This window comes from Pantoea sp. CS_6 (assembly GCF_041954745.1).
In the GTDB taxonomy this organism is placed as follows: Bacteria; Pseudomonadota; Gammaproteobacteria; order Enterobacterales; family Enterobacteriaceae; genus Pantoea; species Pantoea stewartii.
In genome coordinates this window covers 1-57,671 of sequence record NZ_JAVAYG010000012.1, presented here as the reverse complement: position 1 = coordinate 57,671, position 57,671 = coordinate 1, and the positions used below count along the sequence as shown (strand labels likewise).

General features: G+C 52.4%; 48 protein-coding genes, 1 pseudogene and 1 riboswitch (1 of these 50 running past the window's edge). Of the genes and pseudogenes, 32 read left to right on the top strand and 17 right to left on the bottom strand.

All coding sequences use genetic code 11. The features are described 5' to 3' along the window. Window positions 1–193, bottom strand: the beginning of a protein-coding gene (locus tag RAC90_RS17370; RefSeq protein WP_039339314.1) for a DASS family sodium-coupled anion symporter. Its footprint begins 1,319 nt before the window's first position; only the first 193 of its 1,512 coding nucleotides appear in the window; its start codon is at window positions 191–193; its stop codon lies beyond the left edge, outside the window. A 585-nt stretch (window positions 194–778) separates the two neighbouring features. Between RAC90_RS17370 and RAC90_RS17365 the strand changes: the two genes are divergently transcribed. Both RAC90_RS17365 and RAC90_RS17360 read left to right on the top strand, forming a co-directional pair. After that, entirely contained in the window at window positions 779–3,556 is a 2,778-nt protein-coding gene (locus RAC90_RS17365; protein WP_375124578.1) for a flavocytochrome c, read from the top strand. 67 nt (window positions 3,557–3,623) lie between these two features. After that, window positions 3,624–4,679, top strand: a complete 1,056-nt coding sequence (locus RAC90_RS17360) for an FAD:protein FMN transferase (RefSeq protein WP_058702471.1) — start codon at window positions 3,624–3,626, stop codon at window positions 4,677–4,679. Here the strand turns inward: RAC90_RS17360 and dcuR are convergent. Further along, window positions 4,585–5,304, bottom strand: a complete 720-nt coding sequence (gene dcuR / locus RAC90_RS17355; RefSeq protein WP_006122071.1) for a two-component system response regulator DcuR — start codon at window positions 5,302–5,304, stop codon at window positions 4,585–4,587. The two genes, RAC90_RS17360 and dcuR, sit on opposite strands and share 95 nt — an antisense overlap. Beyond that, window positions 5,301–6,890, bottom strand: a complete 1,590-nt coding sequence (locus RAC90_RS17350) for a sensor histidine kinase (protein ID WP_058702581.1) — start codon at window positions 6,888–6,890, stop codon at window positions 5,301–5,303. Before RAC90_RS17350 ends, dcuR begins: the two co-directional genes overlap by 4 nt. 287 nt (window positions 6,891–7,177) lie before the next feature. Between RAC90_RS17350 and RAC90_RS17345 the strand changes: the two genes are divergently transcribed. After that, window positions 7,178–8,110 carry an Rpn family recombination-promoting nuclease/putative transposase gene (locus RAC90_RS17345; protein ID WP_205952993.1) on the top strand — a complete coding sequence of 311 codons (933 nt, stop codon included), beginning with the start codon at window positions 7,178–7,180 and terminating at the stop codon, window positions 8,108–8,110. A 371-nt stretch (window positions 8,111–8,481) separates the two neighbouring features. Beyond that, a complete protein-coding gene (mqo, locus tag RAC90_RS17340) occupies window positions 8,482–10,131 on the top strand; it encodes a malate dehydrogenase (quinone) (RefSeq protein WP_006122074.1) in 1,650 nt (549 codons plus the stop codon). Window positions 10,132–10,205: 74 nt separating this feature from the next. Here the strand turns inward: mqo and RAC90_RS17335 are convergent, their stop codons facing one another. The 4 genes from RAC90_RS17335 to RAC90_RS17320 form a co-directional block, all read right to left on the bottom strand. Then, the gene (locus RAC90_RS17335; RefSeq protein WP_054687883.1) at window positions 10,206–10,493 is read right to left on the bottom strand and encodes a VF530 family DNA-binding protein; all 288 of its coding nucleotides are present in this window, start codon (window positions 10,491–10,493) and stop codon (window positions 10,206–10,208) included. A 185-nt stretch (window positions 10,494–10,678) separates the two neighbouring features. Further along, on the bottom strand, window positions 10,679–12,145 hold the full coding sequence (locus RAC90_RS17330) for an aspartate aminotransferase family protein (protein ID WP_054687884.1): 1,467 nt from the start codon (window positions 12,143–12,145) through the stop codon (window positions 10,679–10,681). 14 nt (window positions 12,146–12,159) lie between these two features. Next, window positions 12,160–13,542: a diaminobutyrate--2-oxoglutarate transaminase gene (locus RAC90_RS17325; protein ID WP_058702580.1), complete on the bottom strand. Its 1,383-nt coding sequence runs from the start codon at window positions 13,540–13,542 to the stop codon at window positions 12,160–12,162. 463 nt (window positions 13,543–14,005) lie between these two features. Then, complete coding sequence (locus RAC90_RS17320) at window positions 14,006–14,590, bottom strand: TetR/AcrR family transcriptional regulator (protein ID WP_039339320.1); 585 nt, start codon at window positions 14,588–14,590, stop codon at window positions 14,006–14,008. 94 nt (window positions 14,591–14,684) lie between these two features. On the opposite strand from RAC90_RS17320, the pseudogene RAC90_RS17315 reads away from it, so the two are divergent. From RAC90_RS17315 to RAC90_RS17295, 5 genes and pseudogenes are all read left to right on the top strand, one after another. Further along, window positions 14,685–15,268: pseudogene (locus tag RAC90_RS17315) on the top strand (ABC transporter six-transmembrane domain-containing protein); the annotation flags it as partial. A gap of 429 nt (window positions 15,269–15,697) precedes the next feature. After that, window positions 15,698–16,201 (top strand): sugar dehydrogenase complex small subunit, encoded by a 504-nt coding sequence (locus RAC90_RS17310; protein ID WP_033742279.1) that lies wholly within the window; start codon window positions 15,698–15,700, stop codon window positions 16,199–16,201. A 24-nt stretch (window positions 16,202–16,225) separates the two neighbouring features. After that, window positions 16,226–17,830, top strand: coding sequence for a GMC family oxidoreductase (locus RAC90_RS17305; protein WP_058702468.1), 1,605 nt, complete (start codon window positions 16,226–16,228; stop codon window positions 17,828–17,830). After that, on the top strand, window positions 17,823–19,181 hold the full coding sequence (locus tag RAC90_RS17300) for a cytochrome c (protein WP_375094256.1): 1,359 nt from the start codon (window positions 17,823–17,825) through the stop codon (window positions 19,179–19,181). The genes RAC90_RS17305 and RAC90_RS17300 overlap by 8 nt, the downstream gene beginning before the upstream one ends. A 249-nt stretch (window positions 19,182–19,430) precedes the next feature. Then, window positions 19,431–20,975, top strand: coding sequence for a sensor domain-containing diguanylate cyclase (locus RAC90_RS17295; RefSeq protein ID WP_058708856.1), 1,545 nt, complete (start codon window positions 19,431–19,433; stop codon window positions 20,973–20,975). Window positions 20,976–21,025: 50 nt separating this feature from the next. Here RAC90_RS17295 and RAC90_RS17290 read toward each other — a convergent pair whose 3' ends face one another. Continuing rightward, complete coding sequence (locus RAC90_RS17290) at window positions 21,026–21,766, bottom strand: nitroreductase family protein (protein WP_054687887.1); 741 nt, start codon at window positions 21,764–21,766, stop codon at window positions 21,026–21,028. A 320-nt stretch (window positions 21,767–22,086) separates the two neighbouring features. Here RAC90_RS17290 and RAC90_RS17285 point away from each other — a divergent pair, with 320 nt between their 5' ends. Genes RAC90_RS17285 through RAC90_RS17265 form a run of 5 tightly spaced genes read left to right on the top strand, consistent with a single transcriptional unit; the run spans window position 22,087 to window position 27,144 of the window. Beyond that, on the top strand, window positions 22,087–23,190 hold the full coding sequence (locus tag RAC90_RS17285; protein ID WP_375124577.1) for an ABC transporter ATP-binding protein: 1,104 nt from the start codon (window positions 22,087–22,089) through the stop codon (window positions 23,188–23,190). A 20-nt stretch (window positions 23,191–23,210) separates the two neighbouring features. After that, window positions 23,211–24,488 carry an ABC transporter substrate-binding protein gene (locus RAC90_RS17280; RefSeq protein ID WP_039339326.1) on the top strand — a complete coding sequence of 426 codons (1,278 nt, stop codon included), beginning with the start codon at window positions 23,211–23,213 and terminating at the stop codon, window positions 24,486–24,488. Window positions 24,489–24,492: 4 nt separating this feature from the next. Continuing rightward, window positions 24,493–25,410 (top strand): carbohydrate ABC transporter permease, encoded by a 918-nt coding sequence (locus tag RAC90_RS17275; RefSeq protein ID WP_006122086.1) that lies wholly within the window; start codon window positions 24,493–24,495, stop codon window positions 25,408–25,410. Further along, window positions 25,407–26,225, top strand: a complete 819-nt coding sequence (locus RAC90_RS17270) for a carbohydrate ABC transporter permease (protein ID WP_033742272.1) — start codon at window positions 25,407–25,409, stop codon at window positions 26,223–26,225. Before RAC90_RS17275 ends, RAC90_RS17270 begins: the two co-directional genes overlap by 4 nt. Before the next feature lie 10 nt (window positions 26,226–26,235). Next, window positions 26,236–27,144: a metallophosphoesterase gene (locus RAC90_RS17265; RefSeq protein WP_033742271.1), complete on the top strand. Its 909-nt coding sequence runs from the start codon at window positions 26,236–26,238 to the stop codon at window positions 27,142–27,144. 388 nt (window positions 27,145–27,532) lie between these two features. Here RAC90_RS17265 and RAC90_RS17260 read toward each other — a convergent pair whose 3' ends face one another. Further along, window positions 27,533–28,408, bottom strand: coding sequence for a LysR substrate-binding domain-containing protein (locus tag RAC90_RS17260; RefSeq protein WP_058702461.1), 876 nt, complete (start codon window positions 28,406–28,408; stop codon window positions 27,533–27,535). A gap of 103 nt (window positions 28,409–28,511) precedes the next feature. Between RAC90_RS17260 and RAC90_RS17255 the strand changes: the two genes are divergently transcribed. From RAC90_RS17255 to RAC90_RS17230, 6 genes are all read left to right on the top strand, one after another. After that, on the top strand, window positions 28,512–28,826 hold the full coding sequence (locus tag RAC90_RS17255; protein ID WP_058702460.1) for a carboxymuconolactone decarboxylase family protein: 315 nt from the start codon (window positions 28,512–28,514) through the stop codon (window positions 28,824–28,826). A gap of 9 nt (window positions 28,827–28,835) precedes the next feature. Further along, on the top strand, window positions 28,836–29,243 hold the full coding sequence (locus RAC90_RS17250) for a tautomerase family protein (RefSeq protein WP_058702459.1): 408 nt from the start codon (window positions 28,836–28,838) through the stop codon (window positions 29,241–29,243). 11 nt (window positions 29,244–29,254) lie between these two features. Then, entirely contained in the window at window positions 29,255–29,788 is a 534-nt protein-coding gene (locus RAC90_RS17245; RefSeq protein WP_058702458.1) for a DUF4865 family protein, read from the top strand. A 213-nt stretch (window positions 29,789–30,001) separates the two neighbouring features. Next, the gene (locus RAC90_RS17240) at window positions 30,002–30,565 is read left to right on the top strand and encodes a peroxiredoxin (protein WP_058702457.1); all 564 of its coding nucleotides are present in this window, start codon (window positions 30,002–30,004) and stop codon (window positions 30,563–30,565) included. Between the two features lie 23 nt (window positions 30,566–30,588). After that, window positions 30,589–31,824, top strand: a complete 1,236-nt coding sequence (locus RAC90_RS17235; protein WP_006122090.1) for a protein-disulfide reductase DsbD — start codon at window positions 30,589–30,591, stop codon at window positions 31,822–31,824. 95 nt (window positions 31,825–31,919) lie between these two features. Beyond that, window positions 31,920–32,612 (top strand): aspartate/glutamate racemase, encoded by a 693-nt coding sequence (locus RAC90_RS17230; RefSeq protein ID WP_006122091.1) that lies wholly within the window; start codon window positions 31,920–31,922, stop codon window positions 32,610–32,612. Between the two features lie 44 nt (window positions 32,613–32,656). Here the strand turns inward: RAC90_RS17230 and RAC90_RS17225 are convergent, their stop codons facing one another. Further along, window positions 32,657–33,013, bottom strand: coding sequence for a cupin domain-containing protein (locus RAC90_RS17225; RefSeq protein ID WP_164483355.1), 357 nt, complete (start codon window positions 33,011–33,013; stop codon window positions 32,657–32,659). 955 nt (window positions 33,014–33,968) lie between these two features. Between RAC90_RS17225 and RAC90_RS17220 the strand changes: the two genes are divergently transcribed. Beyond that, window positions 33,969–34,190: a hypothetical protein gene (locus RAC90_RS17220; RefSeq protein ID WP_033742263.1), complete on the top strand. Its 222-nt coding sequence runs from the start codon at window positions 33,969–33,971 to the stop codon at window positions 34,188–34,190. Between the two features lie 94 nt (window positions 34,191–34,284). Here the strand turns inward: RAC90_RS17220 and RAC90_RS17215 are convergent, their stop codons facing one another. Then, window positions 34,285–34,944 carry a DUF1345 domain-containing protein gene (locus tag RAC90_RS17215; RefSeq protein ID WP_039339618.1) on the bottom strand — a complete coding sequence of 220 codons (660 nt, stop codon included), beginning with the start codon at window positions 34,942–34,944 and terminating at the stop codon, window positions 34,285–34,287. A 365-nt stretch (window positions 34,945–35,309) separates the two neighbouring features. Further along, a riboswitch (guanidine-I (ykkC/yxkD leader) is annotated at window positions 35,310–35,408 on the top strand. Window positions 35,409–35,463: 55 nt separating this feature from the next. Between RAC90_RS17215 and RAC90_RS17210 the strand changes: the two genes are divergently transcribed. The 6 genes from RAC90_RS17210 to uca all read left to right on the top strand — a co-directional run bounded on the left by RAC90_RS17210 (window position 35,464) and on the right by uca (window position 43,226). Then, window positions 35,464–36,522: a putative urea ABC transporter substrate-binding protein gene (locus RAC90_RS17210; protein WP_205951461.1), complete on the top strand. Its 1,059-nt coding sequence runs from the start codon at window positions 35,464–35,466 to the stop codon at window positions 36,520–36,522. A 24-nt stretch (window positions 36,523–36,546) separates the two neighbouring features. Beyond that, entirely contained in the window at window positions 36,547–37,362 is an 816-nt protein-coding gene (locus RAC90_RS17205; RefSeq protein WP_110268551.1) for an ABC transporter permease, read from the top strand. Beyond that, window positions 37,359–38,141 (top strand): ABC transporter ATP-binding protein, encoded by a 783-nt coding sequence (locus RAC90_RS17200; protein WP_162286599.1) that lies wholly within the window; start codon window positions 37,359–37,361, stop codon window positions 38,139–38,141. Before RAC90_RS17205 ends, RAC90_RS17200 begins: the two co-directional genes overlap by 4 nt. Next, window positions 38,138–38,866 carry an urea amidolyase associated protein UAAP1 gene (locus RAC90_RS17195; RefSeq protein WP_347449425.1) on the top strand — a complete coding sequence of 243 codons (729 nt, stop codon included), beginning with the start codon at window positions 38,138–38,140 and terminating at the stop codon, window positions 38,864–38,866. Before RAC90_RS17200 ends, RAC90_RS17195 begins: the two co-directional genes overlap by 4 nt. A 10-nt stretch (window positions 38,867–38,876) precedes the next feature. Then, window positions 38,877–39,512 carry an urea amidolyase associated protein UAAP2 gene (locus tag RAC90_RS17190; RefSeq protein WP_205951463.1) on the top strand — a complete coding sequence of 212 codons (636 nt, stop codon included), beginning with the start codon at window positions 38,877–38,879 and terminating at the stop codon, window positions 39,510–39,512. A 111-nt stretch (window positions 39,513–39,623) separates the two neighbouring features. Then, window positions 39,624–43,226 (top strand): urea carboxylase, encoded by a 3,603-nt coding sequence (gene uca, locus RAC90_RS17185; protein WP_375124575.1) that lies wholly within the window; start codon window positions 39,624–39,626, stop codon window positions 43,224–43,226. A gap of 336 nt (window positions 43,227–43,562) precedes the next feature. On the opposite strand, the gene RAC90_RS17180 is transcribed toward uca, so the two are convergent. After that, complete coding sequence (locus RAC90_RS17180; protein ID WP_324030691.1) at window positions 43,563–43,700, bottom strand: hypothetical protein; 138 nt, start codon at window positions 43,698–43,700, stop codon at window positions 43,563–43,565. Window positions 43,701–45,121: 1,421 nt separating this feature from the next. Between RAC90_RS17180 and RAC90_RS17175 the strand changes: the two genes are divergently transcribed. Then, window positions 45,122–47,038 (top strand): methyl-accepting chemotaxis protein, encoded by a 1,917-nt coding sequence (locus RAC90_RS17175; protein ID WP_375124574.1) that lies wholly within the window; start codon window positions 45,122–45,124, stop codon window positions 47,036–47,038. Window positions 47,039–47,477: 439 nt separating this feature from the next. Here the strand turns inward: RAC90_RS17175 and RAC90_RS17170 are convergent, their stop codons facing one another. Further along, on the bottom strand, window positions 47,478–47,966 hold the full coding sequence (locus RAC90_RS17170) for an anti-virulence regulator CigR family protein (RefSeq protein ID WP_058702436.1): 489 nt from the start codon (window positions 47,964–47,966) through the stop codon (window positions 47,478–47,480). A gap of 570 nt (window positions 47,967–48,536) precedes the next feature. Continuing rightward, a complete protein-coding gene (locus RAC90_RS17165; protein ID WP_058702435.1) occupies window positions 48,537–49,997 on the bottom strand; it encodes a PLP-dependent aminotransferase family protein in 1,461 nt (486 codons plus the stop codon). A gap of 159 nt (window positions 49,998–50,156) precedes the next feature. On the opposite strand from RAC90_RS17165, the gene RAC90_RS17160 reads away from it, so the two are divergent. The 3 genes from RAC90_RS17160 to RAC90_RS17150 are packed head-to-tail and all read left to right on the top strand — an operon-like array spanning window position 50,157 to window position 53,280. Beyond that, a complete protein-coding gene (locus RAC90_RS17160) occupies window positions 50,157–51,218 on the top strand; it encodes a phosphotransferase (RefSeq protein WP_058702434.1) in 1,062 nt (353 codons plus the stop codon). 9 nt (window positions 51,219–51,227) lie between these two features. After that, entirely contained in the window at window positions 51,228–52,559 is a 1,332-nt protein-coding gene (locus RAC90_RS17155; RefSeq protein WP_375094329.1) for an aspartate aminotransferase family protein, read from the top strand. A 52-nt stretch (window positions 52,560–52,611) separates the two neighbouring features. Beyond that, complete coding sequence (locus tag RAC90_RS17150; protein WP_058702432.1) at window positions 52,612–53,280, top strand: haloacid dehalogenase type II; 669 nt, start codon at window positions 52,612–52,614, stop codon at window positions 53,278–53,280. Window positions 53,281–53,585: 305 nt separating this feature from the next. Here the strand turns inward: RAC90_RS17150 and RAC90_RS17145 are convergent, their stop codons facing one another. Next, the gene (locus RAC90_RS17145) at window positions 53,586–54,839 is read right to left on the bottom strand and encodes a chloride channel protein (protein ID WP_058708842.1); all 1,254 of its coding nucleotides are present in this window, start codon (window positions 54,837–54,839) and stop codon (window positions 53,586–53,588) included. 505 nt (window positions 54,840–55,344) lie between these two features. Between RAC90_RS17145 and RAC90_RS17140 the strand changes: the two genes are divergently transcribed. Continuing rightward, entirely contained in the window at window positions 55,345–55,908 is a 564-nt protein-coding gene (locus RAC90_RS17140) for a TetR/AcrR family transcriptional regulator (RefSeq protein ID WP_375124573.1), read from the top strand. Between the two features lies 1 nt (window position 55,909). On the opposite strand, the gene RAC90_RS17135 is transcribed toward RAC90_RS17140, so the two are convergent. Both RAC90_RS17135 and RAC90_RS17130 read right to left on the bottom strand, forming a co-directional pair. Beyond that, entirely contained in the window at window positions 55,910–56,491 is a 582-nt protein-coding gene (locus tag RAC90_RS17135) for a TetR/AcrR family transcriptional regulator (protein WP_058702430.1), read from the bottom strand. Window positions 56,492–56,734: 243 nt separating this feature from the next. Continuing rightward, window positions 56,735–57,671: efflux transporter outer membrane subunit (locus RAC90_RS17130; RefSeq protein ID WP_375124572.1), on the bottom strand; the 937-nt coding region annotated here is incomplete at its 5' end.

Below are 57,671 nucleotides of genomic sequence, written 5' to 3'. Positions count from 1 at the left end.
TCAAGCCTACAATCACCCCAACAAAGATGGCGAAGAAATGCCATGCATAAGGTTCAAGACCGGACGGTACGGGGACGAGTAATAAAAGCACTGCGACGATGACAGGCAGGGCTAGCATCAGTGCTTTATTTTTTTTGCCCGCAGCTGCAGGGGCTGCTTTAGGGGGCTCTTTCATGTTTGAGAGTGTTTTCATAGTGTTTTTCTACGAGTTAAGGATAATACGATTAACGCCCCGGCGAATTCTTCAAGGCATTTTATTTATTCTACATTATAAGAATAACCCGTGGTGTTTTATATTCTTTTAACGTTTCTACTCGTGCGATGCAGAAAATTTAAGAAACCATGTGAATATGATGCGACTTCTGGAAAATAAAATTTTGATCTGGATCAAAAAAGTTAAATTGTATTTTTTATGTTTTAACAAATTAAACAATAATCAATGAGGAACAGGTGAGTAAGATAGCATTGAATACTTTTTGCAACCACATCAGGAAGAAAAAACACAGAACGTTAATTTTAAATTATTGTTTTTAGTGGGTTTATTTTACTGCTGTTTCACTATTGCTTTTTGGTAACTATTGATTAACAATAACCATACATCACGAAATCACTCCAATCAAACAAAAAGTCTAAAGATATTTAAAAGTTAAATAATTAAAATTATATCTTATGAAACTAAATTAACTGATATATTAGAAGCATGACATCGGACCACTTAAATTAAATTAAAAACGTCCAGAAAGAATTCCCGGTTTTTGATATTTTGGAGTTAATCGCAATGAATACACTCACCCCAATTCTTAATCCCCTCACTTTGCCGCGTGGTGCAGTTTTAAAAAATCGTCTGATCATGGCACCAATGACAACCTGTACCGGATTTTATGATGGTACGGTGACCAGCGAGTTGGTTGAATATTACCGTGCACGTGCGGGCAGTATCGGAACAGTGATTGTTGAGTGCTGCTTTATCGATCCAAAAGGTCCGGCTTTTCCGGGTGCGATCGCCATCGACAGCGACAACAAAATACCCGGCTTAAAACGCATCGCTGACGCCATCAAGGAAAAAGGATCCACCGCGATTCTTCAAATCTATCACGGCGGACGCATGGTTGAGCCTGAACTGATTGGCGGTAAAACCCCTGTCGCGCCCAGCGCAATTGCGGCACCCCGTGAAGGGGCAACGACGCCCCGCGCCTTAACGGCAGAAGAAGTGGATACCATGATCACCAAATTTGGTGATGCCGTTAACCGCGCCATCAAAGCGGGTTTCGATGGCGTAGAAATCCATGGCGCTAACACCTATCTTATTCAGCAATTCTACTCACCTAACTCAAATCAGCGTGAAGACAAATGGGGCGGCAGTCGTGATAACCGCGCCCGCTTCCCGCTGGAAGTGCTGGATATCACGCATAAGATGGCCGAGCGCTTTGCGCATAACTCGTTCATCATCGGTTATCGTTTTTCGCCTGAAGAACTCGAAGTGCCCGGCATCCGCTTTGACGACACAATGTACTTACTGGAGAAACTTGCAGCACGGGGCCTGGATTATGTGCACTTCTCTGTCGGGCAGTTGATGCGCCCATCCATCGTGGATACCACCGATCCTACACCGCTTATTGAGAAGTTTATTGCCATGCGGTCAGAAACCCTGGCGAAGGTCCCGGTAATAGGTGTCGGCGGCGTGGTTAACAAAGAGGATGCAGAAAAGGCACTGGAAAAAGGCTATGACCTGGTCGCCGTCGGTAAAGCCTGCATCGCTTATCCAGACTGGACTGACCGCATCATCAATAACGAGCACCTTGAACTCTATATCGACAGCAACAAACGTGAAGCTTTACTCATCCCCGAGCCTCTGTGGCGTTTCTCACTGGTTGACGCCATGATTCGTGACATGAGCGAAACCGGTCGTAAATACAAAGCGGGCGTTTATCAGGAGAAAGTTGAGGCTGAAGCACTGAAGCTGAAAATCAACGTTACGCTGGATACCGATCGTATTACCGATATTTCCCTGGTTCCTCATGACACGCTGGATGTGGACTTCACCACCACGTTTGAAAGTCTGCGTAATCGTATTCTGGTGGCAAACAGCCCACATGTTGACGCGATTACCGGTGCGACGACACAGAGTGAAGCGCTGAAAAAAGCGGTCTCACGCGCAATGACCACATCGAACAAAGCACACGTCATTGAAGAGGGCGGCAATCCCAACGCGCCACAGCAGTATGACGTTGTGGTTGTTGGCAGTGGTGGTGCAGGGCTGGCCGCCGCCATTCAGGCCCACGATGAAGGCGCTAAAGTGGTGGTCATTGAGAAGATGCCGACCATTGGCGGCAACACCATTAAAGCCTCTGTCGGGATGAACGCCGCAGAAACGCGTTTTCAGAAGCTGAAAGGGATTCAGGACAGCAAGGAGCTGTTTTATGAAGAAACCCTCAAAGGCGGTAAATTTAAAAATAATCCCGCGCTGTTGCGTGAGTTTGTTGACTTAGCGCCGGAAGCCATCGACTGGCTGGCAGATCACGGTATTGAGCTTAACGATATCACTATCACAGGCGGTATGAGTATCGACCGTACGCATCGCCCTGCAGACCGCTCCGCTGTCGGCGGCTTCCTGATTAGTGGTCTGGTGAAAAATATCAACAGCCGTAATATCGACGTGCTGCTTGAAACCGCAGTTGAAGAGATCCTGTTTGAAAATGGCGCGGTCAGCGGCGTGAAGGTGGTGGATGAATACAATGACAGCCGTATTCTGAACGCAAAAAGCGTGATTGTGGCGACAGGCGGTTTCAGTGCTAACCGGGAAATGGTGGTGAAATATCGCCCGGAACTGGATGGTTTTGTCACCACCAACCATAAAGGCGCTACCGGTGCAGGCATCGCAATGCTGCAAAAAATTGGGGCGGATACAGTCGATATGGGCGAGATTCAGATTCACCCGACCGTCGAGCAGACGACATCTTACCTGGTCTCAGAATCAATTCGCGGTGGCGGGGCGATCCTGGTCAGCCAGGCAGGCCAGCGCTTCTACAACGAAATGGAAACTCGCGATAAAGTTTCGGCACAGATTATTGCGCTGCCAGAAAAAAGTGCCTGGATTATCTTTGACGAGCAGGTCCGTATGAACAACAAGGCCGCTGATGAATATATTGCGAAAGGCTTTGTGATCAGCGCCCCGAGCGTAGCGGAGCTGGCGGTTAAGCTGAATATGGAACACCGTACGCTGGAAGAGACACTGCAACGCTACAACGGTTTTGTGATTAAACAGAAAGACGAGGATTTTGGCCGTCAAACCGCGCTGCGTCATCCGTTAAGCGAAGGGCCTTTCTATGCCATTCGCATCGCGCCCGGCGTCCATCACACAATGGGCGGCGTGACTATCAACACGGCGACTGCAGTACTGGACACCAATAAGCAGGTTATTAACGGTGCCTGGGCTTGTGGTGAGGTCGTCGGTGGTATCCACGGCGCAAACCGTATCGGTGGAAACGCGGTTGCCGATATCATCATCTTTGGTATTCTTGCTGGCGCAAACGCAGCGGCTTTTGCCAAACGCTAAGCCGTGATATCCGGCATCCGTATAACATCGGATGCCGGTTCTTCTTTCTCCCCGAGTCCTGTCGCTTATGCAAACTGATTCGCACGTGTACGCCTATTCCGCCGTCCTGATGGGCTCGCCCATTCTGCTTAAGCTGTATGAGCATAATGAGGCGCTGGCAGGTCAGGTTTTTCGCTTGATCAAACAGTATGAGAATGTGCTTACCGTCAATCGCGAGCACTCCGAAGTGATGGCGATTAATCATGCGGCCGGTCAGCATCCCGTCAGCGTCAGCCAGCCCGTGTTTAGGTTAATTGAGCGTGCACTTGCGGTCAGCCTGCTGCCTGAAAGTAGTTTTAATCTGGCCATCGGACCGCTGGTCAAATGCTGGAAGATCGGCTTTCAGGGGAAAAGCGTGCCGGCGCGGGCAGAGATACAGGCAAAACTCGCCTTAACCCATCCTGAGTATATTGAACTTGATGCGACGAACCGTTCGGTCTTTCTGAAGCAAGCGGGCATGGAGATTGATCTGGGTGCGATTGCCAAGGGCTATATTGCCGATCGGGTGCAGGCATTTTTACATGAGCAGGGTGTGGACAGCGCGCTCATCAATCTTGGCGGCAATGTGCAAACGCTCGGCGCGCCGCCTGATGCACCGCAGGAAGGCTGGGCAATTGGTTTAAAAAAACCCTTTGCCGCTTCGGACGCGCTGCTTGGGGTGATTAACGTAACGAATAAATCCGTAGTGACTTCCGGGATTTACGAACGTTACTTTGAACAGGAAGGGGTCTGCTACCACCATATCCTGGACAGGCATACCGGCTATCCGCTGGATAACGCGCTACTCAGCGTAACCATTGTGTCAGATCACTCAATTGATGGGGATATTTTTACCACGCTGATCTATGGCATGGGCATTGAAAAGGGGAGCGACTATCTGAAAGCCTATCCCGGCATAGAGGCTATCTTCGTGACGCGCGACAAACGCATCATCTGCTCGTCACAACGTCACTTTGATTTTACATTGCTGGATCACAGCTTCCGCTACATCACTGGCAGTACTGACGTAAAAGTGCGTGATACTCAGGCTGGAGACGGTAACGATAAACCGGACGACCTGTCACACCGTAATGAATGCTCGTAAATAAAATATTGCTTTGTGCCAGCCAAATCAGGTATTTGCGGCAAGATACACGAGAAATATTGACCTCCGTTGCCAGCTCATCGGTGGAAAATTCCGTTCCGGGATGCGCATCAATCCACAGGCAAAGCGTACGCAGTGTTTGCGGTGTCAGTCCTTTAGGCAGACGTTTTGTCTCGTTGGCGTTCGCCGGGTTGCCGTGCAGCAACTGGTCGACATCAGATTGTTGATAAAACTGATGATTATCCATGAGCCGTTTTTTTTGTCGCCAGCCGGTCAATGCTTCTTCAAAGCGCGAAAACTGAAACGGTTTAATCAGGTAATCCACAACACCATAATTCAGCGAGGTTTTGATGGTTGCCGCATCCGCTGCTGACGAGATGATAATCACGTCAATCGGACGACCGGCGCTGCGCAGCTCCGGCAGCAAATCCAGTCCGTTTTCCTGCTGCATATAGATATCCAGCAAAATAAGATCAACGGCCGGATCGGTCTGCAACAGGCGTTCTTTGGCTTGCAGTAACGTGGACGCAGTGCCACAACAGGTAAAACCGTCTATCTGACCGATGTAGCATCGGTTCAGCTCGGCCACCATGGCATCATCGTCTACAACTAACACATTGATCATTCGTTAATATTTCCTCTTTCCCACGGAAGCTGTACTAAAAACTGCGTGTACACGCCTGGCTCGGATTCGACGCTGACGTTACCGCCCAGACTTTCCGTTTGTTGCTTGAGTAAAAACAGTCCAACGCCACGATCTTCACCTTTGGTGGAAACGCCACGTTCGAAAATGGTTGCCAGCTGATCGGCAGGAATGCCGGGACCATCGTCGCTGACCTCACATGACAACCAGCCGTTTTGGTAGTGCAGCATGACGTGAATTTCACCGTCCATATCCGGGTCAAGCGCCTCAAGGGCGTTTTCAATCAGGTTACCCAGCACCGTTATTAATGCGGCAATTTGCTGTTCACTGCCGCTGTCTGGCAGGTAGCTGGCTTCGCTCAGAATTAGCTGATGGCCTTCATCCGTCACACGATTAATTTTGCTTAACAGGAAACCCGCAATGACCGGTGATTTAATCTTCTGCAACAGCGAACCGATTTCGGTCTGGTAGTTATTGGCCGTTTTAAGGATGTACTCTTCCATCTGCGCATAGTTTTTCATGTGCAGCAGCCCAAGAATCACGTGCAGTTTGTTCATGAATTCATGGGAACGTTCACGCAGCGCATCCACATAGTTTACCATGCCGTCGAGACGCTGCATTAGCTGACTGATCTCTGTCTTGTCCCTGAAGGTGCTCACCGCGCCAATGATACTGCTGCGACTACGCACGGGTACGGTGTTGCTGATCAGTATTTTGCCGCGCACGTTAAGTTCTTCATCATATGCGGCTTTGCCTTCATGCAACGCATCACGCAGATGGGTCAGCATTTGCGCATTTTCCGGTACGCGATCGCCACTCAGAAAGGCTTCACGCGTCGTCTCTTTCAATAATTGTGACGCTGCCTGATTGATCAGGCTGACGCGGGACTGATCGTCGACGGCAATGACGCCTTCCTTAATCGAATCCAGGATAGCCTGACGCTCTTCAAACAAACTGGAGATTTCGTACGGCTCTAACCCCAGCAAAATATGCTTCAGGCGTTTTACTAAAATGAAAATGCCCAGCATGCCGACCAACGCGCCTAATAATACCGTCCAGAAGATATTCCAGCGGCTTTTTGTGACTTGTGCGGCAACGTCATTCACTGAGATGCCAATAGCCACAACGCCGATTTGCTGGTGTCTGGCATTAAACACAGGTGTAAACACTCGGAGTGCTTCGACCAGAACGCCATGATTAACCGCAACGTTCTCATGACCCTGTAAAGCAGGGTTAATATCCTCACCGACAAAATGTTGGTTAACCGCATCAGGATTCGGATGCGAAAACCGAATACCGCGCATATCTGTTACCACGACAAACAGCAAATCATTACGTTTACGCGTTGCCTGGGCGATAGGCTGAATGATCTTGCTGCCATCAGGCTGGGTCAGCGCCTGCTGGATTTCCGGGCTGTCAGCCAGCGTTCGCGCCACGGCCAGGGCCTTATCTTTCACATGCGCACGTGTGAAGTTATCAATCTGCACATAGTAAAGCAGATGTACGCTTAACAAGACGGTCATCAACACAGCAGCCATCATCAGAGACGAGAGCGTGCTGAGTTTCATGGGGCGTTTTTTAGACGAACGGTGGGGCCGGGAGTCATTCATAGTGAGTATCAGCAATAGTAAGGTTCGCGATGCAACATACGCGAAGTCGTACCACCAGTACAGTTTCATGGCCAGCGATCATCAGTTTAAAAAAACTCACCACACAGGCAGGACTGATTCAGGTCAATGCTGCTCCCCAAAAGTAAAGCTATCGTGCGTCATTGCGCGTGTTTTCCGTGCTTATCCCCCAGAGGCATCTTATTGCCACAATGAAATGTCAGCTTGTTATTCTGGAGTCAGGGTTGATGAAGAAGAAGAACGGCACGCCAATGCCTCACGATGCAACGTTTCGACAATTTCTCTCGCAGCCCGAGATTGCACGTGACTTTATGGAATTGCATCTTCCCGCCGAATTACGCGCTATTTGTGATCTGAATACATTGAAACTGGAATCCGGCTCTTTTGTGGAAGACGACCTTCGCCAGTATTTCAGTGATGTTCTCTACAGTCTGAAAACGACACGAGACGAGGAGGGCTATATCCATGTACTGATCGAACATCAGTCCTCCCCGGATAAACTGATGGCTTTCAGATTACTGCGGTACGCGGTGGCGGCCATGCAACGTCACCTTGAAGCCGGCCACAAAAGTCTGCCGCTGGTGATTCCTGTCCTCTTCTATACCGGGAAACGTAGCCCCTATCCCTACTCGACCCGTTGGCTCGATGCATTCAGCGATCCCGTACTGGCAGCCCGACTCTATGCCGAACCCTTCCCGCTGGTGGATGTCACCGTGATTCCTGATGAAGAAATTGCGGGTCATCGCAGTATGGCCGCGCTGACACTGCTCCAGAAGCATATCCATCAGCGTGATTTTGCGGAGCTGATGGATACGCTTGTCCCGGTATTGCTGGCAGGCTATCTTTCTTCATCACAAGTCATATCATTGATACACTACATTGTGCAGACAGGGGAAACTTCGGATGCCGAAGCCCTGGTCAGAGAACTGGCACAACGTGTGCCGCAACATGGAGACGAACTAATGACCATCGCGCAGCAGCTCGAACAAAAAGGCATCGAAAAGGGCATTCAGCTGGGACATGAAGCGGGGCGTTCTGAAGGGGAACGTGAAGCCACGCTGAAAATTGCCCGTACTATGTTGCAAAACGGCCTGGATAACGAGACGGTAATGAAAATGACGGGTCTTAATGCGGATGATCTGGCGCAGATCCGTCACTGAGGATCCCCTTGACCGGTCAGTGATAAAGAGCCGCTTTTATCACCGTTGAGAGACTCACTATCCGTAATATCTTATCTGGAACGGCGCGCTTTCCTCTTTGTGTTTTAGCCTTCCTGCGAGTAAAAGCTGTCGCATCATTTCTCATCACCGCGCGCTGAAAATATTTGCCTTAGGGCATTGTATATTGCAAAACGCCCCTTTATTGTGTGGTTAAAATATATCGATAATGAAGTTAACCTTTTGTAACTAAATTAATCGAAATAAAGAAGCTTTTAATTTTTTAACTATTTTCACATTAACTACGCAATAACAATATTTTAAACTTTCGGGACTTTTTTTAACTACTTCTCCACGTTAATTGTAGATTCCGAATGATTAAATCAACTAAATTCGTACCTGCACTTTCGCTTGCAGCGTTACTCGTTTCTTCAGTCACCCATGCTGAAAATTCACCAGAAAAAACAGACGTTCTGCTGATCGGCGGCGGTATCATGAGTGCTTCTCTGGGCACCCTGCTGGAAGAGCTACAACCGGGCTGGAAACAGATCATGGTTGAGAAGCTTGATGGTGTGGCACTTGAATCCTCGAATGGCTGGAATAATGCCGGTACCGGCCACTCCGCCAATATGGAACTGAACTACACGCCTGAGCGTGCTGATGGTTCTATTGACGTGACCAAAGCGCTGGAAATTAACGAAGCCTTCATGATCTCCCGCCAGTTCTGGAGTTCTCAGGTGAAAGACGGCGTGTTAAATAACCCGCGTTCATTTATCAACTCTACGCCGCATATGAGTTTTGTATGGGGCGATAATGTGGATTATCTGACTAAGCGCTACGCGGCGTTGCAGAAAACCGTCCTGTTCCAGGGTATGCAGTTCTCCACCGATCACAAACAGATTGCGCAGTGGGCACCTCTGGTGATGGAAGGTCGCGACCCTCAACAAAAAGTGGCGGCAACCTGGACGCCTGTCGGGACCGACGTTAACTACGGTGAAATTACCCGTCAGTTGATTGGTAGCCTGAAGAAACATGATAATTTCCGTCTGGAAACGTCTTCTGAAGTCACTGACTTCAAACGTAACAGCGATAACTCCTGGCACGTGACCATCAAAGATGCCAAAAATGGCGGCGAACGCACGGTAGACGCAAAATATGTGTTCATCGGCGCGGGCGGCGGTGCGCTGAAGTTACTGCAAAAAACCGGCATTCCCGAAGCGGATAATTATGCAGGTTTCCCGGTTGGCGGCTCATTCCTGGTCACCAAAAACCCGCAGATTGCTGAGCGTCATTTAGCCAAAGTTTACGGTCAGGCTTCTGTGGGTGCGCCACCGATGTCCGTTCCACATCTTGATACACGCTACTTCGATGGCAAACGTGTCGTGTTGTTTGGACCTTTCGCCACGTTCTCAACCAAGTTCCTGAAAAACGGTTCGCTGTTTGACTTGCTGAGCTCGACGACGACTCACAACTTTATGCCAATGACCCATGTGGGCCTGGATAACTTCGATCTGGTGAAATACCTGATTGGTCAGGTCATGTTGAGCGATGATGACCGCTTTGCTGCGCTGAGAGAATACTATCCTGATGCGAAGAAAGAAGACTGGACGCTGATCCAGGCCGGTCAACGTGTACAGATCATCAAGAAAGATGCAGAGAAAGGTGGCGTGCTGAAACTCGGTACAGAAATCGTGACCGATCAGCAGAAAACCGTTGCTGCACTGCTGGGCGCATCGCCAGGCGCATCAACCGCTGCACCTATTGCGATTAACGTTATGCAGAAACTGTTCCCGGAGCAATTCAAGTCTGCGGAATGGCAGGAAAAAATCCGTAAAATTGTTCCTGCTTACGGTCAGAAACTGAACGACAATCCTGCACTGACACAGCAGGTGTGGGATGAAACGGCTGCAACGCTGCAGCTGACGAAGCCACCGGTTATTAACATGGGCACTAAGCCTGCTGAAGCTCCCGCGGCGAAAAGTGATAAAACACCTGAACCAGCGAAGCACGATATGGCGCTGTAAAGCCATAATATGAAAAAGCCCGCGTCATCACTGACGCGGGCTTTTTTACGTCTGAAGCGTGCGCGCAATCTTCATCAGGTTTTATCACGGCGCCAACTGGACCACGGATCTTCATCGGATGACGGTGTGGAATCCGGTTGCGCGTCATCCCGTGAAGCCAGGTACAGGGCTTCCACTTCAGCGCGCGCCCAGGGCGTCCGGCGAAGAAACTTCAGACTGGACTTCACACTGGGATCGTTTTTAAAACAGTTGATATTGATACGCTTGCTCAGTTCAGCCCAGCCATATCGTGCCACCAGGCTGTTGACCTGCATTTCAAGTGTAATACCGTGCAGGGGATCGTTAGAGACGTGAGCGGTCATAGTCTTTCCGGTAAATGCTGTAAAAGTCTTATCCTGCAGCACGATGCTGCGTGGCGCAAGTCAGTTCAGTCAGGGGCGCTGTGGGGCGACATTGTCCACCGGCACGATAAGCCTTGCGGACAGTCTTCACAAATAAATAAGGCCGGTAAAAATTACCGGCCTGAGTCAGGCAGAATAAGAAAGGCTTACAGCAATGACTGTGCTGTTTTCTCCAGGAGTGCCAGCAGGACAGTAATGTCCTCCAGGGTCACCGTTGGGTTCAACAACGTCATTTTCAGGCAGGTCATACCGTTATGCTCGGTCACGCCGACATTGGCCCGGCCGGATTCCAGCAATGCATCGCCGATGCGCTGGTTGAACAGCGCAATGTCAGCATCGCTCCAGCCCGCGGACTGATGTGGGCGATAACGGAACAGGACGCTCGCCAGCTGAGGTTTCATTACCAGCTCCAGCGCATCCTGCTGTTCAATAAACTGCGCAACCTGCTGTGCCAGCGTGACGCCGTGATCGATAATTTCGGCATACTGTTTCTGGCCCAGCGCTTCCAGTCCCATCCACAGCTTCAGCGCATCGAAACGGCGCGTGGTTTGCAGAGATTTTGATACCAGGTTTGGTACGCCCTGTGCCTCATCAAATTCAGAGTTCAGGTAAGCGGCCTGATAGCGCATCAGCTCATAGTGACGGGCTTCTTTTAACAGGAAAGCGCCACAGCTGATTGTCTGGAAGAATTGTTTATGGAAATCCAGCGTAACGGAATCCACCAGATCCAGACCATCCAGGTAATGACGATATTTCTCGGACAGCAGCAGCGCGCCGCCCCAGGCCGCATCAACGTGAACCCAGATGTGCTGCTCAGCCGCCAGCCTGACGATCTCACGTAACGGATCGATAGCACCCGCATCCGTTGTGCCCGCCGTCGCGACAATCGCCAGCACCTGCTCGTTGTTGGCTTTGGCCTGTGCCAGTTTCTGAGCCAGGTCCGTCATATCCATGCGCGCAAACTCGTCGCATTTCACCAACGTGACCGACTGGTAGCCTAAGCCGAGCAGGGCCATATTTTTCTGCACTGAGAAGTGCGCGTTTTCCGAACAGAAAACTTTGATTTTTTTCAGATCGCCAGTCAGGCCGTCCTGCTGCACGGAATGACCCTGACGGGCAAAGAAGGCATCGCGTGCCAGCATCAGCCCCATCAGATTGCTCTGCGTGCCGCCACTGGTAAAGACGCCTGCATCACCCGCCTGATAACCAACCTGCTCGCGCAACCACTCGATCAGCTTCATTTCGATAAGCGTGGCAGAAGGTGCCTGATCCCACGAGTCCATACTCTGGTTCGTGGCGTTGATCAGTACTTCAGCGGCCTGGCTGATAACCAGACTTGGGCAATGTAAATGCGCAACACACTGTGGATGATGAACAGACAGGCTGTCTTTCAGGAAATACTCAATCGCGCGCTCAATGGCGGCCTGGTTACCCAGGCCTTCTGGATTAAAGTCCAGCTTGATGCGTTCGCGGAGTTCTGCAACCGTTTTGCCCTGATACATTTCAGGCTGTTCCAGCCACTTAACAACGGCCGCGCTGCTTTGAGCGATAGCCTGCTGATAAGCCTCTGTGCTTTGCACCGAGGACGCCAGAATAGGATTTGACCGTGACATCGAACTTACTCCACTTAAACTGCTTCGACGCCTGCGGCAAGCAGGGCGTTTTCAAACTTATCCAGGAAAACCTGAAGCTCATCATGGTTGATCAGCAGAGAAGGCAGCAGACGTAATACGCTGCCGTGGCGGCCGCCACGCTCCAGAATCAGACCATTTTCGAAGCATTTTTTCTGCACCAGCGCAGACAGATCGCCATCAGCCGGGTAGCAGCCCATGTGATCCTGTGCTTCGTTTGGTTTGACCATTTCGATACCGATCATCAAACCCAGACCACGGACGTTGCCAATCGCCGGATAACGTTTTTGCAGCTCGGCCAGTTTGCCTTTCAGCCACTCACCTTTTTCTGCCACGCTGTCAGCGATGTTGTTTTCTTTCAGCAATTTCAACGTTGTCAGACCGGTTGCCATGGCCAGTTGGTTGCCACGGAATGTACCGGTATGGTGGCCAGGCGACCAGGCATCAAATTGCTTTTTAATACCCAGTACGGCTAATGGCAAACCGCCACCGACGGCTTTTGACATAACGATAATGTCGGGTTCAATGCCGGCGTGTTCAAAGGCAAAGAATTTACCGGTACGGGCAAATCCGGCCTGAACCTCATCCAGGATCAGCAGAATGCCGTGCTCCTTGGTGACTTTACGGATACGTTGCAGCCACTCTGCTGGCGCAGGATTGACGCCGCCTTCACCCTGAACGGCTTCCAGGATGACCGCAGCCGGTTTACGTACGCCACTTTCAACGTCGTTGATCAGATTTTCGAAGTAGTAGGTCAGCGCTTTAACACCGGCTTCGCCGCCAATGCCCAGCGGGCAACGGTAAAGGTGCGGATAAGGCATGAACTGCACTTCCGGCATCATGCCGTCCACGGCTTCTTTCGGTGACAGATTACCTGTCACTGAAAGCGCACCGTGGGTCATGCCATGATAACCGCCGGAGAAGCTGATCACGCCTGAACGGCCCGTGTGTTTTTTCGCCAGTTTCAGCGCGGCTTCAACTGCGTCCGCACCAGAAGGACCAGTGAACTGCAGGCAGTACTCTTTGCCCTGACCCGGTAACAGAGAGAGCAAATATTCTGAGAACGCGTCTTTTAATGGCGTGGTCAGATCGAGAGTATGTAACGGCAAGCCGCTGGTAATGACATTTTGGATGCTTTGCAGTACGTCAGGATGATTATGACCCAACGCAAGCGTTCCGGCACCGGCAAGACAGTCAAGATACTGTTTGTTCTCAACGTCTGTGATCCAGACGCCATTAGCTTTTGCGATCGCTAACGGCAATTTACGCGGATAACTTCGAACATTTGATTCAAACTCGGCCTGGCGGGCCAGATAAGACTCATTGTTACCGTTTAATGTATTCGCATTCAAACTATCAATACGGACTTTATCCGTCATCATATCTCTCCTACAACCGGGCGTGGCATCACGCTGCAGTTGGATAAGTGAATAAAATTTAGAACTCATGTTAAAAACGCGGCCAATATATTGTTTTTTAACACAGGACTCAATGATTAATTTTATGTCTTTTTATTAATTCATTTGTTATATAAAACAGTTGCTTACCGTTAATTTCGTCACTAAGTAAGCAACTTTTCTTAAAACAGATAATCAATAAAGTGCCAAAAAACACGCGCTTATCGGATCACGCATGCGTTTTACTAAGTAAAAATAAAGTGTGTTAGCAACCGTTTCGGTGCGGATAAGCGATAAAATTTGAGATTAATCAACCATCAAAATGTAAAACGTGCGCCATAGAGATGAAACAATATAAGGATAAGAGTAAATATAATTATAACTTCTGTTTAACATTCCTTTAATGTCGGTGGGCGTCAACCCCACGCTGTTGTTGCGGATACGGTTAACGCAGCAGTTTTACAAAGTGATGAATATCAGACATCACCTGCTCGACTCTCTCAGGCGAAGACTTAATACTGAGCAGATCGGCATAGCCATTCAGCATGGCGTTGAGCTGGCGTGCGCTGCGCGCAACATCCTCAATCCGAAAGTATCCCTGTGCGACGCCAGCCTCAAGAATGCGACAGAGCAGGGCATCCCAGCCGGCCGTAATTTTATCGGCCAGTCCGGCATAATCATCGTGATGGCCAGCCATCTGCCACACTGAAGCATAAAGTTGCCAGCCGGAATCCGCCGCATCAGGAATATGTCCTTCGATTAAACAGTATAGTTGCTGCTCAGGATCCAGCGCGGCCAGTTCACGGGCGAAGTCGTCGAGTTCGCCCTGCATAAAGCGCTCCAGCGCCGTTAAGGTCAGCGTGTGCCAGTCAGGAAAATAGTGATAGATATGACTGCGTGAAATGCCCAGCGTCGCGGTGAGCTCGCGTGTGGTGGCCTTTTCGAGCCCCTTTTCAAGAAAAAGCGCGACGGCGCCCGCCAGAATTTTTTCTTTCAGTGTTTCCCCGGCGGTTTGTGTTGATGCTTGCATCCTGACTCCTGAATTAACTTTGAGCAATCACGCAATTATGATGCGCTGGTACTTGAGCGACCGCTCAGTTTTAACAGTTTACGAAAAGAAAATCATGTGTTCTTCCAGAGCGACACTACCGAATACCGCGCCACATACCGCCATCGCAACCCTGAAAACGCTGGGGCGACCTCACAGTAAAAAGTTGACTCTCACCCTGTTGCGGGTCATGGCGGAAAATGTCTCCTGTTTGCTTTACCCGCTGTTAGCCGGGTTCGCGATTAGTGCCATTATCACCGGACATGCGCTCCAGGCCATGCTTCATGCGGTAATGGCCTTTACAATGTGGGAAACGGTGCGGCAAGGCGTAGCGTGGAAACCCGAATTTTTGCACGGATCTATGTAGAGTTGGCGGTGCCGGTGGTCGTGGCGCAACGCGAAGCGTAATGCCTCAGCGATTGCTATCCGTGTGACGCTGTCACGTGAGTTTGTCGACTTTTTTGAGCTGCATTTGCCTGTCTTGATAACATCCGTCGTCCCATCAGCGGTGCCGCCATCGTGTTGCTGGCAATTGCGTTCTGGACGGGCGTCGGTTGCCCGATCATTTTGCTGAGCCTGGCATGTTTCCTGCCGGGATTCTCACACAAAAATAAAGCCTTGTCTGGCCGGCTAAATAACCGACTGGAAAAAGAGATCAGCTTGCCGCCGGCACAACACGCAGGACAGCCTGACGTAACAGGTTCACACACCTCACCCGTCTCAACAGTCAGTACCGCTTCGTATCAAATTTGTTTACTATCCATTTAATATATTCATAACCCAAATAACCATCTGGTTTAACGACTGCCAACAGGATAACGCTGTCCAGGCGCTGGTGAAGGATCACACAGCATCATGCTGGGTTTACCGCTGACAGGAAAAAGATTTCTTGCATGCCTAACGTAAAGGACAGTGGCTGGCTTGTCGATAGAGTTAATCAGAGCAGGTCGTCGCAGTCATCACTTCGTCAAGTTTAGCGATGACGTAAGGCAAAGCATCCAGGACGCGATGCATTCTGGCAACACACTATTCGTATGCCAAAGAAGGATTTGCTGCCAGAGAAAGGCAGCTTTTTGACTGGATAATATGATGAATCACTATTCACGCCGACGCGTGCTGAAGATGGTTGGGCTTGTCGCTGTGGCCAGTGCGACCGGCCATCTGTTCCCTTTGGCGCCTCTCAACGCCGCGCAACCGAACATGCAGGCAGATGCCCTTGATGTGTTTATGCTGGTTTCACAGCAACTGACACAACAGAACGAGCTCAATGACACGGTAGGCAGTGCGCTGTTTGATGCGTTCAGTCAGACGCAGAAAAACTTCAGCGCGGCACTTTTTCATCTCAGCAACCTGTTAACGCATCAGCCCGACCTGTTACAACAGGCACGCCTGCAGTTTGCTGAAACTGAGGCGGCAAGCGCCAGGCTGGCCGGGGCGATTCTGAGCAGCTGGTATACCGGCATTGTCGGCAAAGGCAAAAATGCGCGCTATATCACCTATATCAACACGCTTGCGAATCGGGTCGTTAACGACAAACTGGTTCCACCGAGCTTCTCCTATGGCGTTTGTGGCAGTTGGGCGAGCCAACCGTGACCCTTTTCAAGAGTAATGTTATCCATGAAGAAGAATAATTCGGCTGATGTGGTCGTTATCGGCGCAGGCGTGAATGGCGCGTTGCTGGCGACGCGTCTGGCGAAAGCCGGGAAGTCCGTTATCCTGCTTGAATCCGGACCTAAGATCAGCCGTGGAGAACTGGTGGAGCGCTTCCGCAGTTCTGCCTTTAAGTCTGACTTTATGTCACCGTACCCCTTTTCACCGATGGCACCCCAACCGCGCTATACCCCAGAACCCAATGATTACCTGCAGCAACTGGGGCCTCAGGCATTTAATGCGCAATATATTCGTATTTTTGGCGGCACCAGCTGGCACTGGGCGGCTCAGTTGTGGCGCTTTGTCCCGAATGATTTTCAGCAACATTCGCTGTATGGCGTGGGAAAAGACTGGCCGATTAGCTATCAGGATCTGGAACCTTATTACTATGAAGCCGAAGTCATCGCTGGCGTCGGCGGATCGCCGGACAACGGCTCGCCTCGCAGTAAGCCGTTTCCGATGGAACGGGTGCCGGCCTCCTGGTTGCAGCAACGTGTCACGGCCCGACTCGCGCCAGACTTCACCGTACTGGATGACAGTACCGGCCGCAACAGCCGAAGTTACGATGGCCGACCGGCCTGCTGTGGAAACAATAACTGCATGCCCGTGTGCCCCATTGACGCGCAGTATCACGGTGGCCTGGCCGCTCAGCAGGCGGAAGACAGCGGCGTACAGGTAATCACTGAAGCTGTCGTTTATCAACTTGAGCACGATGCGCAGGGGCGGATTGTGGCCGCAAACTATTATGACTGGAATAAAACCCGCCATCGCGTGACGGCGCAGACATTTGTTCTGGCGGCCAATGCGATTGAAACGCCTAAGCTGCTGCTGATGTCCACCAGCGAGAGATTCCCACAGGGCATCGGCAATGCCCGGGACACTGTGGGCCGTAACCTCTGCGATCACCCCGCGATTGGCGTCACGTTTGATGTGGATGAAGAAATCTGGCCCGGACGCGGCCCCGTCAGCCCGTGCTCAATCGGGCAGTTCAGGGACGGTGAGTTCCGTCGTGAACACGCGCCATTCCGTCTGGATATTTCCAATGCCTCGCAGGTCGCCGCGGTGACGAAAGAAGTGCTGGAGGAAGGCTATTTTGGCAAAAAACTTCAGGAACAGATTCGCTTCCGTGCGGCACGTCGTCTCAGCATAAAGAATGCCCTGGAACAGCTCCCGGATCCCACCAACCGCGTCACGTTAAGCAGTAACAAAGATGCTCTTGGGCTGCCTACCCCGGCACTGTACTGGAATGTGGACGAGTATGTGCAAAAGGGCACGGCGAAAACCCGTGAATGTTATGACGCGATTGCCGCAAAGCTGGGCGCGACCAATATTCGCCACAGTAAAAGCGGCAAATTTTCTAATCGCCAACATATTACTGGCACGTTGTCGATGGGCCTGGATCCCGCTACCAGCGTCACGGATGCCTGGGGACGGGCGCACGATCATGAAAACCTGTTTATGGTGGGCACTGGCGTGATGCCCACGGTCGGAACCTGTAATGTCACACTGACCGCGATGGCGCTTGCGTTGCGCACGGCTGATAAAATTTTGCAGGAGACGCAGCATGGATAAGTTACTGAGGCGCCTGGTGGTGCCGATTGCCCTTATGCTCAGCCTCATGCAGACCACTGCGCATGCCGAAAGCCAGGGCGATCTTATTAAGCGGGGAGAATACCTTGCCGTAGCCGGGGACTGCGCGGCCTGCCATACAGAAGAGGGCAAAGCACCGTTTACCGGTGGCCATGCGATTGGCAGCCCGTTAGGGATCATCTTCAGTACCAACATTACGCCTTCAAAAACGGCAGGCATTGGTCACTACAGTGAGAAGCAGTTTGCCGATGCCTTACGCAAGGGCATTCGCGCGGATGGCAGCCATCTTTATCCGGCCATGCCGTATACCGCCTATGCCCGGATTAACGACAGCGATATCTCCGCGCTTTATGCCTATTTTATGTACGGTGTAAAAGCAGATGATACACAGCCAGAAAAAACGGCGTTGCCGTTTCCGTTTAATCTCCGCTTCAGCATGGCGGCGTGGAATCTTCTGTTCCTTGACGGCAAGCCTTTTACTCCCGATCCCAGCCAGTCTGCTGAATGGAATCGCGGCGCGTATCTGGTGGAAGGGTTAACCCACTGCAGCACCTGCCATACGCCACGTAATTTCCTGATGGCGGAGGAGTCGGATAAATCGTTACAGGGCGCTTCTCTCGGGACCTGGTATGCGCCAGCGATTACGTCTGCTGCGTTACAAAGTGACGATCAGTGGTCACGCGAGTCGCTGGCAGCCTATCTCGCCAGCGGTCACGCCGATAATGGTGCAACGGCGGCCGGTCCGATGCTGGAAGCCATCGACAAAAGTTTTTCGCGGATGACGCCGGACGATCGGGCCGCTATCGCGACCTACCTGTTGCCTGCTGTCGATCACGAAGACGACAGCACGGATGCCGATGCCGACAGCGAGGAGCCCACTGTCGGTCTGACGCCCGTCACCGGGGACGATACACCTGATATGTTATCGGATATGACGGACGGCGAGCAGATTTACCGTAATAACTGCGCATCCTGCCATAACCTGGAAGGACAGGGACTTAACGGCCTGCCTGCCTTAACCAAACATCCGGTACTGGAGAAATCCAATGCGGATAACGTGGCGATGGTCATACTGGACGGTGTCTGGCCTGCAAAAGGGCAGGGCATGCTCAGTTTTGCCAAGACCTTAAATGACACACAAATTGCCGATGTCACGAACTACGTGATGCAGGACATCGGCAACAGTGCAGTGCGCATCACTCCGGAGCGCGTGAAAGCATTGCGTCAGGGCGGTGAGCCTTCACTGCTGCTGCCGTTGGTCCGGGGGGCGATGGTCGCAGGCGTGCTGGTGGTCATTGGGGGGCTGTTTTGGTGGTGGCGTCGTCGACGTTAAGGCATCTTCCCCTCTGTCTCTGAGGGCAGAGGGGAAACCTGATAATCAGCTCACTCGCCCTGCCGCATTATGCTTCCACCGCCGGAGAAGATTCTCTTTCCTCTCGCTGACATGCACAGCATGCGCGTGAAAGCGTAACCGTCATCTACACTAAACACAGTTGGCAGAAATGGCCTGTGTGGTTGTCATTGTTAACATGTTATTTCTGATATGTTGCGGTATCCCATAGCGAAAAAACGGTAAACCGGCATGGAATTACGTCGTAAAAAAGATGCTGCAATGATGCGCCTTTCCCCGCTGCTCAGAAGCATAACACTGGCCTGTAGTTTACTGACGCTGGGCGTGATTGTGGTTAATGCCTGGACGCTGCACATGGACTGGCAGAGAACCGTCCGGTCAACCGAGGAGCGTGCGATTGATCTCTCTGTCGCACAGGCCCGTCAGGCAGAAGATACCTTTTTGCAAATCGAACTTTCTCTGCGCGAGGTACAGCGCGTTATTCAGTCCCAGCCCGGAACGGATATTGACGTGGCGGAAGTCAATAACATCATGCGCACCTTACAAAGTCGTCTTCCTCAACTGGAGGACATGTTTTACTTTGACTCACAAGGGCGATGGACAGCCAGTTCGCTTACTGAGATGCCCAAAGGAAATAACAATGCTGACCGGGAGTATTTTATTTTCCATAAACATAATCTTCGTAGCAGCGTGCATGTCGGTCCGGCGCTCCGCAGCCGCAGCTCGGGACGCTATGTCATCCCGGTATCCTTACGGATTAATGACGACTATGGCGGCTTCAAAGGTGTGCTGCTCGCCACGATTAGCATTGATTATTTCCGCCATTATTACGATTACTTTGTTATCGGCCCGCAGGATTTACTGGTGCTTATGCTGGCAGACAGTACGGTGCTGTATGCGCGCCCGTTGCCAGACAGCTATATCGGCAAAAACCTCTCCTCCAGTCCACTTTTCCATCAGTTATTAGCCAACGCCGAGCGCGGAAGCGGCCAGTGGAAAGCCGAACTGGATGGCGAAAAGCGAATATTTGGTTTTGTCAGCTCCAGCCGTTATCCGGTAGTTGTGACCGCGGGATTTGATACCAAACGGCTTTTTTTAGAGTGGATGCAAAGCCGCGTGCAGGGGGTTTTACTGAGCCTTGTATTGCTGGTGGGCATTATTCTGCTCTGGATATTTATCCGGAATGAAGCCAGGCGCAGCCTGCGTTATCAACTTGAACTGACGCATCTTCGCGATGAGCTCACCGCCGCGAATCAGTCGCTGAAGAGTCTGGCAAACGCGGACGGGCTTACAGGGCTGGCAAATCGTCGCTATTTCGATCAATTCCTGAAAAAAAGCCTGCTCCATGCGCGCAGCAGCGGCGGGCCGATGTCGCTGATCCTTTTCGATATCGACTATTTTAAACGCTACAACGATACTTATGGCCATGTGTCAGGTGACGAATGCTTACAGCAGGTCGCCCAGATACTGAAAACATTTGCCCAACGTCGCACGGATATCGCGGCCCGTTATGGCGGCGAAGAATTTGCGATTGTGTTGGCCGATACGTCGGCCCGGGATGCGTTGACCGTTGCCTTAAGTGTGGTCGAGACCGTCAGACAACGGGCCATACCTCATGTCTCAACGGGGCTCACAACGGGTTGCGTTACGCTCAGTGCGGGGGTGGCGGCTACGGAGGCTGGCGAAGGGCCAGAGCATGCAGAATCACTGATCAAGCGTGCGGATGATGCCTTGTACCGGACAAAACACGAAGGGCGAAACGGTGCTAGTCTGTAACGTCGCGCCATTCAGTGCCGCTGCCCGGATTAGCACCGGGCAGTGGTGTCTTACTTGTCGCTACCGAAGCCTTGCTTATGCAGTGCGGGCAGGACTTTGGGGAAATAGATGTGTTGGTAATAGCCACTCACGCTGTCACTCCAGCTTTCGCCGTCGGCGCGGCCTGTATCTTTCCAGTGCTGCACCATCTCGGCGTTATAGTGGGCAATCTGTTGTTCCAGGCCTTCGGTATGGTAGCTTTCCTCATGACGGAAAGTCTGCATTGGCAGGCGTGGCTTCTGAAACGCGGGTTGATCAACATAGCCGATAACCACACCTGCGACCGGGAAGGTATATTCTGGCAGGTTAAGCAGTTCGATCATGGCGTCAGGATCGCGGCGGATACCACCAATCGGCACAATGCCCAGTCCTTCTGAACGGGCTGCAGCCATGATGCTTCCCAGGGCAATACCCACATCCGTCGAGCCAGAAACAATACTTTCAATGCTTTGCTGGGCAATTTGCTCTTTGCCTACGGCGGCCATCGCCATCCGTGATTTATGCATATCCAGCACCACAGTGATAAAGACAGGGGCTTTAGCGATCCACGGTTGGCCGCCCGCGATTTGCGAGATAGCCTGGCGTTTAGCCGGATCGCGTGTCACCACCAGAGAAACCTGCTGTGAGTTTACGGAGGTAGGCGCGCGATAAGCAGTGCTGATTATGCGATCCAGAATGGCATCATCGACCGGCTGATCGGTGAAGCTGCGTTCGCTTTTGTGACGGGTAAACAGGTTAATTATCTCGCTCATCATCTCTCCTGACATCATCCTTTAAAAATCGTGTCGTGAGGATAACAAAAGAGTGCGCTGTGCTCTTTAACCGTACTGGCTTTCACCCGCCAAAACAGGTTAACTGCCTTCAAACGAATCAGATCAGGTCCTGTCAGCAGCACGGCACGAAGGGCGTCGATAGCCTGTCGGCACAACGCTTAACCGTCTCTGCACCTTGCAGAACCGTTAGCCGCCATAATCACATCACGTTCTGTCATTATGCTGACACTTTTCAGCCATAAATCTTTCATTTTGCTCCGCTAGCTTACTGCCATTCTCATTGGCAGAGCGGCGAAGCTATGAGCCATTTGGCGCTTCACAACATCACTAAACGCTGGGGCGAAAAAACTGCTCTGGATAACATTTGTTTCGAAGCGGAAAAAGGAACCTTTGTAGCGCTGTTAGGTCCGTCAGGCTGCGGTAAGTCGACGCTGCTTCGGACGATCGCCGGACTGGAAACCGCGGATGAGGGAACGGTCAGTTTCAGTCATCGCGATATCACGCACCTGCAGCCATCAGAGCGCAAACTTTCGATGGTTTTTCAGTCGTATGCGCTGTTTCCGCATCTCAGCGTTCGCGAAAATTTGCTGTTTGGTTTAAAAGCGCGCGGTGAGGACAGGCAGACATTTGCTGGCCGCCTGAGCCGCGTCAGCAAATTAATGGAACTGGAGACGTTGCTGGATCGGTTACCTGCACAGCTTTCGGGCGGCCAACAGCAGCGCGTTGCACTCGGACGTGCCGTGATTGCCAACAACACCTTATGCCTGATGGATGAACCCCTTTCTAACCTTGACGCGAAACTGCGCCAAAGTATGCGTCGCGAAATTCGTGCGCTGCAGAGAGCGCTGGGCCTGACGATGCTCTATGTCACCCACGATCAGACGGAAGCGATGAGCATGGCTGACCGCATCATTCTGCTGAATGATGGCCGGATTGAGCAGCATGATACGCCAGACAACCTGTATAACAATCCGGCCAGTATTTTTGCGGCGCAGTTTATCGGTGCGCCGCCCATGAATATTCTGCCGCTGACCTCTGTCAACGGCAGGCACTTTTTGAGCCAGCTCACTCAGCCTGTGGTCAGCGAGTCGTCTGAGACGGCGCTCAGTCTGGGGATCAGGGCGGAAGATATCCAGTTCATTGATCCTCACAGTGCGGGGTTGACTGCCAACGTCGTGAACTACGAATACATGGGCGCTGATACGTTAGTGGTCTGTCAGCTAACAGGCAGCCAGGCCGTTTTAACCGTTACCGTGCCGGGCATGAAACGTTTTAACGAAGGTCATCTGACCGGGTTGCAATGGCCTGTCGATAAGCAATACCTGTTTTCCACTGCGAGCGGTAAACGCTGTTTACACGCTGAACAGCAGATGTCTGCCTCTTTCAAACAATACGCCGTTTAACTTTTACCTAAGGGAAAATCATGCCAGCCATTCGTCTGTCACGTTTGCTTTCAGCCTTACTTATCGCGACGAGCACGGCAGTCTTTGCCGCCGAGCCGGTCAAACTGCAAATGTATTACCCTATCGCGGTCGGTGGGGAGATCAGCCATACCGTGGAAGCGCTGGTGGCCGATTTCGAAAAAATTCATCCTGAGGTCAGCATTCAGCCTGTTTATACCGGTGACTACGCCACAACGGTTACGAAAGCCTTAACCGCCTTTCGTGGCGGGAATGCGCCGCAAATGGCGGTCATTGGTGATATCGAAGCCTACTCTCTGATGGATGCAGGGGCTATTGTGGCGGCCAGCGATCTGGCTCAGGATGACGCCGGTAAAAAATGGATCGACAGCTTTTACCCCGCTTTTTTGCGCCACATCAACGGCAAAGTCTGGGGCGTGCCTTTTCAGCGCTCGACGGTGGTGTTGTACTGGAACAAACAGGCGTTTGAAAAAGCGGGTCTGGCTGCTGATACAGCGCCTGCGAACTGGCAGCAGGTGGTGGATTTCGGTAAAAAACTGGTCGTGAAAGACGGCGATAACGTCAGTCAGTGGGGCATCGAAATCCCGACGACACCCAATGGTTACTGGGTTTTCCAGGGTTTTGCGGCCACGAATGGCGCGCATCTGGATAACGGCAAGGGCACGGCGGTCTATTTTAATACGCCCAACAATGTCGAAACGCTGCAATGGCTGACCGATTTAGGCCAGAAGGCGGGCGTTTCCCCGAAAGGCGCGATTGCCTGGGGCACGACGCCACAGGATTTCCTCAGTGGCAAAACGGCCATGATGGTTACCACCACCGGCAACCTGAGTGTGGTGCGCAAAAATGCCAAATTCCCGTTTGGTGTTGCCATGTTGCCTGAAAAAACACAGCGCGGCAGCCCAACGGGCGGCGGTAATCTCTACGTTTTCAAAAGTGCTTCACCAGAACAGCAAAAAGCCGCCATGGAATTTATCCGTTGGGTCACCGCGCCAGAGCAGGCGGCGCGCTGGAGTATTGCGACAGGCTATGTCGCTACCTCCCCGGCAGCATGGGAAACGCCAGCGATGCAAGACTATGTGAAGCAGGTTCCTCAGGCGCTGGTCGCTCGTGAACAACTGAAATATGCCCAGCCTGAACTCTCTACCTACAACAGTGTGCAGATACAGGAAGCCCTGAACCATGCCATTGAGGCGGCGGTGACGCAGTCTAAAACCCCGGCTGAGGCACTGGAAGCGGCACAGAAGCAGGCCGATCGTTTACTGAAGGCCTATCAGTAAGGGGATGGCGATGAACATGGCGGCAACAGCAACGCCCGCACCGCGTGTGCGGCGCGGTTCACTTCAGCTGTGTGGCTATTTGCTGATTTTACCGGCGCTGGGTTTTCTGCTGCTGTTTACCCATTATCCTGCGCTGGCAACGGTGTGGGAAAGCCTGTTCAGCGCTGCCCGTGCAGGTCATCCGGCCCACTTTGTCGGGCTGGATAACTACGCTGCGCTGCTGGATGATGATGTGTTTATCCGGTCGCTGTGGAATAACCTGTTGTATGCCTTGATCACTATACCGCTTGCGGTTTCCCTGGCGTTACTGATGGCCCTGGCCGTTAACCGACGGCTGGCGGGTAACGCCGCTGTGCGTGCAGCCTTCTTTATTCCCTCTCTGCTGCCGATGATAGCCATCGCCAATCTGTGGCTGTTTTTCTACACACCACAGCTGGGACTTCTGAATAAGCTGCTTGCGCTGTTTTCTGTCGCACCGGTTAACTGGCTCGGCGAACCCGGCACGACGCTCGGGTGCCTGATGGCCGTTTCTGTCTGGCGCGAGGCTGGTTTTTTTATGATTTTTTATCTGGCTGCGTTACAGCAGATCGATCCGCGCCTCAGCGAAGCTGCACAAATCGAAGGGGCGTCAAAGGGGTATTTTTTTCGCCGCGTCCAGTGGCCGCTACTGATGCCGACAACGTTGTTCGTGCTGATTAATGCCTCAATGAATGCATTTCGTATCGTCGATCAGGTGATTGCGATGACCAACGGTGGCCCGGACAACAGCAGCAGCCTGTTACTGTTTTATATCTACCGTACGGCATTCAGCTACTGGGATCTCCCTGCGGCAGCGGCGATGACCGTCGTATTGCTGCTGATTTTAGCCCTGATTGCGGTGCTGAAATTTTCCCTGTTGGATAAGCGAGCGCACTATCAATGAAGCCTGAATTCTCTGCGGGCCGACTGTGCCTGAATATGGTTATCTGGCTGGCGGCGCTGCTGTGGTTGTTACCGATACTGGTGGCGTTGTGGGTAGCGGTTCACCCGGCGGCCGATCAGGGAAGCTTCTCGCTGTGGGCACCCCTGACGCTACAAAATTTCACGGATGCCTGGCACGCCGCGCCCTTTGGCCGCTATTTCCTGAATACCATATTGCTGGTGGTCATGATTGTGGTGTGTCAGCTTATCCTGGCCACGATGGCGGCGTACGCGCTGGTCAGGTTTCGCCTGAAATATTCGGGTTTTCTGTTCGCGCTTATCCTGTTACAGCTGATGATAAGCCCGGATGTCCTGATCCTGAATAATTACAAAACCATTGGTGCGCTGGGCTTGCGCGATACGTTGACCGGCATTGCCTTGCCGTATTTTGCTTCAGCATTTGCGATTTTCTTGCTGCGCCAGACCTTTAAAAGCATCCCTGTGGTGCTGGAAGAAGCGGCCATTGTAGAGGGCGCCAGTCGGTTTTATATCCTGCGCAAAATCTATATTCCGCTGGCCAGGCCAATCTATATCGCTTTTGCACTGGTCTCCATTAGTTTCCACTGGAATGATTTTCTGTGGCCGCTGGTTATTACGGATTCTGTAAAAGTCCGTCCGTTGACGGTAGGACTGCAGTTATTTTCGGCACCGGAGCAGGGCGTGCAATGGGCACTGATTGGGGCGGCAACGATCATGACAACGCTGCCGCTGTTGCTGTTGTTTCTGGTGTTCCAGCGCCAGTTTATCCAGTCATTTATGCGCGCAGGCATTCGCTAAGGAAAATAACATGTTAACGCCGCACACTCTCAGCCCGTCACAACGTACCTTGCTGGCGGATATTGCGTCGCTGTATCAGCCGCCATCGTTACGTGCGTTGCCCGTCAGAGATAATGGCATCCGTTTTGGTCTGCTTGCCGATCCTCAGTATGCTGATGTGGACCCGGATATCAGCAACAATCTTTACTACCGCAATGGCCTTAATAAACTCAGCCAGGCCATCAAGGCATTCAACGCGGAGCCGCTGGATTTTGTGGTGACGCTGGGCGATCTGGTGGATCGCCACTGGCAAAGCTATGCCGCCATACTGCCGGTGTTTGCCCGGTTACAGCATCCGCATGCTGTGGTACTGGGCAACCATGATGCGCAGACCATCGCTGAACGACTAGATAATCAGGCTCCCTTACCCAAAGGCTATTACGCTTTCCGTTTTAACGGTTGGCGCTTTGTTGTTTACGATGGCAACGATATGAGCCTGTACTGTAATACCCTCAACGGCCGAGATCGTGAAGAGGCCGCAGCCTTGTTAGCGCAACTGCAACATGACCAACAGCCTCAGGCGCAGCCCTGGAACGGTGCCGTTGGCAGGCAACAATTCAACTGGATTGAACAGCAGCTACAGGCTGCCCAACAGTCACGGGAAAGCGTGATTGTTTTTGGCCACTATCCGCTGGCACCCGTAACCACGCACCGCCTGATGAATGCCCCCGCGCTGGTGGCGTTATTCACACGTTATCGCGTACGCGCCTGTTTTGCCGGGCACGATCATCGTGGAGGTTATGCCTGTATCGACGGGACGGAATTTTTCACCCTGAAAGGCATGCTGGATGGCCCCACAGCGGTGCCCTTTGCGTGGGTTGATATCACGGGTGACCAACTCAGGGTGTCCGGTTTTGGTGGAGAAATCAGCCGGGGCTAGCGTTTTGTGGGTGCGGGTTCAGCGTGTCTGATGCAGGGGAAACGCGAACAGCGCTGTGTTATGCATTTTAGTTACATCATACTTTAACGATTTCCTGCCAGGGTGCCGGCATCAACTTTCGCGGCAAAATAGCGTTAGCAGCAGATAATCTGCGAACATACCTTTTCGCGGAAAACCCGCTTTCATCGGCCCGCCAGAAGTGTGTGCTATCCGTGACAGCGTAACGAGAAGCGGCAGCAGGGCAGAGATTAACGTGCAGTCTAATAAGGAAAACCCCCAGTTTCTTCACCACTATCACCTTGTTCATTCATCTGGCGGGGTGAATTCTTTGCACTGATTAGCGACTCACACCAGTGATGCCGCGCCTGAGGTAAAGCGTTCCGGTCCGTCACAGGCCAGCAAAGTGCGCTTTGATCGACTCGCAGAGTGATGCGGCTGCAGGGGATAACGGTTTTTCAGCACAGTGCAGGCTGACGCCAATCGTGCCCATCTCCGGCAGAGCTGATGTCAGCAACGTTAGCGAAGACGGTAAGCCCATCTGTGTCCGCAAGGTAATACCCAGCCCCGCCTCCGCGGCGGCCCATATTCCGCTCAGACTGCGGCTGGTGAACGCAATGCGCCAGGGAATATTTGCCCTGTCTAACGCCGCAGTGGCGGCGCTACGCATAAGGCAGGGCGCGTCAAAGACCAGCAAGGGTAGTGGTTGTTTAGCGTCCAGCAGACTCTGGACATCAAAACCCTTTACGCTGATCCAGTTGAGCGGCAACGCGCCAAGTGACTGACTGTGCGCTGTCGACTCCTCGCCTTGCCAGCAGAGGGCGACGTCAATCTCGTGCTGTCGTATTGCGGTCAGTAAGGGCTGATTGCGGCTTACGGATGCTGAAATTTGCACGTCGGGATGCGCACGCGAAAACTGACCCAGAACGGCAGGCAGGAATGTTTCGCCAAAATCTTCCTGCAAACCCAGCCGCACTTCTCCGCCAATCCCGCTGGCCCTGATGGCGGCACAGGCTTCGTCATTCAGGCTCATCAGCCTGCGCGCATAGGCAAGCATAATCTCACCCTGCGCGGTAAGCGTCAGATGCCGTCCTGACTTCTGCACCAGCGCTGCTCCCGCCTGGTATTCCAGTTTCTTTAGCTGAGCGCTCACCGCCGAGGTTGATCGGCCCAGGCGCTGCGCGGCAGACGCAAAGCTCCCCAGTTCAATACCGGTCACAAACGTACGCAGGCTTTCTGCATCAAACGTCACGGGCCTTTTCGCCATTCTTATTCATCCCATAAAACGGGACTGTTTGTCCCAATATTTCTGATTTTATAAATCATCGCCGCATTTTATCTTTTTATCACACCCACAGAAGGAAAGAGAAATGAATCCCATACCGTTAACGCGCGAAAATCTGGCTGAGATCGCGCCCAGGCTGGCAGCGTTGAGTGAAGACATTTTATTTGGCGATATCTGGCAGCGCGACGGGCTTTCACCGCGAGACAGAAGTCTGATTACTGTCAGTGCGCTTATTGCGTTAAACCGACCCGAACAACTGAGCTGGCATCTGAAACTGGCTCGCACGAATGGCCTCTCTGAGGCTGAGCTCACGGAAATGATGACCCACCTGGCCTTTTATTGCGGCTGGCCGGCGGCTGTTTCCGCCCTCACGGTTTTTAAAAACACGCCCTCAGAGTAAGGAATATCTATGCCCGTCAGTCGTATTGCGATATCTGAACACCGTATTGAACAGTGGCGTGAGGCTATCTCCACGGCGTTACAGGACGCATTCGAGACCTCTTTTTCTGTGCCGCACGGGGATTGTTTTCAGTTCTTTGACAGTTATCACCGGCATACACGTATTTTTGACCGGCACTATTTGTGCAGCGCGCAGACGGGCCGAAGTGATGACTTTCTTCTGTTTCACATTACGGCAGGGAAAGCGCGTAGCCTCGCACAAAAGCAGGCTTTTTATGCAGATTTGAATGCGCGTCTGGTAAAGGCGATTGGCATTAATCCGGCTGACGTCATGATTGTCGTGAATTTCAGTGACCCCGAGGACTGGTCATTTGGCAACGGCAAGGTGTTTAGTCTGGCCGATATCTCATCACGCTGAGGAGAAAAAATATGCTGGCGATGCAGTACCGTTTTGTTCTTCCCGCTGACTACGATATGACAATCATTCAGCGCAGGATTGCTGACAACGGCAAAAAAATGGATGGCTTTCCAGGCCTGCTGTTTAAAGCTTTTCTTTACGCCTGGCAGAAGGGCGCCGATATGAACGGCCAGGAAAACAGTTATGCCCCGTTTTATCTCTGGCAGGATGCGGACAGTATGCACCGCTTTTTAGCCAGCGAGGGGTTCAAAAGGTTGACGCCGGCCTTTGGCTGGCCGCGTATTGATACCTTTCCGGTGCTGTCTGCCGACATATCGACGGCTATCAGCCAGGCGAGTTGGGCCGTCTGTGAAATCAGCCCCGTACAACCTTACAGCGATCTCGCGCTACTGACTCACCATCGGCCGCTGGACAACGCGCTGGCACGGGTGTCCGCACTGGACGCCTGCGGCTGGCGGCGCCTGACATTCACCTTATGGCGAACGCCGCAGGCCGTCACTTGTCCGGCTCGCGCTTATCAGGTCGGATATATTGCGCGGGCGTGACCGACGGACCGTTACGCTCTGTCACACATTTATCTTACTAACCACATATCTATTAGAACGGTTATATGACTATCTTACTTTATCTGCCGGGTACGTGTGTATGACCTTTCTGTCCGCCCGGCCATGCGGCTAAATATTTCCATTTTTTGCCAGTGAATCTAGTATTAATGTGCATAAGGCACTGTTGCCTGTTTGCCGATGGAGAGAAAAAGAATGTATCAAATGAAGCGCCTGAAAATGCTGACGGCAGCGACGCTGCTGGCGTTAAGCCTGCCTGTGACTTCTGCGTTTGCTGCGCTGGCCGCAGGAGAAACCGCACCGGACTTTAAACTGGAAGCGGCTCTGGCAGGTAAAGAAACGACCTTCTCCTTACAGCAGGCACTGAAAAAAGGACCGGTTGTACTTTATTTCTTCCCGGCGGCGTTCAGCGCCGGCTGCACGCTGGAAGCGCATGCTTTTGCGGAAGCAACCGATGAGTTTAAAAAGCAGGGCGCAACGGTAATTGGCGTGACCGCAGGTAATACCGATCAGATTGCGAAATTCTCTCAGCTTGAGTGTCGCGATAAGTTCACCGTCGCCGCCGATCCGGGTGCCAAAGTGGCGGCCGAATACAAAAGTACGATGGAAATGAAAGGCAAAACTCTGTCTGACCGCACATCGTATGTTATTGCGCCGGATGGCAAAATTTTGCTGAGTTACACCGATAAAAATCCAGAGGCCCATATTCAGAAGACCCTGGATGCCGTGAAAAAATACCGTCAGGCTAACCCGGCTTAATCTCACATCTGGACAGCGCCATCATGTTGACTGCTATCGCCGCCGCGTTTCTGGGCGGCATTATCCTTAATCTCATGCCCTGTGTATTCCCGGTGATCTCGCTGAAGGCCCTGAGTCTGCTGCGCCACAATGCCCAACCCGCACATGCGCGAGCCGAAGGGCTGGCTTTTCTGGTGGGTGTGGTTGTCACGATGGTGCTGCTGGTCAGTGTGCTGTTACTGGCAAGAATGGGGGGCGCTTCCGTCGGCTGGGGTTTTCAGTTGCAATCGCCGCTGGTGATAGCCTTACTGGTGCTAATCATGGTGGCATCGGCCCTCAACCTGTTCGGCCTGTTTGAGGTTGGCTTATCCCTTCAGCGGGCGGGTGAAGTCGGAGGCGAGCGGGGAGGGCTAACCGGATCGGCACTCACCGGCGCGCTGGCCATCGTCGTCGCCACGCCCTGTAGCGCGCCGTTTATGGCCAGCGCCATCGGCTATGCCTTTACGCAACCTCCCGTTATCAGTGTGGTTATTTTCCTTTCACTGGCGCTGGGGTTTGCAGCACCGTTCACACTAATTTCCTTTTTCCCTGTGTTTGCCCGCCTGCTACCTGCGCCGGGTGCCTGGATGATCACGCTCAAACACGGGCTCGCCTTTCCCATGCTGGGGGCGGCGGGGTGGTTGATTTGGGTACTGGAGCGTCAGGCGGGTTCGACAGCCCTGGCAGCCATTCTGACATGCTGCCTGGTGCTGAGTTTTGCCGCCTGGCTGTATGGTATGGCGCAAAAGCGACAGATGATGGGAAGGCGGCACTGGGCATTACACATCGCTACAGCCGCCATGGTCGTTCTGTTAATTCCGCCGTTGTTAACATTGAAAACCGCCACGACAACGCCGGATTCGCCCGATACCGTTGCCGCGGCCGCGGTGGCATGGACACCTCAAAATGTTGAGGCGATAAAAGGTCAGGGCAAACCCGTTCTGGTCAATTTTACGGCCTCATGGTGCATTACCTGTCAGGTTAACGAGCGCACTTCCCTGTCGACGCAGGCGGTTAAGCAAGCTATGGCGCGCACTGACACCATTTATATGATTGCGGACTCTACGAAGTACAATCCTGATGTCGAACAGGCGCTCAGCGACTTTGGTCGCGGCGGATTGCCGCTGTATGTCGTTTACCCTGCGGATGGCGGAAAACCTGTCGTTCTGCCGCAGGTGTTAACCCCGGGCATCGTCATCACGGCACTGCAGCAGGCCAGCGAAAAAGGTAAAAAAACCTGATGGCCTTATTGCTGCGGCAGACCATTAAACCTGCATTCAGGCCTGCGCACGCATAAGGCGGGCCTGAACCTGCACGGCATGCACACAGGATGAACATGAAAACAATCGGACTGATCGGTGGGATGAGCTGGGAATCCACGCTGCCTTATTACCGCTTCATCAATGAAGGTATTCGGGAAAGACTGGGCGGATTACACTCGGCACGACTGCTGTTACACAGCGTCGATTTTCACGATATTGAAGTCTGTCAGCGTGAGGGCAACTGGGCACAGGCAGGCAAGCAGTTGGGTGAAGCCGCCCGGGGACTGGCACTTGCCGGGGCCGAAGCCATCGTGCTGTGTACCAATACGATGCACAAGGTTGCCGACGATATAGAAGCCCACTGCAATCTTCCCTTTTTACACATTGCCGATGCCACGGGCAGGGCGATAACAGCCAGAGGGATGACGCGAGTCGCCTTGCTGGGCACCCGCTATACGATGGAGCAGGATTTTTATCTGGGGCGGTTACAGCAACGGTTTTCGATTAACACGATCGTGCCGGAGGCGGAGCAGCGCGCCACCCTCAATCACATCATTTTTGATGAACTCTGCATGGGAAAATTTACCGAAAGCGCACGCCAGTATTATCTTGATGTGATCACGCAGCTGCGCGATCAGGGCGCGCAGGCGGTGATTTTCGGCTGCACGGAAATCGGCCTGCTGGTTCCCGAGGCGCAAAGCGCTCTGCCTGTCTTTGATACCACCAGCCTTCATGCCCGTGATGCCGTAGACTTTATGTTGTCCTGATTGTCCGTTATCCGGGCAACCAAAAAGTCTGTTCGTCGGCGTCATTAAGGGGTTTCAAATATCACGTAGAGCTTACGCATGGTCGTGTCCATAACCCATGTGCCTTCCGTATTTGCTTCAAAAAACAACGTATCGCCGGGTTTGAAATGCTGTGGTGTTTCGCCATCAGCAGTAAAAGATCCCGTTCCGGAAAGGAAGTGCATCATCTCCGCTTGCTTTACGCCGCGACGATAGCTGCCCGGCGAACATTCAAAAATGCCCATATCAATACTCTCATGGCCCGGAATGACTTTCTGCAGCCCGGCGATCACGATTTCAGGTGAACCAGGTAATCCCTCAACGGTACCCCAGGGTTCGAGAGTGCTGATCGAAGCAGGTTGTTCAAGTTTTTGTACTTTCATTTTTTCTTCCTGAGCGATTGTCACGGTTATGGCAGGCATTGCACGTTGCCCTTAGCGTAAACAAAACCAGAAAAACAAAGCGCGTTTTAATTTCCTGCGTATGAAACTTCTGCTCATTCACCGTCGTCTTTAAAGCAGAATATGCCTGGCAAGGTCACGGCGCGTTCGGTACAGAGGCTAAGGGCGCAGTGTGCGGTTTTCCCGACACTTTGCGACTTAATGCCACACGACATCGTCGGACTGAAACTGGCGTAGGGCTATCAACAAAAAAGAAGGATCACGTTTAACGGTATCCGGCGATAGTTAACGGGTTCGTTTATCTGTTCTGCAATAAACAAAATCGCGGGATGGATTTGAAGAAGGCACTGGTGATGAATTAACCCTTTTAGTCATGACAGCCCTTTAGCGGATATCACTCTATTTGACGCAATCACGATGATTAAGGATTTACCAGAAAACGGTATCGAACATATCTGTAATTCCACGAGGCGAGAGCTTAAGGCGCTATTATTTGCGGTATGTCATTCTCCTGAATTAAACACCAGCAAGCCAGGCTATCCAGAGCGGGCGGCGCATCCGCCGTTTTTGCTTGTGAATGCAGGCAGTTACGATGTCATCTCATCTGCCAGACGCCGTGGGATCGTAGCCTGATTTAAGTCACCTATTCTGAGCATGCTTTGACTGTTTTTTAAAGCAAAACAGACAGGCTTATTTCGCAACAGGTAGCGTTGAGATGGGTTTCGATCCCGGTTGATCGCCTTTTCCGCCAGGCTTAACCATGCCCGTTCTCGCCGACTTTATCCGTCTGTTTATTTTTTCGCCTTGCGGCGAAATAAGATTTTTAATGAAAGTTAAACGTCGCATAAACGTAACAGAACCTGAACGGCAAAAACGTACAACATCGCTACGCTCAATAAAGGTAAATCATTTTCATAATCGTTACGGAGTCAAATTGATGCATAAACTTTCGATTGTTGTTATTACCGCAGGTCTGCTCATGGCAATGAGTACTCAGGTCGAAGCGAAAGGGTGCCTGAAAGGTGCAGCCGTCGGTGGCGTTGCCGGGCATATGAAAAACCACGGTGCAGCGGGTGCGGCGGCTGGCTGTGCGGTTGGGCATCATATGGCGAAGAAAAAACAAAAAGAGGCGGATGCTAAGCAGCAAGGGCAGCAGTAAATCTCGCCTCCCTACACCGTCCGTCAGCGGACAGGTGTAGGGCAGATCAGGCTTTCACCGCAGGTAATCTCTTCTCTCCCTTACGTGACGCACGTTAGCTCAGCAGGCTGGCGGCCACGTTTACAGATAACCCCAGAATCGTCAGATTAAAGATAAAAGAGATGACCGACTGCAGCAGGGCGAGTTTTCGCATTTCTGTTGTGCCCGTTGCCACATCGGCGGTCTGAGAAGCCACCGCGATGGTAAAAGAGAAATAGAGAAAATCCCAGTAAGCCGGGTGCGCAGGTTTTTCTGGAAAGATCATCGGGGTAACGCTGCTGCTACGATGCAAATAGTGCTGGTGTGCATAATGCATGGCAAACGCGCTGGGCAGTAATGCCCAGGAGGCGATGAGCGTTATGGCGGTCAGAAGCAAATGCAGGGCCCGCGGTGTGCCCGTCAGGCTTTTCAGCGTGGGAAGCTCGCTCATAATGGCCACCATACTGATCGTACAGGCTACAATCACCAGTCCCAGTACCAGTGCGGCACTTTGATCCTGCATCTGGGCGATTCGTTTAATCTGATCAGGCGCAGTGCGTAACATACGAAACCAGATAAACCAAAGATAGAGCCACGCCAGCACGTTCCAGCTTATCAAGAGTCGCTGCATTTGCCCCAACTGTTCGGGCAGTAAAAAATAGCAGACGATACCCGCAACGACAGAGATGAGCAGGCGCAACCGGGCGAAAAGATTTGAGCCAAAGGAAGAGTGCATGGTCATGGGTTTTTACTGGTAATTGAATCAGTTAACTCTAGTGTATTCCGGATTATCCTGCCGTAAAAAAAGCACGAGATTTACCCTGCGTTGTGAATGGGATAATGATGACATTCAGCTCTGAGTCAAATGCCCCAGCCACCACACCTTAAGTCAGGCAAACAGATGCGGTTACGTGCGATGTCACCCCATTTCGTCTTTCTGTTCTGTACCGGCACCGAGAATGTGCAACGCACATTCATTACTCATCATTCTGGTGCTTCGCGGCCTGAAAATCGGGTAATTGCCTGATTTCTGGCAACATGATTTCTGGCACGTCAATTGCAAAACTGTGAACAGTACGCAGCGCAACACATAATCTGATAGCAATAGCTGGCTAGGGTTCCGGTTCACGCAGGTGAATGTCTGGTCCGAGAGCTGGCGACCTCTGCGAGGTTACACGGCGGGACAAAAGCCCGGGAGACAGCAGCACCGTGAGGTGTCGCGCTGCTCCTTTTTTGTGCCAACCAGAGGTTAACCATGAAAACAACGTCGTTCATCCGCACGCTTTTGCTGTCACTGATCTTGCTGATTAGCTTTCCTTCCTTCGCCGCGGTCAAAAAAGAATTCAACATCTGCTGGACGATCTATGCGGGCTGGATGCCCTGGGGCACCATCAGCAATGAAAAAATTATTGATAAATGGGCCAGCAAATACGGCATCAAAATCCATATCGTTCAACTCAACGACTACATCGAATCCATTAACCAGTATACAGCGGGGCAGTTTGACGGCTGCACCATGACTAATATGGATGCGCTGACTATCCCGGCGGCAGGCGGCGTGGATTCGACTGCGCTGATCACCGGCAGCTATTCCGATGGCAACGACGGTATAGTCCTGAAAGGGGTGAATAAAAAACTCAGCGACCTGAAGGGCATGTCGGTCTATTTACCTGAGCTGTCGGTATCGCACTATCTTCTGGTTCGCGGACTGGAAAAAGCCGGACTGCAGGAAAAGGACGTGAAGGTCGTCAATACCTCGGATGCGGATATCGTCTCGGCCTTTGGCACCAGCAACGTGCGGGCGGTGGTCGCCTGGAACCCGCAACTGTCCGTCATTAAAAAGACGCCACAAACCACTGAAGTGTTCAGCTCCTCCCAGGTACCCGGTGAACTCATCGACATGATGGTGGTGAACACCCAGACGCTGAAAGATAACCCGGCTCTCGGCAAAGCGCTGACCGGAGCCTGGTTTGAAATGATGGCAAAAATGCACGCAGGCGATACGAAAGTGCTGAGTGAGATGGCTGCTGATTCCGGTACCGACCTTGCGGGCTATCAGGCCCAGCTGAAAACGACCCACCTGTTCTGGACACCTGCCGAAACGCTGGCCTTTATTTCTTCCCCGGAATTACCAAAAACCATGCAGCGCGTGGCGACATTCTCCTTTGATAAAGGGCTGCTGGGCCAGGGCGCACAGAGCGCTGACTTTATCGGCATGACGTTCCCGGGCAACGTCACCATTGGCGACAGGGCTAACAGCAAGCTGCGCTTCGACGACAGCTATCTGAAGCTGGCCGCCGCGGGCAAGTTGTAACCACTGACCACGGGAGTTCGTGCCATGCGCCTCATCAACCGCTATCCCCGCCAGGGCATGCGCCTGACGCTAATGCTGTTGCCCTTCGTGCTGATTATCGCCGCCTGGTTTATCGGGTCGGCGGTGCGGCTCGAAGCCAATCCGCAGGACAAACTGCTGCCCGGCCTGTCGCAGATGATTGATGCCATTGACCGGATGGCTTTCACGCCGGATAAGCGCAGTGGTGAATACCTGCTGTGGACCGATACGTTTACCAGCCTGAGCCGCCTGCTGCTGGGGCTGGCGCTCTCCTCGTTGATCGGCCTGTGTCTGGGTATCGCCGCAGGGGTGTTCCCGCTGTCCCGCGCCGCTCTGTCACCCCTGCTGACGGTTGTCTCGATGATTCCGCCGCTGGCGATTCTGCCCGTGCTGTTTATTGTTTTCGGCCTGGATGAGTTGTCAAAAGTGATGCTTATCGTCATTGGCATTACGCCGATGCTCGCGCGCGATCTTGAACACCGGGCGCGGGAAATCCCGGCAGAACTCTTTATCAAAGCGCAAACCCTGGGGGCGAATAGCTGGACGGTTGTGCTGCGGGTTGTCCTGCCGCAGCTGTTATCGCGGCTTATTACCTCGCTACGTCTGCTGCTGGGATCGGCCTGGCTGTTTTTAATCTCTTCTGAAGCGATTTCGGCGACCGCCGGGCTCGGCTATCGCATTTTCCTGGTGCGGCGTTACATGGCGATGGATGTGATTATCCCTTATGTCATCTGGATCACGCTGCTGGCATGGCTGATGGATCTGGGCCTGCGCAGGTTGCACAACGCCTGTTTCCCCTGGGCGGAAGGAGGCCGGAAATGAGTTTTATCAGCATCAGGAATATCTGGCAGGAGTACGGCGATCATGTGGTGCTGGAGCGTATCAGTTTACAGGTTAAAGAGGGTGAATTCTGCTCCCTGGTCGGTGCATCGGGCTGCGGAAAGTCGACATTTTTACGCCTGCTGCTGGGTCAGGAGAAACCTACCCGGGGAGAGATCACGCTGGATGGCCAGGCTCTGGCAACAGAACCAGACCGTAGCCGCGGCGTCGTGTTTCAGCGCTACTCCGTGTTTCCCCATCTCAACGTCCTGGATAACGTCGCGACGGGACTTGAGTTACCTGCTTCCCCGCTGTTTGGCCGCCTGTTTGGTGCCCGGAAACGCGAGGCCCGCCAGCAGGCGCGCGCGATGCTGGAGAAGGTGGGGCTGGGAAATGCGCTGGATAAATATCCGGCGCAGCTCTCCGGCGGCATGCAGCAAAGGCTGGCGATTGCCCAGGCATTCATCATGCAACCGCGCGTGCTGTTGCTTGATGAACCTTTTGGCGCACTGGATCCCGGCATTCGCAAAGATATGCATGCGCTGTTGCTTCAACTATGGAGTGAAACCCGTATGACGGTGTTTATGGTCACTCACGATCTTGCCGAAGGCTTCAACCTGGGCACCCGGCTACTGGTATTCGACAAAGTCCGTCACGATCCCCAGGCCCCTGATGCCTGGGGCGCACGTATCACTTACGACATTCCGCTTAATGAGGCGCGAATGGCACAGCTGATGGCAGACAGTAAAGACAACGTTTATGCATTAAGGAGACAGCAATGACCGCACGTTTTCACTCGGCTCCCAGCCTGCGCGAAGAGCGGCTTCCCGGCGGGGCGCATACCTCACTCATTCTGCGTAAAGGACAGATCCTGCGCCTGACCGATCTCGACGGCGGCGCTAACGTCAGCATGATGATGCTCAATCCTCACGAAAAAAGTGAACGCCTGAATCTGCCGGATACGCTAAAGGGTCAGCATACTGCCCGGCTCACCACCGGGCACTGTTTCTACTCCGATATGGGCCGCGTACTCGCCGGAATCGTGGCGGACAGCTGTGGCTGGCACGACCCGTTTGGTGGCGTACTGAACGCGGCAGAAACGCACGAAAAATATGGCGCGGGGCGCTATCAGGAGCTGCGGAATGGCTTCCATCGTAACGGCGTCGATAATCTGTTGGTCGAAATGGGCAAATGGGATTTGGGTCTGGAAGATCTGCTCATGGTCGTTAACTTCTTCAGCAAAGTCACTGTAGATGAAGATGGCCGCTTCCACTTCATCACAGCGAACAGTCGCGCGGGGGATTTTGTTGAGTTGTTTGCCCCTATGGACGTCCTGATCGTTTTGACCGCGCTGCCACATCCGATGGATCCTGCCCCGGACTATGCCCCGCGCCCCATTCAGCTGAGCTGGTATCAGGCGGATGACGAACAGGCCGCTACCGAAGCGTTGTTTATCCGCGATGAAAACCAGCGCGCGATTCGCAATACCCAACTTTTTGCCCTTTAAGGAGGCAGTGATGACCATGATTTCCAGCGACCGCCGCCCTGAAGATGCCGTGTACCGTCACGTTATCCCGGCGGGAGAACCCTGGCTGTTTGAGGTTAAAAAAGGGCAAACACTGCGTCTGCTCGATTTGGAAGGGAATCAGGCGATCGATACGCTGTTTTACAACGCGAATAACCCGCGTGAACGTTACGATCCTCAACGTACGCTACGCCGTCAGGGTAAGGCTTACCTGACCACCGGCAGCGTACTCTATTCCAATCTGGGCAATCCGTTGCTGACTATTGTCGCCGATACCTGCGGCCGTCACGATACGTTGGGCGGGGCTTGTGCGCAGGAAAGTAACACTGTGCGCTATGCCCATGACAAGCGCTATATGCACAGCTGCCGGGATAATTTTCTCTGTGCCTGCCTGCACGATGGCCGTCTGCATAAACGCGATATCGGTGCCAACATCAACTTTTTTATGAATGTCCCTGTTACCCCGCAAGGGGGACTGACCTTTGAGGACGGCATCTCTGCGGCCGGTAAATACGTTGAACTGCGTGCTGAATGTAATGCGGTAGTTTTAATCTCTAACTGTCCGCAGTTAAACAACCCCTGCAACGGCTGGAACCCTACACCCGCCGAGGTACTGGTGTGGAACTGAGTCCGGCGCGGCTGAGCGTTACGCGCGCCTGAACAACATCAGCCCCGGGGACGGCCCCAGGGGACATATCGACTTTGTGCGGGACGGCCCGCTTCCCTGAGAGTTCCGCTTATGTTTGATACCTTACTGATTGCCAACCGTGGCGCGATTGCCTGCCGCATTTTGCGCACCCTACGTGCCATGCAGGTGAAGGGTGTGGCTGTGTACGCCGAAGCCGATCTCGGTAGCCTGCATATTCGCGACGCGGATGAAGCGTTAAGCCTTGGCGACGGCCCGGCGGCGCAAACCTATCTGGTCGCCGAAAAAATTATCGCCGCAGCGCAGCAAAGTGGCGCACAGGCCATTCATCCGGGCTACGGTTTTCTCTCTGAAAATGCCGCGTTCGCGGAAGCCTGTGAGGCCGCAGGACTGATTTTTGTCGGCCCAACGCCGCAGCAGTTGCGAACCTTTGGCCTGAAGCACACGGCCCGGGCCCTGGCGAAAGCCGAAGGTGTGCCCTTACTGGAAGGCAGCGAATTACTGGCCGATGCCGCCGAAGCCTGCCGTGTCGCCGGGACAGTCGGTTATCCGGTGATGCTGAAAAGCACCGCGGGCGGCGGCGGAATTGGCATGCGCGTTTGCCGCGATGCGCACGAGCTGGCCGACGCGTTCGATACGGTACAGCGGCTGGGGCAAAACAACTTCAGCGACGCCGGCGTGTTTCTCGAAAACTATATCGAACGGGCGCGCCACCTTGAGGTACAGATTTTCGGCGACGGACTGGGTGAGGTTATCGCGCTGGGCGTGCGTGACTGCTCGGTGCAGCGGCGTAATCAAAAGGTCATCGAAGAAACCCCCGCGCCCAATCTGCCCGAAGGAATGGCGCAGGCGCTGTGCGAGGCGGCGGTTGCGCTGGGTAAAGCGGTAAACTATCGCAGTGCGGGCACGGTGGAGTTTGTTTATGACAGCGTCGCCCGCCAGTTTTACTTCCTGGAGGTCAATACCCGCCTTCAGGTAGAGCATGGCGTAACGGAACAGGTCTGGGGTGTTGACCTGGTGAAATGGATGATTGAACTGGCGGCGGGCACCTTGCCGCCGCTGCGCGAGCTGGCCGCGGGGCTTCAGCCACAGGGCCATGCTGTTCAGGCACGGGTTTATGCGGAAGATCCGGGACGGCAGTTTCAGCCTTCCCCCGGACTGCTCACGGAGGTAGCCTTTCCCGAAACCGAGAATGCCAGCCTGCGCATTGATCACTGGGTCGAAGCCGGCTGTGAAGTGCCGCCGTTTTTTGATCCGCTACTGGCAAAAATGATCGCCTGGCGGCCCAGCCGCGATGAGGCCATTGCCACGCTTTCGCAGGCGCTAGGGGAGACGCGTTTGTACGGTGTTGAAACCAATCGCCTCTATCTGCAGCAAATCCTGGCGTTTGCGCCCTTTGTCCAGGGAGAACCCTGGACCCGTTGTCTGGAGCAACTGTGTTATCAGGCGGCGACAGTTGAGGTGCTGAGTGCCGGTACGCAAACCAGCGTTCAGGATTACCCGGGCCGTCTGGGGTACTGGGCAGTCGGCGTACCGCCATCAGGGCCGATGGATGATCGCGCCCTGCGTTCAGGCAACCGGCTGCTGGGGAATGAGGAGGGCGAAGCCGCGCTGGAAATCACCCTCACCGGACCCACCCTGAAATTTAACACCGCCATTGAGGCGGTGATTTGCGGTGCATCGCTGAGCGCTACCCTGGATGGTCAGCCCGTGCCGATGGATTGTGTGTTTACGATATCCGCCGGGGCAACGCTAAAGCTGGGTGCCGTAAACGGTGCGGGCGTGCGAAGCTATCTTTGCCTGAGCGGCGGTATTCAGGTGCCAACGTATTTAGGCAGCAAAAGCACCTTTACGCTCGGCCAGTTTGGTGGTCATGCCGGACGCGCCCTGCGCAGCGGTGATATCCTGCACCTGGCACCGCAGACGGCGCAGGCGGGCACGAAACTTCCTCTGGCGTTGCGTACGAATCTTCCGCAGGTCCGCACCTTGCGGGTGATTTATGGCCCCCATGGCGCGCCGGAGTTTTTTACGCCGGACTATATCGCCACCTTTTTTGCCACGGACTGGGAAGTTCATTTCAACTCCAGTCGCACGGGCGTTCGTCTGATTGGACCCAAGCCTGACTGGAGCCGTGACAGCGGCGGCGAAGCCGGACTGCACCCGTCGAATATTCACGATAACCCCTACGCTATTGGCGCGGTTGATTTTACCGGCGATATGCCGGTAATTTTGGGCCCGGATGGACCCAGTCTGGGGGGCTTCGTTTGTCCGGTCACGGTCATAGAAGCCGACCTCTGGCAGCTGGGGCAACTGAAAGCCGGTGATAACGTGCGCTTTACCGCAGTGGATTTGCCCACCGCGCGTCAGCTGGCCCGGGAGCAACGCCAGGCGCTGGCAACGCTCTGCGCGCAGGAGACGGCCTGGCAACCTGCGCCGCTGACCTCGCCGATTGTTATGACCTGCGGCGAGGCCGATAAGCGCCTGGTGGCGCGGCTTTCGGGCGATACGCATCTGCTCCTCGAAGCCGGGGAGCCGGAACTGGACCTGGTTCTGCGTTTTCGCATTTATGCCCTGATGCAGGCGCTGGAAGCGCATGCAAAAGACGGGGTGATTGATATCACGCCGGGGATCCGTTCGCTGCAAATCCATTTTCAGCCTGAAATTCTCACCCATGACGCGCTGTTGGCATGGGTGCGCGGCGAGTGGCTCACAGTTTGTATGCATGATGATCTGCAGGTGCCGACCCGCGTGGTGCATCTGCCGCTTTCCTGGGACGATCCCGCCTGCCGTCAGGCGATTGAAAAATACATGACCACGGTACGTCCTGATGCGCCGTGGTGCCCCAGCAACCTGGAGTTTATTCGTCGGATTAACGATCTGCCTGACGAGCAGGCGGTCTGGAAAACGGTATTTGAAGCCAGCTACCTGGTTATGGGGCTGGGCGATGTCTATCTTGGCGCGCCGGTAGCGACACCGCTGGATCCGCGCCATCGTCTTGTCACAACAAAATATAATCCGGCGCGTACCTGGACGGCAGAAAATTCGGTCGGTATCGGTGGGGCCTACCTGTGCGTTTACGGTATGGAAGGGCCCGGTGGCTATCAGTTCGTGGGCCGCACGCTTCAGATGTGGAACCGCTATCGCGACGTCACCGATTTTGCCGGAAAACCCTGGCTACTGCGCTTCTTCGATCAACTGCGTTTTTACCCCGTATCCGCCGGGGAACTGATGCAAATCCGCCGCGATTTTCCACTGGGACGCTATCCGCTGCGCATTGAGCACAGCACGCTGCGGTTAAGCGATTATCAGCAGTTTCTTGCTCAGGAGGCGCAGAGCATCGCGGCGTTTCGTGACCATCAGCAAAAGGCGTTTAATGCGGAACGCGATCGCTGGATCGCCAGCGGTCAGGCTCATTTCGACAGCCAGGAAAGCGTGGTGGAAGAGGGCGGCGATAGGTCATTACAGCAGGGTGAACAGGGCGTCGAAAGTCCGGTTTCCGGCAATCTCTGGCAGGTGCAAACCACGGCGGGAAGTCGCGTGCGTGCGGGGGATGTGCTGGTCGTGCTGGAATCCATGAAAATGGAGATTCCGCTGCTGGCGCCGTGCGACGGCATCATTCAGCAGATAAACGTGCAGCCAGGCAGTGCTGTGCGCGCGGGACAGCGGGTTGCGGTGATAAGGGAAGAGAACGTCTGAAGCGGGAGCGGTTTCGGGCCCCGGATAGCGGTTATCGCCGGGGCTGATCACGCTCGTTGGTGATCTCCGTCTGGCGCGAAGCCGGTACCTGAGCTTCTTTATTGCTGAAGGTCCGTAAGTCTGTTCAGGAAAAGGTGGAGTAGGGTACGATTTACAGGCCTGTAACCGGCTGCGCCGGGCGTACGGCGCCGTTCAGCCTCTGCGCCATCTTTTATGTCATCTTGCGCCTTAATGCCGCTGAAGCGGCATTCTGAATACGGCTCTCACTACAGGGGGTAGTTCAGATTAAAACGTCCGCTTTGTGCCAGAAGTGAACGTTGCTAAAATCGAGCCTCCTTAAAAGGCGGGGCTGGTCAACTGTATGACTTTTTTATCACGAGCGGGGATAAAACCGCCTGAGCCCGGTGAGGGCATTTCGCCTGTCATCTTCTTATCAGAACCTGATTTTGCCCTTTTTAAAATGCCTTTACTCATTCAGTCCTGTGAGGATGTATAGTTGAGACCCGGGCCGTACCGAAAGGCCCGAATCAATAAATTCTCCCAGCCACGCTATGGCTTCTGAGATTTTACTCAGGCTTTCGTCGCGGCAGTTGCCTGTTGCCGTAAGCCCGGGTTCATCCAGAAGGGAATGAATGTTTATGCCTTTTCCGCCAGAACAGGATGCAGTGCGGCTTCGCTGATAATGACGTGTGTCGTGTTTTCATCTCGTTGTGACACAGTCATCTGCTCAGTCTGGATCTGGCAAAATCATCACTCACCGTGATGATTACGAAGGTGCTGTCTGCCGGACAACAATTGGCTGTGTATGCTCATGAAAAAGTTTCGTCGAAAAAAGGCGATTTAATCTGCGGTATACCTTTCGCTACATGCTGTGATAAAAGCATACGAAATGCGCGTGTTCTGAGAGATAAGAAATGAAATACTTTAAAAAAAAAGGGGCAGGGTGGCCCCGTATCAATGGTTCTGTGTTGCTGTGTTATTATTATCACGTTTCTGGTTAAGGGTCTGTCTGTTACAGTTTATCGTCATGGTTACCTTTTTCTTTAAAATAAATTCAAATTTTTTAACTGTCACAGCGAAAGGTTTATACGTTTAAATAACGAAAGCTGGCGGGCGTATTTTTCCTGAAGCCTCCGGGTTTATTAATTCATCCGGTTATTAAATGCCGGGGAATGGATGCGAAGGCGTTTTTCCCGGGGTTCAGTGGTGCTCCGGAAGCTACTTTATAAAATGCTCATAATGAAAGTTCGGTTAATAAAAAAGAGCCCCCGCCTCAGAGCGGGGGCGAACCAAATTCACGGTTCCAGGCTTCTTTAGCGGCGGGAGCCAGCAGGCACCTGCACTCCCAAATTATGTTGTGAAAAAGGATTTTCACAAGCGAGGCGGCAAATGTTGCCGGTAATCAGCCAGCAGTATCCTTACCTGCCCCGCATAAAAATTCACACCGGAACGAAAGTTTTTTTAAATTTCATAATGACTTATCCCTTGCTGTATAAAGATGCGACGCAATTCTGAGTTTTTACAGATGTATGCTGCTGCAGAATGCCATACCTGCCCGTTTATTTAATTTTCTGTCGCTGACCTCACAGGCTTTCACGTTTTTAATGGTTGCGTTAAATTTCTGAAATTAAGTTAAAGCATACGTCAGGGTAAATTAAAAGTACCGCATCGCTTAAAAAGGTTAGGTACCAGACGATTTCCTTAAGGATAATTCATACCATTAATTTCAGGTGTTAAAGGCAAAGGGGAAGTTAAGTGATTTGCGTCAATAAAATTCATTATTTTTATACTGACAACCAGAACAGGCATAAACAATACATCTTTCTGGCCGATAAACAGTTGAACCCTGAGGTGATATATGGCTCAGGGCATTATTCAACACTGGGGTAATTTAAATGAATATTATAAAAAAATTTAGGGGTTTAAAAATTGGCGGTAAGCTGGGGCTGGGCTTTACGCTGGTCATACTGGCCTCTGTTATCATATCGGCGCTGGCGTTTCGCTGCTTTTTAAGCATTCAGGATAACTCGGCCAAGCGTGACGTCACCGTTCAGATGCTGGACACGCTGGCGAAAGCCAGACTTAACCGCACCCTTTTTCAGTACACCCGCGAGAAAAAGTTTATCGACCTTAACGGCGAGGCAATGAATCAGCTTTTTGGTTTACGAAACAGCCTCAGTAAATACGCGTGGTCAGCCGAAGGGGAAGAGAGGCTTTCTCTCCTGAGTACGATTCTTACGCAGTACCAGGGAAAGCGTCAGGCCTTTCTTGAAAGCAGCGACAGGGCCGCGCTTGCGCTGAGTGAAATACACACACTGGGCCTGGTCTCACTGGCTGAAAAACTGGTCGCCCGCCAGGCTTCCGTTTCTGCTGATATTGTTACTTCACTTCTTTCACTCAGCTTCAAAACAGAGCAGGCAGCATTTTATGTCCAGGAGTTTATCAGAAAGCCGGAGGCTTCGGTGCTTGATAAATTCAGTGGAGTCAGTGACACAATTTCTCCGCTTCTGAACCCGCTCAGAGGCGTTTCTGACAGCGCCCTTGATGCATTGCTGGCAGACCTGGAGCAAAAAATGAGTTCGGGCTCCGTAAAGTTAAATAATTACCTCCTTTCGGTGAAGGCTGAAAGTCTGGCCTCAGATGAAATGACCGAAGCGGCAGGCAAACTGAGTCAGTCCATCACCGGCCTCGCGTTTTTTCAGTCAGAGCTGGCTGCGAAGTATATCCAGAACGCACTCTGGGAAATTGGTTTTGCAACCCTTGCCTGCATCATCCTCAGCCTCCTGATTGCCTGGCGGATGACGCGGAGCATCACCGTCCCGCTGAGAGAAACCCTTTCGTCTGCACAGCGCATTGCTGAAGGTGACCTGACCTCCGAAATCACCACCTCCCGTACCGATGAGCTCGGCGAGCTGATGTCTGCCGTGGGCGCGATGAACCAGAGCCTGCGTAACATCATCTCCCGGGTCAGGGACGGTGTGAATAACGTTGCCCGCGCCTCATCTGAAATTGCGGCCGGTAACACCGACCTGTCCTCACGCACAGAGCAGCAGTCGGCTGCGGTGGTCGAAACCGCTGCAAGTATGGAAGAACTGACATCCACCGTTAAGCAGAATGCGGAGAATGCTCATCACGCCAGCCAGCTGGCCACCGAGGCGTCACACAATGCCAGCCGCGGCGGGGAAATTATCAGTGACGTGATCAGCACTATGGGCGGAATAAGTCAGAGCTCAGGTAAAATCGGTGAAATCATCTCCGTCATTAACGGCATCGCTTTCCAGACGAATATCCTGGCGCTCAATGCCGCGGTCGAGGCGGCAAGGGCAGGAGAGCAGGGACGGGGATTCGCGGTTGTTGCCGGTGAAGTCCGCAACCTTGCACAGCGCAGCTCACTTGCTGCCAAAGAAATTGAGGCGCTGATAAGTGAATCCCTGAGCCGGGTGAGTAACGGGACTGAACTGGTTAACCGCGCCGGTGTTACGATGGAGGATATCGTCAAGTCTGTAACGCAGGTCAGGGATATTATGGGCGAGATTGCCGCTGCGTCTGACGAACAGAACCGGGGAATTACCCAGATTGCGCAGGCCATGACGGAGATGGATACCACAACCCAGCAGAATGCTGCGCTGGTTGAAGAGTCATCCGCAGCGGCCAGCAGTCTCGAGGAACAGGCGCTTGAACTTGAAAAAACGGTTGCCGTTTTCCGCGTGCCTTCTTCCGGACTGTTGACGCCGGGGGCTAAGGTCGCCACACCCGTGTTAAAGCCTCTGCCGGCCGTCAGAACGCCGGAAGCGAACTGGGAAACGTTCTGATAATCATCCTGCAGCCAGAGCCGGGCTTGAGGCCATCTGGCTGCATCCTTCAGTGCGGGTGAGGTAGTTAATGTGTGATGGAAACTGTAGCAATGCATCGCATGTTTATATCGGTAAGGCAGTGGAAGCCCTTTTTTATGATGCTGAATCAGTCAGCCGTGCGAAGGTCATTGCCAGGTTGAGTCTGCTGTTCAGGGAAGAGCCTGACCCGGCAAGGCAAAACGAGATAATAAGTGCCCTCATTCTTCTCAGTGAGCCCGTCAGTACCAAAACAGGCTTGCAGGATTACCGGACGTAAACTTTCTGCGCTCACGTCCGGTTTGTCCCAGAAGCACATACCACCTGATTTGTATGCAACTTATTAAAGGCAACAGGTTATTAACTTATGCATCACTGTCCTGAGGCTCTGGCTGATTTCAGCCGGGCCGCAGAACAGTGATTAGTTGAACACACCGTTAATCATGGCGGTCACAACCGCAGTGCTTAACGCAACAAGCACTAAATCATCGCCCACAGCACGCCACTCGTAGCCCGGATAATGAGGCAGTGCATTTATCATTGATGCTGGCAAATTTTTCCTAGCGATACCCGGTGGCAATGGTTTACCACGCGCAACTTTTTTAGCGATTCCCGGCGGCAGCGACTGATAGCCCACCAGACCATAGTTGATGGCAAGGGCACGTGCACGGGAAAAGTTGATGTCAGATTCGACATGATCGGGTTGTCTGCCATTCTTGCGATATCCATGTTCGTTCTTCGACTGTGTGTAACCCTGCCCTTTATTTCCGTGCGCGCCATTATTACCGTGACTGCTGTTGCCATTGCCATTGCCATTGCCATTGCCGGGATTTGCATAAACAGGTGCAGCAAAAACGGCGAAACTTATCACCACCGCTAAGGCTGTTTTAAGAGTGCATTGTGCAAGCATGAAAGATTTCCTTAAAGGTATTTATCGCTTCATCAAAATATAGGACGAGGCTACAATCTTAACCATGTCATGATGTCTGAAATTAAAGCCTCTTGGTGAGTTGAGAAAAAAGAATTTTAGTAATCCGGTAGTTGATTAATAAATGAATGGTCTTGCTGTTTACTGGTGGAAGAAAACCGCATTCAAGTTGTGTCAGATAAAGTATTTCTGGAAAGGTAATTTCGTTTGATCATTATGTGATGCGGAATTCACTGGCTGTAGATATCGAGTAAGAGCAATGGCGGTAAGCAGCTATTGTTAGTTTACTGTTCAAGTGGCTGCTTATCGCTGATAGCAGACTACGCCCGGTTACTATCATGAGCTCTTCAGTCAGCAAAGTGTCAACTCAGTCTGAGTCAGGTATTTCAAGTAGCACAGGAATCACCGTTACAAAAGTCAGTTCCCGTTTTCAGGGGACCATAACAACATTGAGCAATGTTTTCGCATCAGTGTATCGATGGTCACCATATCACACCTCTACAACATTTCTGTCATGTCTGTTATCGCTCTTCATGCCTGCTTAAAGGCCCGTCAGATTGATTCCGCCATAATGTTGACGGCCGAAGCAATGTTTTCGCTCTTTATGCCACCGTAGCCCAGCACAAAGCCGTTGCTCTGACGGGGCTGAAAATAATAGTGCCCGAGCCCCCTTAACGCGACACCTTTGCTGGCCGCACTGGCCGTCATCCTGTTTGTATCAACTGACGCGTTAAACAGGGCCGTCAGGTGCAGCCCTGCATTCCCCCCTGACATCGTGACTTCATTGCCAAAAGCCTGAGTCAGCGCGCTGCGCAGCGTGTGCTGACGCTCAGCGTAAATCCCGCGCATCCGTCTGATATGGGTGGAAAAATAGCCTTCACTGATAAAGTCAGCCAGCGCCGCCTGCACCGTAAACTGGCCGGGGCGATAAAGCTGAACCAGCCCTTTTTTAAAGGCGCCCGCGAGTTTTTCCGGCAACACCATATAGCTGATGCGTAATCCCGGAAACATGACTTTACTGAACGTCCCGCAGTAAATGACGCGCTGGTAGCAGTCCAGCCCCTGCAGAGACGATACCGGACTCCTGTCGTAACGGAACTCGCTGTCGTAGTCGTCCTCAACGATCCAGAAGCCGTATTCGGCAGCCAGTTCGGTGAGCTGACGCCTGCGCTGCAACGTGAGCGCAACGCCCATCGGATACTGATGTGACGGCGAGGTGAACAGCAATCTGGGAAACGGGGCCGCAAACGAAAACTGGCTGATATCAATGCCCTGATCATCAACGGGTACGGGGATAACGTTCAGTCCTGCTGCCTGCCAGAGCAGGGCGGTGCTCCAGTTACAGGGGTCCTCTGTTAACGCACTGTCACCGGGATCCGCCAGCATATGGGCGCACAGGCTCAGTGACTGATTACTGCCCATGGTGATAAGGATTTGTTCCGGCTGGCACACCACCGAGCGGGAAACCTGCAGGTAATGCGCAAGCGCTTCGCGCAAAGGTAAATAGCCACCTTCGCTGTCGTAGCCGGTCATGTGCGCCGCGGGCCGACGGATATGGCGGTTCTGCATGCGCTTCCACACCGGAAAGGGAAAGTTACTGGTTTCAACTACCCCGGGCACAAACGCGCCTGCATGCTGCGAAACGCCGGAAACACCTGAAATCATGATTTTCGCCCGCGATGACAACGCCGCCTGGGCCTCTGAGAGCGCAGGCACCAGCCGGGGAGTTGCTGAAGGTGCAATGTCGGCGACAAAGGTGCCTTTGCCACGCTGGCAAAGAATGTAGCCCTCAGCGGAGAGTCTGTCATAGGTCAGCGTCAGCGTCATACGTGACACACCGAGCTCAGCAGAAAGCTGACGTGTTGAGGGCAGCCTGGATCCGGAAATCAACATGCCACCCAGTATCGCCTTCTGAATAATGCTGAAAATCCTGACCTGCAGGGGACGATGCGCACCGGCATCAATATCCTGAAGAATAAGGTCACAGAGCAGAACGGATTGTGGAGTGGACATAAAAATTGATCCGGATTGGCTATAGAGAGTCAGTCCATTATGTCTTATTTTTCAGCCAACCTCATCGGGGGGATAATCACGCTGTGCCATCATCCGCACTTTTTATTGTCGGGTAACGGGGCGGCTGTGAAATCGGTTGCTTCAACACCGGGACAAGCTATGGCGCAGTCTTATGATGTCCGGCTTCATGCCAGTATGATCACGTCGGTGGACGCGTCTTCGCCGCAGCGCATTGAGGATTTTGTCAGGCGAAATTATGGCTGGGAGGCCCGTGCTCACCGGCTGGCGAGCGAGCGGGATGAGCTTTTTTGCCTGGAGGATGCTTCCGGGAAGCGCGGTATATTGCGGCTGGCCAACCCCGCTGACTGTCCCGAAACAACGGATCTGCAGGTGCAGGCGTTGCAGTGGATAGCCCGTCAGGCACCGGATTTACCAGTGCCGAGAATCATAAAAAGTCGGACCGGCCAGACTGTATTATTAAGTCAGACACTGGATGCTCAGTCCGGGACGCCACCGCGTCTGACCTGGCTCAGCACCTGGCTGGACGGCGTGCCTCTGCGAACTTTACCGCACAGTGAGGCACAGTTCTTTAATATCGGTGTGATGCTGGCCCGACTGGGACACGTTTTAAAAGACTTTCGTCATGATGGTGCGTTCCGGCCTTTAAACTGGGACCTGAGTCATATCGCTGACTGTCAGGTCTTTTTGCCCGGTCACTGCCCGGACAAAAAATGGAAAGCGGTTTATCAGTTTTTCGACAACATCGATACGCGGATTGTGGGGCCGATAAGAAACTTCAGTAAGCAGATCATACATGCCGATATGAATCCGCATAATTTTGTCATGTCACCTCACGAACCGGCAAGTATATCGGGTATTTTTGATTTCGGTGATATGACGCATACGGCGCGCGTGAACGATATTGCCATTGCAGCAAGTTATCATCTTTCAGGTGAGAATCCGTTTGATCATATTATTCCTTTAGTGCAGGGCTATCACTCTGTCTTTCCGCTCGAGAGGGGAGAAATTGACATGCTGTATGACCTGATTATCGCCAGATTATGTATGACGATCGTCATTACCGAATATCGCGCTCGTCTCTATCCGGAAAACAGAAAATACATCTTAAAAAATACCCACTCTGCGTGGCTGGGACTTTCCCGGTTAATAACGATCGATTTTTTATCTGCCCGCAGAATACTGCGCGCGGCCTGTAACTGAGGGGGAATGATGAAACCTGCACTAATGGTCAATGCCTACGAACCGTCTGAAAATACCATCCTGGATCCCCATACCGCCGCGTTAATTGCGCGTCGGGGCCGTGTGCTGGGTCCCTCATATAAATTATTTTATAAACATCCGCTGCACGTCGTTCGCAGTGAAGGTGTATGGCTTTATGACCAATATGGTAAAGCGTATCTGGATGTTTATAACAACGTACCCGCAGTGGGGCATTGTCATCCCGCCGTCACTGACGCGGTCAGTCGGCAATTATGCACGCTGAATACGCATACACGTTATCTGAATGAGGTGGTACTGGATTATGCCGAACGGCTGGTCTCAACGTTTCCGTCAGCCCTAAGCAATGTCATGTTTACCTGCACAGGCAGTGAATCGTCCGACCTCGCGCTTCGTATTGCCCGCTGCCACACAGACGGTACGGGCATCATTGTGACGGAAAATGCCTATCACGGCATTACCGCCGCGGTTGCTGAAATCTCACCGTCGCTGGGTAAGGGCGTGCCGCTGGGCGATCACGTGCGTGTTGTCCCGGCACCCAATGCTTATCACCAGGGCGAGGGAAATACAGCCGATTTATTTACAGAGGCTGTGCGCAGCGCCATAGCCGATCTGCAGCGCCACGGTATTCGTCCCGCCGCGCTGGTCACCGATACTATTTTTTCGAGCGATGGAATTTATTCCGGACCGGCAGGCTTTTTGCAGGGGGCGGTAGAGGCGATTCGTGAGGCGGGTGGGCTGTTTATTGCCGACGAAGTTCAGCCAGGATTTGGCCGACTGGGCACGCACATGTGGGGATTTGAGCGCCACGGTATTGTTCCCGATTTAGTCATCCTGGGGAAACCCATGGGCAATGGTCTTCCCATTGGTGGCGTGGTTGCCCGGCCAGCCTGTTTGCAACGCTTCGCCGGGATAGCCCGTTATTTTAATACGTTTGGCGGTAACCCGGTCAGTTGCGCTGCCGGGATGGCCGTGCTTGATGTTATCGAAAAACAACAGCTGCAACAGAACGCCGCTGAAACAGGCCAGTTACTGATTAACGGGCTGAATACGCTGGCACAACGCTTTCCCGTTATTGGCAATGTCAGAGGGAGTGGATTATTTATTGGCGCGGAGCTGGTCAGCGATAATGCAGCTAAAAAACCGGCCGGGGAATATGCGCTGGATGTAGTTAACCGTTTAAGGTCGCGCCAGATTCTCATCAGCGCCTGTGGTAAGGACAGTCATGTTTTAAAAATACGGCCGCCCCTGGTTTTCTCTGCGGAAAACGCGCACTACCTTCTTGCTGTCATGACCGACGTAATGGAAGAGATGTTTAATTAAAAATGATCGCCAGCATGCTTTAAACAAAACAGACAACCAGGAGAATATGACGATGTCACTGTTCAAACCAAAATATATTACGTTCGACTGCTACGGTACCTTGATCAATTTCGATATGGCCGGTGCAGCCCGGACACAATTTGCCGATCGTATTAACGGCAACGATATGGCGGCGTTTGTTAAAGATTTTGCGGCTTATCGTCTTGATGAAGTGCTTGGTGCCTGGAAACCCTACGCGGAAGTCGTGAACAATTCCGTCAGACGCACCTGTAAAAAATGGAAAATTGTCTGCCACGACGAGGACTGTGCGGCTATTAATCATGCTGTGACGACCTGGGGACCGCATCCGGATGTTCCTGCCGGACTGAGCAAGGTGGCCAGAGAGATACCCCTGGTTCTGTTGACGAATTCGATGAACGATTTAATCACGTACCATGTGCCCAGACTGGGGGCCCCCATTCACGCGGTGTACACCGCAGAGCAGGCGCAGGCTTACAAACCGCAGATGAAGGCGTTTGAATATATGCTGGATCAACTGGGATGCGGACCGGAAGAGATTATGCACGTTTCATCCAGCATGCGTTATGACCTGATGACGGCGCATGATATGGGCATTGTTCATAAGGTTTTCGTACAGCGTGGCCACGAGCCGGGCACGCCTTTTTATCAGTATCATGAAATCAGGGATATTGGTGGCCTGGCGGGCGTACTGGGTCTTTAAATCCAACACCAGGCACTCAGCCAATGAGCGCCCGGTCCACAGGTTCATTTATCCGGAAAAAAACAGGCTGTAAAAGAAAGAGTCGAACCTGCTCCCCGTCGATGCGAACAGAATATTGTTAGCAACGTCTGCTGATGGCTCTTAACCGCCTTTCAGAAATACTACTCCTGACATTAGAACCAAGTGGAGAAAGAAAATATCCTTTGCCTTGTTCGACTATTGATTTTTCCAGGTTGCTATTCCCTGGCGGCGACGTCAGTTACAGTTACAGCTGTCATTTAACTGACGTTCGCGCCATTTCAGTATCAATACTTTCCATCGAGGATACGGCAGGTGAGATATGAGCCTGCCGTACATAACAGCACCGGAACAAAATAACTGTGCTCCATCTGGCTAAATTCCATCACAAGGACGACTGCGGTAAGGGGCATCTGCATGGATGCCGCCAGAAATGCCGCGCCTCCAACAAGTGCAAAACTGGGGGCATTACCGCCAGGAAAAATAAGCTGCCATCCGGCACAAAGCAGAAGACTCAATAGCCCGCCGACCGCAAGGGCGGGCGTCAGCAGGCCGCCCTCCGCGCCGCCCCGCAGAACGGCCAGGATCACCAGAAGTTTCAGTCCCAGCAAAACAGCAGCATGGCGATAATCAAGTTCATCACTGATGGCCATCTGCATCGGTCCCTTACCGTTACCCGGTAACTGAGGATAATAAAGACTCAGGACAGCGAGCACAGTAAAGGCAATCAGACAGATAACAGGCATCTGCCAGTTATTTTTGACCCCGGCGCGGGCTTTCCCTGTGATAATCCGGAATCCCCATGCCGCCAGGCCCAGCAGCGGGCCCGCGAGACAGGCCCAGAGTATAAAGGTATGAGGAAGCGCAACGGACAGAAAATGATACTGCGATTCATTCCCCAGGCCAAATGTGGCGATCCAAGCCGCGAGCGCAGAGGTGACGACGGCGGCGAATGCTTTTTCCCAGCTAAAAGCGATCAGCAGAACTTCCAGACTAAACAAGGCCCCTGCCAGTGGCACATTATAGACAGCCGCCAGGCCAGCGCCTGCACCACAGGCAATCAGAATCCGGACCTCGCCCTCGTTTAAGCCCAACCGGCGTGCGATGGCGCCTCCGGCAAGCGCCCCCATTTCACGTGGGGCAACCTCACGTCCCAGTGGGGAGCCCAGCGCAACAGTCACGATCTGTAGCAGCGCATGAACGGTCGTGGTGCCCGGGGGCATTGCCCGTGAGGGCACAGAGACAGCGTCCTTGATCGATACGCGAGGTTTGCCATAACGACTCAGCAACCACCATCCGAAGCCCGCGATGACTCCGCCAGCCATAATGGCTGCAATGCGTCGCAGAGAGGAAGAATCAGTGACGCCCTGAAGAAAAGATACCGTACCGATAACATGTGACATGCTGTAGCCAAATGCGAAGTGCTGCACTGTGTGTAAAATCAGCCCCAGCGCCATCCCTGCCAGACCTGCCGCTAAGCCTGTTGCCACAACTGCAAAAAGCCTTATGAGATAACTGGCGTTTCCTGCCAAATCTTTCATTTCTTTCTGAATTCCTGAGTTTTCATACGCGTATAGTAACGAACATCACCTCAATAGTATCTCACTGACGAGCCAGGCAAGGCTATGATTGCCATGCTTTATTGTTTATTAACGGGTGGCGCAGAAAAAGCTCACCGCCGTTATGAGACGTTTCCAGCTTCGTTTTAGGTGTGCTCAGAGGCACTTAAACTTTAAGTTCTTAACTTCCTGTTTTATTGTGGTCAGAAATTTAGGTAAAGACCAAATTTGTCTTGGTTTCGACACCGTTTGTGCCGCAGGAATCCATAAATTCTCATCGTTAATACGTTTGCATTGAGAACAGAAAGTTTATACTTCAGGATGCTGGAGTTATCCGAACCACAATACTTTAATCAATCTCTTTCATATAATTATTCGGGGTGATATTTAAATCCGAAAAGAAAATTGCAATTGAATTTTTCTTAAAAATCTAATAGACTTAAGCAGTAAAAAATAAAGTAAAATAATTTACAAAATGAGCGCAATCATGAATCGCAGAAAAGAAATCCTTCAAGCAGCCGAATATTGTATGCGACAGAAAGGTTTTTATCAAACATCGGTTCAGAGTATTGCCAGGCACGCAAATGTCAGCGTCGGCCTGATTTACAAATATTATAAAAATAAAGAAGCGATTATCGAAGAACTGATCGAAAATGTTGTGCAGCGTATGACAGCTTTACTGAAAGCTGATTTTGACAAACTTGCTGATGCAGGTAAGGTCACACATTCCGCACACGACCTTTTGTCAAAAGAAGTTGAAAGCAGCATTGTACTACTCATTGATATATCATCAGAATCCACAAGAAATGAACGCATTCGTCAGATTATTTATGATGCCTGGCAGGTATTAAAAGAGAATTTCATCACTCAGGAGCAGGTTCTCAATCCGACTTTGGATGCTGATATCATTCACACCCGCTTGTATGTTATGTCACTCGTGATAGACGGCTTGATCATTCGCCGCTGTATGAAACAGCATGAAATTGATACCAGTTTTATGGCATTCTTCGATAAGGTTACCCGCGACATTAATCAGCACAGTGTCACGTGATTCAGGAAAAAAGATGGCCGGCAAGAATGCTGTTGATCCGCGCTAATTCCTCCTGGTCAACATTTTTATCTCCGAACGTACGACAGGCTACCCCATCTGCCAGCATCAGTAAAAACTGAATACGATTGCTGCGCTTTTGCGGACTCGCTGCAGGCATTTTATGCCTGAATAATGTATCAAGTTCCGCCACCAGTATTTTTTCTTCATGCTCGATTATCTCACGCACTGATGGATTACGTGATGCTTCCGAATACATCTCCAGCAGTAAACAGCGATCTCTGAAAGACCAATTCTGCCAGAACTCCGATTCAGTCTCGACAATATTAGATGTACTGGTATTAACTTTAAAATTATCCAGTAAAAAAATTCGCCACTTTTCTGCAATACTTTTTATTGTCTCGTTAACTATAATTTCCTTGCTGCTAAAATACCGATAAATCTGACCTGCCCCCAAACCCGATTCATGGCTTATATCAGCCATACTTGCGCCATGAAAACCTGAAAGGCTGAAACAGGTTTTCGCTGCCGAAATTATCTTCAGCTGCCGCTGCCGTATGAAATCATCATTATCTGACTTACTCAAAAAATCTCCTGCTGACAGAATGAGAGATAACCGCCATCTTTAGTCACAAGGTTATGGTACCCCACACCGGCGTGCGATGGAATGCTGACTACAACTCCAGACAGAGTATCTTCTGATTACAGCTTCTGACTATCTGTTGACTCTGCATGTTTCGGTGGCCATGCATGAACGGTAACTCTCCGACGTTATTCTTAATGTTAGACAGGATGTACATTCATGCGCACCTGAATGCACACCTTTAACTTAAATCTTTACTTCCGATTCCTGCAACGCCGTACCGCCCCCCATCACCTTGTAGAAGGTATTGAGGTTCTGGTAGTACGCCTGCTCCACACTGATCAGACTGGTTCGGGCAGAGTAGAGCGTACGCTGCGCAGTTAGCGCGTTCAGCCAGGTATCTACGCCGCTCTGATAACGCCTGTCTGCCAGATGGGCGTAAGTCTGTGAGGCCGCCACATTATTACGCTGGCTGGTCAACTGGTCTTTGAGGGTTCCCCGACGCGCCAGAGCATCGGCGACCTCCTGGAAAGCGGTCTGCACTGACTTCTCGTAGGCCGCAACGTAATAGGCTTTTTGCGCTTTAGTGTAATTCAGGTAAGCAACGTTGTAGCCGCCTTTGAAAATGGGAAGGGTAATGCTCGGTGAAAACGACCAAATGCCCACCCCGTTTTTAAACAGCGACGAAAGATCGGCACTGCCGACGCCACCGCTGGCGGTCAGTGAAATACTTGGGAAGAAATTAGCCCGCGCCGCCCCGATGTTGGCATTCGCCGCCTTCAGGTTGTGCTCAGCCTGCAAGACGTCAGGACGATTATTCAACACATCCGACGCTATCCCCGCCGGCACATCGCGCAACGCCTGGCCAATCGATTCAAGGTTTTGCGGCAGCAGCCTGCCGGGAACGGTTTTCCCTACCACCACGTCCAGTGCGTTTTTATCCTGCGCCACGAGAGTGGTATAACTGGCCACGTCGGCCTGTGCTGACTGATAGGTGGTTTCCGCAGAAGCCACATCGACCATCGAATCTACGCCGTTTTGCATGCGTTTCCGCGTGACCTCCAGTGACTGCCGCGCACTTTCTGCCGTCTCTTTTGCAATGGACAGATTGCTGCGATCCGCCGCCAGCTGTAGCCAGTAATTAATGGTGTTATACAGCACCGTCAGGCGCGTACTTCGTGCT

What these genes read in the sequence shown, in the direction of transcription:
- RAC90_RS17170 (WP_058702436.1), bottom strand. Translation starts at nt 47,966, where the DNA reads ATGCTTGCACAATGCACTCTTAAAACAGCCTTAGCGGTGGTGATAAGT.
- RAC90_RS17240 (WP_058702457.1), top strand. Translation starts at nt 30,002, where the DNA reads ATGTATCAAATGAAGCGCCTGAAAATGCTGACGGCAGCGACGCTGCTG.
- RAC90_RS17215 (WP_039339618.1), bottom strand. Translation starts at nt 34,944, where the DNA reads ATGCACTCTTCCTTTGGCTCAAATCTTTTCGCCCGGTTGCGCCTGCTC.
- dcuR (WP_006122071.1), bottom strand. Translation starts at nt 5,304, where the DNA reads ATGATCAATGTGTTAGTTGTAGACGATGATGCCATGGTGGCCGAGCTG.
- RAC90_RS17190 (WP_205951463.1), top strand. Translation starts at nt 38,877, where the DNA reads ATGACCATGATTTCCAGCGACCGCCGCCCTGAAGATGCCGTGTACCGT.
- RAC90_RS17150 (WP_058702432.1), top strand. Translation starts at nt 52,612, where the DNA reads ATGTCACTGTTCAAACCAAAATATATTACGTTCGACTGCTACGGTACC.
- RAC90_RS17200 (WP_162286599.1), top strand. Translation starts at nt 37,359, where the DNA reads ATGAGTTTTATCAGCATCAGGAATATCTGGCAGGAGTACGGCGATCAT.
- RAC90_RS17265 (WP_033742271.1), top strand. Translation starts at nt 26,236, where the DNA reads ATGTTAACGCCGCACACTCTCAGCCCGTCACAACGTACCTTGCTGGCG.
- RAC90_RS17295 (WP_058708856.1), top strand. Translation starts at nt 19,431, where the DNA reads ATGGAATTACGTCGTAAAAAAGATGCTGCAATGATGCGCCTTTCCCCG.
- RAC90_RS17160 (WP_058702434.1), top strand. Translation starts at nt 50,157, where the DNA reads ATGGCGCAGTCTTATGATGTCCGGCTTCATGCCAGTATGATCACGTCG.
- RAC90_RS17260 (WP_058702461.1), bottom strand. Translation starts at nt 28,408, where the DNA reads ATGGCGAAAAGGCCCGTGACGTTTGATGCAGAAAGCCTGCGTACGTTT.
- RAC90_RS17365 (WP_375124578.1), top strand. Translation starts at nt 779, where the DNA reads ATGAATACACTCACCCCAATTCTTAATCCCCTCACTTTGCCGCGTGGT.
- RAC90_RS17320 (WP_039339320.1), bottom strand. Translation starts at nt 14,590, where the DNA reads ATGCAAGCATCAACACAAACCGCCGGGGAAACACTGAAAGAAAAAATT.
- RAC90_RS17345 (WP_205952993.1), top strand. Translation starts at nt 7,178, where the DNA reads ATGAAGAAGAAGAACGGCACGCCAATGCCTCACGATGCAACGTTTCGA.
- RAC90_RS17360 (WP_058702471.1), top strand. Translation starts at nt 3,624, where the DNA reads ATGCAAACTGATTCGCACGTGTACGCCTATTCCGCCGTCCTGATGGGC.
- RAC90_RS17220 (WP_033742263.1), top strand. Translation starts at nt 33,969, where the DNA reads ATGCATAAACTTTCGATTGTTGTTATTACCGCAGGTCTGCTCATGGCA.
- RAC90_RS17310 (WP_033742279.1), top strand. Translation starts at nt 15,698, where the DNA reads ATGAATCACTATTCACGCCGACGCGTGCTGAAGATGGTTGGGCTTGTC.
- RAC90_RS17230 (WP_006122091.1), top strand. Translation starts at nt 31,920, where the DNA reads ATGAAAACAATCGGACTGATCGGTGGGATGAGCTGGGAATCCACGCTG.
- RAC90_RS17140 (WP_375124573.1), top strand. Translation starts at nt 55,345, where the DNA reads ATGAATCGCAGAAAAGAAATCCTTCAAGCAGCCGAATATTGTATGCGA.
- RAC90_RS17195 (WP_347449425.1), top strand. Translation starts at nt 38,138, where the DNA reads ATGACCGCACGTTTTCACTCGGCTCCCAGCCTGCGCGAAGAGCGGCTT.
- RAC90_RS17165 (WP_058702435.1), bottom strand. Translation starts at nt 49,997, where the DNA reads ATGTCCACTCCACAATCCGTTCTGCTCTGTGACCTTATTCTTCAGGAT.
- RAC90_RS17225 (WP_164483355.1), bottom strand. Translation starts at nt 33,013, where the DNA reads ATGAAAGTACAAAAACTTGAACAACCTGCTTCGATCAGCACTCTCGAA.
- RAC90_RS17145 (WP_058708842.1), bottom strand. Translation starts at nt 54,839, where the DNA reads ATGAAAGATTTGGCAGGAAACGCCAGTTATCTCATAAGGCTTTTTGCA.
- mqo (WP_006122074.1), top strand. Translation starts at nt 8,482, where the DNA reads ATGATTAAATCAACTAAATTCGTACCTGCACTTTCGCTTGCAGCGTTA.
- RAC90_RS17210 (WP_205951461.1), top strand. Translation starts at nt 35,464, where the DNA reads ATGAAAACAACGTCGTTCATCCGCACGCTTTTGCTGTCACTGATCTTG.
- RAC90_RS17305 (WP_058702468.1), top strand. Translation starts at nt 16,226, where the DNA reads ATGAAGAAGAATAATTCGGCTGATGTGGTCGTTATCGGCGCAGGCGTG.
- uca (WP_375124575.1), top strand. Translation starts at nt 39,624, where the DNA reads ATGTTTGATACCTTACTGATTGCCAACCGTGGCGCGATTGCCTGCCGC.
- RAC90_RS17205 (WP_110268551.1), top strand. Translation starts at nt 36,547, where the DNA reads ATGCGCCTCATCAACCGCTATCCCCGCCAGGGCATGCGCCTGACGCTA.
- RAC90_RS17350 (WP_058702581.1), bottom strand. Translation starts at nt 6,890, where the DNA reads ATGAAACTCAGCACGCTCTCGTCTCTGATGATGGCTGCTGTGTTGATG.
- RAC90_RS17250 (WP_058702459.1), top strand. Translation starts at nt 28,836, where the DNA reads ATGCCCGTCAGTCGTATTGCGATATCTGAACACCGTATTGAACAGTGG.
- RAC90_RS17330 (WP_054687884.1), bottom strand. Translation starts at nt 12,145, where the DNA reads ATGTCACGGTCAAATCCTATTCTGGCGTCCTCGGTGCAAAGCACAGAG.
- RAC90_RS17155 (WP_375094329.1), top strand. Translation starts at nt 51,228, where the DNA reads ATGAAACCTGCACTAATGGTCAATGCCTACGAACCGTCTGAAAATACC.
- RAC90_RS17300 (WP_375094256.1), top strand. Translation starts at nt 17,823, where the DNA reads ATGGATAAGTTACTGAGGCGCCTGGTGGTGCCGATTGCCCTTATGCTC.
- RAC90_RS17180 (WP_324030691.1), bottom strand. Translation starts at nt 43,700, where the DNA reads ATGAGTAAAGGCATTTTAAAAAGGGCAAAATCAGGTTCTGATAAGAAG.
- RAC90_RS17255 (WP_058702460.1), top strand. Translation starts at nt 28,512, where the DNA reads ATGAATCCCATACCGTTAACGCGCGAAAATCTGGCTGAGATCGCGCCC.
- RAC90_RS17270 (WP_033742272.1), top strand. Translation starts at nt 25,407, where the DNA reads ATGAAGCCTGAATTCTCTGCGGGCCGACTGTGCCTGAATATGGTTATC.
- RAC90_RS17280 (WP_039339326.1), top strand. Translation starts at nt 23,211, where the DNA reads ATGCCAGCCATTCGTCTGTCACGTTTGCTTTCAGCCTTACTTATCGCG.
- RAC90_RS17275 (WP_006122086.1), top strand. Translation starts at nt 24,493, where the DNA reads ATGGCGATGAACATGGCGGCAACAGCAACGCCCGCACCGCGTGTGCGG.
- RAC90_RS17235 (WP_006122090.1), top strand. Translation starts at nt 30,589, where the DNA reads ATGTTGACTGCTATCGCCGCCGCGTTTCTGGGCGGCATTATCCTTAAT.
- RAC90_RS17325 (WP_058702580.1), bottom strand. Translation starts at nt 13,542, where the DNA reads ATGACGGATAAAGTCCGTATTGATAGTTTGAATGCGAATACATTAAAC.
- RAC90_RS17245 (WP_058702458.1), top strand. Translation starts at nt 29,255, where the DNA reads ATGCTGGCGATGCAGTACCGTTTTGTTCTTCCCGCTGACTACGATATG.
- RAC90_RS17175 (WP_375124574.1), top strand. Translation starts at nt 45,122, where the DNA reads ATGAATATTATAAAAAAATTTAGGGGTTTAAAAATTGGCGGTAAGCTG.
- RAC90_RS17335 (WP_054687883.1), bottom strand. Translation starts at nt 10,493, where the DNA reads ATGACCGCTCACGTCTCTAACGATCCCCTGCACGGTATTACACTTGAA.
- RAC90_RS17290 (WP_054687887.1), bottom strand. Translation starts at nt 21,766, where the DNA reads ATGAGCGAGATAATTAACCTGTTTACCCGTCACAAAAGCGAACGCAGC.
- RAC90_RS17285 (WP_375124577.1), top strand. Translation starts at nt 22,087, where the DNA reads ATGAGCCATTTGGCGCTTCACAACATCACTAAACGCTGGGGCGAAAAA.